At 68.6% G+C, this 56,548-nt stretch carries 54 protein-coding genes, 3 tRNA genes and 1 other RNA gene (1 of these 58 cut by a window edge); 21 read left to right on the forward strand and 37 right to left on the reverse strand.

From position 1 onward, the window contains the following. Window positions 1-115 precede the first annotated feature (115 nt). The gene (gene panB, locus MHY20_RS02705) at window positions 116-901 is read left to right on the forward strand and encodes a 3-methyl-2-oxobutanoate hydroxymethyltransferase (protein WP_239374731.1); all 786 of its coding nucleotides are present in this window, start codon (window positions 116-118) and stop codon (window positions 899-901) included. 16 nt (window positions 902-917) lie between these two features. On the opposite strand, the gene MHY20_RS02710 is transcribed toward panB, so the two are convergent. Further along, window positions 918-1,094, reverse strand: coding sequence for an SPOR domain-containing protein (locus tag MHY20_RS02710; RefSeq protein ID WP_183374587.1), 177 nt, complete (start codon window positions 1,092-1,094; stop codon window positions 918-920). A 52-nt stretch (window positions 1,095-1,146) separates the two neighbouring features. On the opposite strand from MHY20_RS02710, the gene map reads away from it, so the two are divergent. Next, on the forward strand, window positions 1,147-2,037 hold the full coding sequence (gene map / locus MHY20_RS02715) for a type I methionyl aminopeptidase (RefSeq protein WP_239374460.1): 891 nt from the start codon (window positions 1,147-1,149) through the stop codon (window positions 2,035-2,037). 34 nt (window positions 2,038-2,071) lie between these two features. After that, window positions 2,072-2,899 carry an ROK family protein gene (locus MHY20_RS02720; RefSeq protein ID WP_239374462.1) on the forward strand — a complete coding sequence of 276 codons (828 nt, stop codon included), beginning with the start codon at window positions 2,072-2,074 and terminating at the stop codon, window positions 2,897-2,899. A gap of 19 nt (window positions 2,900-2,918) precedes the next feature. Here MHY20_RS02720 and rnpB read toward each other — a convergent pair. Beyond that, an RNA gene (rnpB, locus tag MHY20_RS02725) (RNase P RNA component class A) lies at window positions 2,919-3,256 on the reverse strand. Between the two features lie 33 nt (window positions 3,257-3,289). Here rnpB and yaaA point away from each other — a divergent pair. Then, on the forward strand, window positions 3,290-4,045 hold the full coding sequence (gene yaaA, locus MHY20_RS02730; protein WP_239374464.1) for a peroxide stress protein YaaA: 756 nt from the start codon (window positions 3,290-3,292) through the stop codon (window positions 4,043-4,045). A gap of 19 nt (window positions 4,046-4,064) precedes the next feature. Here the strand turns inward: yaaA and MHY20_RS02735 are convergent, their stop codons facing one another. The 4 genes from MHY20_RS02735 to MHY20_RS02750 form a co-directional block, all read right to left on the reverse strand. Beyond that, window positions 4,065-4,952 (reverse strand): Nif3-like dinuclear metal center hexameric protein, encoded by an 888-nt coding sequence (locus tag MHY20_RS02735; protein WP_239374466.1) that lies wholly within the window; start codon window positions 4,950-4,952, stop codon window positions 4,065-4,067. Further along, entirely contained in the window at window positions 4,942-5,415 is a 474-nt protein-coding gene (gene sufU, locus MHY20_RS02740) for a Fe-S cluster assembly sulfur transfer protein SufU (RefSeq protein ID WP_239374468.1), read from the reverse strand. Before sufU ends, MHY20_RS02735 begins: the two co-directional genes overlap by 11 nt. After that, on the reverse strand, window positions 5,412-6,680 hold the full coding sequence (locus tag MHY20_RS02745; protein ID WP_239374470.1) for a SufS family cysteine desulfurase: 1,269 nt from the start codon (window positions 6,678-6,680) through the stop codon (window positions 5,412-5,414). The genes sufU and MHY20_RS02745 overlap by 4 nt, the downstream gene beginning before the upstream one ends. Window positions 6,681-6,750: 70 nt before the next feature. After that, window positions 6,751-7,683 (reverse strand): EamA family transporter, encoded by a 933-nt coding sequence (locus tag MHY20_RS02750; protein ID WP_183374607.1) that lies wholly within the window; start codon window positions 7,681-7,683, stop codon window positions 6,751-6,753. 204 nt (window positions 7,684-7,887) lie between these two features. On the opposite strand from MHY20_RS02750, the gene MHY20_RS11570 reads away from it, so the two are divergent. After that, window positions 7,888-10,641 carry a S8 family serine peptidase gene (locus tag MHY20_RS11570; protein WP_183374609.1) on the forward strand — a complete coding sequence of 918 codons (2,754 nt, stop codon included), beginning with the start codon at window positions 7,888-7,890 and terminating at the stop codon, window positions 10,639-10,641. A gap of 87 nt (window positions 10,642-10,728) precedes the next feature. Here the strand turns inward: MHY20_RS11570 and MHY20_RS02770 are convergent, their stop codons facing one another. From MHY20_RS02770 to MHY20_RS02780, 3 genes are all read right to left on the reverse strand, one after another. After that, on the reverse strand, window positions 10,729-12,282 hold the full coding sequence (locus MHY20_RS02770; RefSeq protein WP_239374472.1) for a hypothetical protein: 1,554 nt from the start codon (window positions 12,280-12,282) through the stop codon (window positions 10,729-10,731). 172 nt (window positions 12,283-12,454) lie between these two features. Further along, window positions 12,455-12,531, reverse strand: a tRNA-Val gene (locus MHY20_RS02775). Between the two features lie 95 nt (window positions 12,532-12,626). Continuing rightward, window positions 12,627-13,043 (reverse strand): DUF3052 domain-containing protein, encoded by a 417-nt coding sequence (locus tag MHY20_RS02780; protein WP_183374615.1) that lies wholly within the window; start codon window positions 13,041-13,043, stop codon window positions 12,627-12,629. A 265-nt stretch (window positions 13,044-13,308) separates the two neighbouring features. On the opposite strand from MHY20_RS02780, the gene aceE reads away from it, so the two are divergent. The 6 genes from aceE to MHY20_RS02810 all read left to right on the forward strand — a co-directional run bounded on the left by aceE (window position 13,309) and on the right by MHY20_RS02810 (window position 20,252). Continuing rightward, a complete protein-coding gene (gene aceE / locus MHY20_RS02785; protein WP_183374617.1) occupies window positions 13,309-16,056 on the forward strand; it encodes a pyruvate dehydrogenase (acetyl-transferring), homodimeric type in 2,748 nt (915 codons plus the stop codon). Window positions 16,057-16,126: 70 nt separating this feature from the next. Continuing rightward, complete coding sequence (locus tag MHY20_RS02790) at window positions 16,127-16,504, forward strand: GntR family transcriptional regulator (RefSeq protein ID WP_183374619.1); 378 nt, start codon at window positions 16,127-16,129, stop codon at window positions 16,502-16,504. Between the two features lie 65 nt (window positions 16,505-16,569). Continuing rightward, complete coding sequence (locus MHY20_RS02795) at window positions 16,570-17,508, forward strand: ACP S-malonyltransferase (RefSeq protein ID WP_183374621.1); 939 nt, start codon at window positions 16,570-16,572, stop codon at window positions 17,506-17,508. A gap of 1 nt (window position 17,509) precedes the next feature. Continuing rightward, window positions 17,510-18,514, forward strand: coding sequence for a beta-ketoacyl-ACP synthase III (locus MHY20_RS02800; RefSeq protein WP_239374474.1), 1,005 nt, complete (start codon window positions 17,510-17,512; stop codon window positions 18,512-18,514). Window positions 18,515-18,673: 159 nt separating this feature from the next. Then, window positions 18,674-18,922: an acyl carrier protein gene (locus MHY20_RS02805; protein WP_183374625.1), complete on the forward strand. Its 249-nt coding sequence runs from the start codon at window positions 18,674-18,676 to the stop codon at window positions 18,920-18,922. Between the two features lie 85 nt (window positions 18,923-19,007). After that, entirely contained in the window at window positions 19,008-20,252 is a 1,245-nt protein-coding gene (locus MHY20_RS02810) for a beta-ketoacyl-[acyl-carrier-protein] synthase II (protein WP_239374477.1), read from the forward strand. Window positions 20,253-20,326: 74 nt separating this feature from the next. Here the strand turns inward: MHY20_RS02810 and MHY20_RS02815 are convergent, their stop codons facing one another. From MHY20_RS02815 to MHY20_RS02825, 3 genes are all read right to left on the reverse strand, one after another. Next, window positions 20,327-20,821: a DUF3145 family protein gene (locus tag MHY20_RS02815; RefSeq protein ID WP_183374629.1), complete on the reverse strand. Its 495-nt coding sequence runs from the start codon at window positions 20,819-20,821 to the stop codon at window positions 20,327-20,329. Window positions 20,822-20,910: 89 nt separating this feature from the next. Next, on the reverse strand, window positions 20,911-21,396 hold the full coding sequence (locus MHY20_RS02820; RefSeq protein WP_183374631.1) for a peptide deformylase: 486 nt from the start codon (window positions 21,394-21,396) through the stop codon (window positions 20,911-20,913). Continuing rightward, window positions 21,393-21,863, reverse strand: coding sequence for an OsmC family protein (locus tag MHY20_RS02825; protein ID WP_239374480.1), 471 nt, complete (start codon window positions 21,861-21,863; stop codon window positions 21,393-21,395). The genes MHY20_RS02820 and MHY20_RS02825 overlap by 4 nt, the downstream gene beginning before the upstream one ends. A gap of 139 nt (window positions 21,864-22,002) precedes the next feature. On the opposite strand from MHY20_RS02825, the gene MHY20_RS02830 reads away from it, so the two are divergent. After that, the gene (locus MHY20_RS02830; protein ID WP_239374483.1) at window positions 22,003-22,218 is read left to right on the forward strand and encodes a hypothetical protein; all 216 of its coding nucleotides are present in this window, start codon (window positions 22,003-22,005) and stop codon (window positions 22,216-22,218) included. Window positions 22,219-22,369: 151 nt separating this feature from the next. Here MHY20_RS02830 and MHY20_RS02835 read toward each other — a convergent pair. The 7 genes from MHY20_RS02835 to MHY20_RS02865 all read right to left on the reverse strand — a co-directional run bounded on the left by MHY20_RS02835 (window position 22,370) and on the right by MHY20_RS02865 (window position 30,448). Next, window positions 22,370-22,446: transfer RNA gene (locus MHY20_RS02835), tRNA-Ile, on the reverse strand. 203 nt (window positions 22,447-22,649) lie between these two features. Continuing rightward, window positions 22,650-22,724 (reverse strand) — tRNA-Asn (locus MHY20_RS02840). 113 nt (window positions 22,725-22,837) lie between these two features. Next, the gene (locus MHY20_RS02845; RefSeq protein ID WP_239374486.1) at window positions 22,838-24,283 is read right to left on the reverse strand and encodes an MFS transporter; all 1,446 of its coding nucleotides are present in this window, start codon (window positions 24,281-24,283) and stop codon (window positions 22,838-22,840) included. 36 nt (window positions 24,284-24,319) lie between these two features. After that, complete coding sequence (gene dnaG, locus MHY20_RS02850; RefSeq protein WP_183374636.1) at window positions 24,320-26,332, reverse strand: DNA primase; 2,013 nt, start codon at window positions 26,330-26,332, stop codon at window positions 24,320-24,322. Window positions 26,333-26,398: 66 nt separating this feature from the next. After that, window positions 26,399-27,715, reverse strand: a complete 1,317-nt coding sequence (locus tag MHY20_RS02855) for a deoxyguanosinetriphosphate triphosphohydrolase (RefSeq protein ID WP_239374547.1) — start codon at window positions 27,713-27,715, stop codon at window positions 26,399-26,401. Window positions 27,716-27,718: 3 nt separating this feature from the next. Next, on the reverse strand, window positions 27,719-28,870 hold the full coding sequence (gene dusB, locus MHY20_RS02860) for a tRNA dihydrouridine synthase DusB (protein WP_239374735.1): 1,152 nt from the start codon (window positions 28,868-28,870) through the stop codon (window positions 27,719-27,721). A 186-nt stretch (window positions 28,871-29,056) separates the two neighbouring features. Next, on the reverse strand, window positions 29,057-30,448 hold the full coding sequence (locus tag MHY20_RS02865; RefSeq protein ID WP_239374550.1) for a glycine--tRNA ligase: 1,392 nt from the start codon (window positions 30,446-30,448) through the stop codon (window positions 29,057-29,059). A 139-nt stretch (window positions 30,449-30,587) separates the two neighbouring features. On the opposite strand from MHY20_RS02865, the gene MHY20_RS02870 reads away from it, so the two are divergent. The 5 genes from MHY20_RS02870 to MHY20_RS02890 are packed head-to-tail and all read left to right on the forward strand — an operon-like array spanning window position 30,588 to window position 34,261. Continuing rightward, the gene (locus MHY20_RS02870) at window positions 30,588-31,616 is read left to right on the forward strand and encodes a metal ABC transporter substrate-binding protein (protein ID WP_239374553.1); all 1,029 of its coding nucleotides are present in this window, start codon (window positions 30,588-30,590) and stop codon (window positions 31,614-31,616) included. Next, the gene (locus tag MHY20_RS02875; RefSeq protein ID WP_239374556.1) at window positions 31,613-32,419 is read left to right on the forward strand and encodes a metal ABC transporter ATP-binding protein; all 807 of its coding nucleotides are present in this window, start codon (window positions 31,613-31,615) and stop codon (window positions 32,417-32,419) included. Before MHY20_RS02870 ends, MHY20_RS02875 begins: the two co-directional genes overlap by 4 nt. Then, on the forward strand, window positions 32,416-33,264 hold the full coding sequence (locus MHY20_RS02880) for a metal ABC transporter permease (protein WP_239374559.1): 849 nt from the start codon (window positions 32,416-32,418) through the stop codon (window positions 33,262-33,264). The genes MHY20_RS02875 and MHY20_RS02880 overlap by 4 nt, the downstream gene beginning before the upstream one ends. 10 nt (window positions 33,265-33,274) lie before the next feature. Beyond that, window positions 33,275-33,715, forward strand: coding sequence for a Fur family transcriptional regulator (locus MHY20_RS02885; protein ID WP_239374562.1), 441 nt, complete (start codon window positions 33,275-33,277; stop codon window positions 33,713-33,715). A gap of 3 nt (window positions 33,716-33,718) precedes the next feature. Continuing rightward, on the forward strand, window positions 33,719-34,261 hold the full coding sequence (locus MHY20_RS02890; RefSeq protein WP_239374565.1) for a VTT domain-containing protein: 543 nt from the start codon (window positions 33,719-33,721) through the stop codon (window positions 34,259-34,261). Here MHY20_RS02890 and MHY20_RS02895 read toward each other — a convergent pair. The 11 genes from MHY20_RS02895 to hrcA all read right to left on the reverse strand — a co-directional run bounded on the left by MHY20_RS02895 (window position 34,241) and on the right by hrcA (window position 44,939). Next, window positions 34,241-35,071 (reverse strand): isoprenyl transferase, encoded by an 831-nt coding sequence (locus tag MHY20_RS02895; protein WP_239374568.1) that lies wholly within the window; start codon window positions 35,069-35,071, stop codon window positions 34,241-34,243. The two genes, MHY20_RS02890 and MHY20_RS02895, sit on opposite strands and share 21 nt — an antisense overlap. Beyond that, window positions 35,068-35,820, reverse strand: coding sequence for a DNA repair protein RecO (gene recO / locus MHY20_RS02900; RefSeq protein ID WP_239374571.1), 753 nt, complete (start codon window positions 35,818-35,820; stop codon window positions 35,068-35,070). The genes MHY20_RS02895 and recO overlap by 4 nt, the downstream gene beginning before the upstream one ends. Beyond that, window positions 35,817-37,625 carry a 2-isopropylmalate synthase gene (gene leuA / locus MHY20_RS02905; protein ID WP_239374574.1) on the reverse strand — a complete coding sequence of 603 codons (1,809 nt, stop codon included), beginning with the start codon at window positions 37,623-37,625 and terminating at the stop codon, window positions 35,817-35,819. Before leuA ends, recO begins: the two co-directional genes overlap by 4 nt. Window positions 37,626-37,792: 167 nt before the next feature. Next, a complete protein-coding gene (gene era / locus MHY20_RS02910; protein WP_239374577.1) occupies window positions 37,793-38,731 on the reverse strand; it encodes a GTPase Era in 939 nt (312 codons plus the stop codon). Beyond that, a complete protein-coding gene (locus tag MHY20_RS02915; protein WP_239374580.1) occupies window positions 38,728-40,041 on the reverse strand; it encodes a hemolysin family protein in 1,314 nt (437 codons plus the stop codon). Before MHY20_RS02915 ends, era begins: the two co-directional genes overlap by 4 nt. Then, window positions 40,038-40,529: an rRNA maturation RNase YbeY gene (gene ybeY / locus MHY20_RS02920; RefSeq protein WP_239374583.1), complete on the reverse strand. Its 492-nt coding sequence runs from the start codon at window positions 40,527-40,529 to the stop codon at window positions 40,038-40,040. The genes MHY20_RS02915 and ybeY overlap by 4 nt, the downstream gene beginning before the upstream one ends. Beyond that, entirely contained in the window at window positions 40,526-41,533 is a 1,008-nt protein-coding gene (locus tag MHY20_RS02925) for a PhoH family protein (RefSeq protein ID WP_239374586.1), read from the reverse strand. Before MHY20_RS02925 ends, ybeY begins: the two co-directional genes overlap by 4 nt. A 2-nt stretch (window positions 41,534-41,535) precedes the next feature. Next, window positions 41,536-41,877, reverse strand: coding sequence for an HIT domain-containing protein (locus MHY20_RS02930; RefSeq protein ID WP_239374589.1), 342 nt, complete (start codon window positions 41,875-41,877; stop codon window positions 41,536-41,538). Window positions 41,878-41,950: 73 nt separating this feature from the next. Then, window positions 41,951-42,715 carry a 16S rRNA (uracil(1498)-N(3))-methyltransferase gene (locus MHY20_RS02935; protein ID WP_239374592.1) on the reverse strand — a complete coding sequence of 255 codons (765 nt, stop codon included), beginning with the start codon at window positions 42,713-42,715 and terminating at the stop codon, window positions 41,951-41,953. Next, on the reverse strand, window positions 42,712-43,860 hold the full coding sequence (locus MHY20_RS02940; RefSeq protein ID WP_239374595.1) for a J domain-containing protein: 1,149 nt from the start codon (window positions 43,858-43,860) through the stop codon (window positions 42,712-42,714). Before MHY20_RS02940 ends, MHY20_RS02935 begins: the two co-directional genes overlap by 4 nt. Before the next feature lie 62 nt (window positions 43,861-43,922). Then, a complete protein-coding gene (gene hrcA / locus MHY20_RS02945; protein ID WP_239374598.1) occupies window positions 43,923-44,939 on the reverse strand; it encodes a heat-inducible transcriptional repressor HrcA in 1,017 nt (338 codons plus the stop codon). Window positions 44,940-45,118: 179 nt separating this feature from the next. On the opposite strand from hrcA, the gene MHY20_RS02950 reads away from it, so the two are divergent. Together MHY20_RS02950 and MHY20_RS02955 are read left to right on the forward strand one after the other, a co-directional pair. Further along, a complete protein-coding gene (locus tag MHY20_RS02950; protein ID WP_183374670.1) occupies window positions 45,119-46,009 on the forward strand; it encodes a DUF3097 domain-containing protein in 891 nt (296 codons plus the stop codon). An 18-nt stretch (window positions 46,010-46,027) separates the two neighbouring features. After that, the gene (locus MHY20_RS02955; protein ID WP_239374600.1) at window positions 46,028-46,522 is read left to right on the forward strand and encodes a hypothetical protein; all 495 of its coding nucleotides are present in this window, start codon (window positions 46,028-46,030) and stop codon (window positions 46,520-46,522) included. 51 nt (window positions 46,523-46,573) lie between these two features. On the opposite strand, the gene hemW is transcribed toward MHY20_RS02955, so the two are convergent. The 4 genes from hemW to lepA are packed head-to-tail and all read right to left on the reverse strand — an operon-like array spanning window position 46,574 to window position 52,109. Beyond that, window positions 46,574-47,764, reverse strand: coding sequence for a radical SAM family heme chaperone HemW (gene hemW / locus MHY20_RS02960; protein WP_239374603.1), 1,191 nt, complete (start codon window positions 47,762-47,764; stop codon window positions 46,574-46,576). 1 nt (window position 47,765) lies between these two features. Continuing rightward, on the reverse strand, window positions 47,766-48,440 hold the full coding sequence (locus tag MHY20_RS02965) for an MOSC domain-containing protein (protein ID WP_239374607.1): 675 nt from the start codon (window positions 48,438-48,440) through the stop codon (window positions 47,766-47,768). 32 nt (window positions 48,441-48,472) lie between these two features. Next, window positions 48,473-50,188, reverse strand: coding sequence for a hypothetical protein (locus MHY20_RS02970; RefSeq protein ID WP_239374610.1), 1,716 nt, complete (start codon window positions 50,186-50,188; stop codon window positions 48,473-48,475). Window positions 50,189-50,240: 52 nt separating this feature from the next. Next, the gene (gene lepA / locus MHY20_RS02975) at window positions 50,241-52,109 is read right to left on the reverse strand and encodes a translation elongation factor 4 (protein WP_183375345.1); all 1,869 of its coding nucleotides are present in this window, start codon (window positions 52,107-52,109) and stop codon (window positions 50,241-50,243) included. A gap of 175 nt (window positions 52,110-52,284) precedes the next feature. On the opposite strand from lepA, the gene MHY20_RS02980 reads away from it, so the two are divergent. Further along, complete coding sequence (locus MHY20_RS02980; RefSeq protein WP_239374613.1) at window positions 52,285-52,887, forward strand: type II toxin-antitoxin system PemK/MazF family toxin; 603 nt, start codon at window positions 52,285-52,287, stop codon at window positions 52,885-52,887. A 251-nt stretch (window positions 52,888-53,138) separates the two neighbouring features. Further along, window positions 53,139-53,405 (forward strand): 30S ribosomal protein S20, encoded by a 267-nt coding sequence (rpsT, locus tag MHY20_RS02985; protein WP_183374682.1) that lies wholly within the window; start codon window positions 53,139-53,141, stop codon window positions 53,403-53,405. A gap of 58 nt (window positions 53,406-53,463) precedes the next feature. On the opposite strand, the gene MHY20_RS02990 is transcribed toward rpsT, so the two are convergent. The 3 genes in view from MHY20_RS02990 to MHY20_RS03000 are tightly spaced (at most 20 nt apart) and all read right to left on the reverse strand, a layout consistent with a single transcriptional unit that may run on beyond the window. After that, window positions 53,464-53,640 (reverse strand): hypothetical protein, encoded by a 177-nt coding sequence (locus MHY20_RS02990; RefSeq protein WP_239374616.1) that lies wholly within the window; start codon window positions 53,638-53,640, stop codon window positions 53,464-53,466. A 20-nt stretch (window positions 53,641-53,660) separates the two neighbouring features. Then, on the reverse strand, window positions 53,661-54,647 hold the full coding sequence (holA, locus tag MHY20_RS02995; RefSeq protein ID WP_239374619.1) for a DNA polymerase III subunit delta: 987 nt from the start codon (window positions 54,645-54,647) through the stop codon (window positions 53,661-53,663). Next, window positions 54,559-56,548: the 3' portion of a ComEC/Rec2 family competence protein gene (locus tag MHY20_RS03000; RefSeq protein WP_239374622.1), read on the reverse strand. 608 nt of this gene lie beyond the right edge of the window; the window shows 1,990 of its 2,598 coding nt (coding positions 609-2,598); its start codon lies beyond the right edge, outside the window; the stop codon is at window positions 54,559-54,561. The genes holA and MHY20_RS03000 overlap by 89 nt, the downstream gene beginning before the upstream one ends.

Consider the following 56,548-nt stretch of genomic DNA (forward strand, 5'->3'; position numbering starts at 1 on the left):
CCCCAGCCCCCGCTCGTCCGTCGACGCCGCTCCCCCGAGCCCCACCGAAGGCGCCGGCAGCACCGGCGGTGCGACCCGCGCAGGCGCCCCGGAGCAGCGTCGCTCGCCGCGGCGGGTGCGCACGCTGACGCTGCAGGACTTCAAGGAGCAGGGCCGGAAGTTCAGCATGCTCACGAGCTACGACGCGCTCACCGCCGCGATCTTCGACGACGCCGGCGTGGACGTCCTGTTGGTGGGCGATTCCGCCGGCAACGTGGTGCTCGGCTACGAAGCCACCGCCAGCATCAGCCACGAGGCGATGCAGCTGTTCACCGGCGCAGTCGCCCGCTCCGTCACGCGCCCCCTCGTGATCGCCGACCTCGCGTTCGGCACCTACGAGGTGTCCGAGCAGCAGGCCGTCGCCTCCGGCATCGACCTTGTGCGCGCCGGTGCGCACGCCGTGAAGCTGGAGGGCGGCGTGCGCTCGGCTTCCCGGATCCGTGCGCTCGTGGATGCGGGGGTCGCGGTGTGCGGACACATCGGGTTCACCCCGCAGTCGGTGAACCAGCTCGGCGGCAACCGGGTGCAGGGCCGCGGCGATGAGGCCGCTGAGCGGCTGCTCGCGGACGCCCGTGCTGTGCAGAAGGCCGGTGCGTTCGCAGTGGTACTGGAGATGGTGCCCGCCGCACTGGCCGAACGGGTGAGTGCCGAGCTGACGATTCCGACGATCGGAATCGGCGCCGGCGCCGGCTGCGACGGGCAGGTGCTGGTGTGGCAGGACATGGCGGGCCTGTCCGGGTTCTCCGGCAGGTTCGTCAAGCAGTACGCGCAGCTGCGCGAGACGCTCGGTGCCGCTGCCGGTCAGTACGCAGACGAAGTCCGCGCCGGGACCTTCCCCGACGCGGACCATGCGTTCGACTGAGTGAGACGGGAGGGGCTCAGCCCTCTTCCCATTCGCGGTCCTCGGCGTCCCACGCCTGGTTGCGCGCTTCCGCCTTCGCGAGGGCGTTCTTGGCCTCATCTGCGGTGGCGTAGGGGCCCATCAGCTCGTCCCCGGGGGACTTGCGGCCCTCTTCGACCTGCTTCGTGGTGAGGTTGTAGAAGAACTCGGTCATGGTCAGCCTTCCGTTGAGTCGGCCCCAGTGATTCTCTGAGACACTGGTCAGTATGACTGACGAACGATGGCTCCGCCCTGACAATCGGGCCCCGCTGACCCCCGGCACGATCTCCCCGCTACTGGAGGTTCCCGCCTCCATCACCCGCCCGGAGTACGCATTCAAGGACGGAGCGAAGTCCGATGACTGCGGCCCGTACGTCCAGACCCCGGAGATCATCGAGAAGGTTCGCACCGCCTCCCGCATCGCCGCGATCGCCCTGCGGGAAGCCGGGCGAGTCGCCGAGCCCGGTGTCACCACCGATCACGTGGACCGCGTGGTGCATGAGGTGCTGCTGGACCACGGCGCGTACCCGTCGACGCTCGGCTACCTGTCCTTCCCGAAGTCCTGCTGCACGAGCCTGAACGAAGTCATCTGCCACGGCATCCCCGACTCCACCGTGATGGAGGAGGGCGACATCCTCAACGTGGACGTCACCGCGTTCATCGACGGTGTGCACGGCGACACCAACGCCACCTTCGCCATCGGTGAGGTCGCCGAGGAGGCGCAGCTGCTGATCGAGCGCGCCGAAGAGGCGATGTGGCGGGGCATCCGCGCGGCGAAGGTGGGCCGCGAGGTCAACGTGGTGGGCCGCGTCATCGAGAAGTACGTGAGCCGCTTCGGCTACGAATCCGTGCATGACTTCACCGGCCACGGCGTGGCGGAGGGCTTCCACAACGGCCTGATCATTCCCCACTACGATTCCGCGCCGTTCTTCGACGACGTCATCGAGGAGAATATGATCTTCACCGTGGAGCCGATGGTGACCCTCGGCTCCCAGGACTGGGACAAGTGGGAGGACGATTGGACCATCACCACGAAGGACAAGTCGTACACCGCCCAGTTCGAACACACCTTCCTGATCACGGCGGACGGCTACGAAGTCCTCACCGTCGCCGAGTGACACCGATCCACCTGCGAACACTGGAGAGCACAGCATGACCAAGCCGGCCTTCGGCATCGACATCGGCGGCAGCGGCATCAAGGGAGCACCCGTTGACCTCGATGCGGGCACCCTCGCCGCCAATCGCGTCCGCATCCCCACCCCGAAGCCGTCCACCCCGGACGCCGTCGCGGACGTGGTGGCGGAGCTGATCGGGAAGTTCGACGTCTCCGACGACATGCCCGTCGGCGTCACCTTCCCGGCCGTGATCCACGAGGGCGTCGCACAGACGGCCTCGAACGTGGACAAATCCTGGATCGGCACCGACGTGGACGCACTGCTGACAGAGCGCACCGGGCATGACGTGTTCGTGGTGAACGACGCGGACGCCGCCGGCATCGCCGAAATGGAGTTCGGTGCCGGCCGCGGCGCCTCGGGCGTGACCATCATGACGACGCTCGGCACCGGCATCGGCTCCGCCATGTTCATCGACGGCATCCTCGTTCCGAACTCCGAGCTCGGCCACCTCACCCTGCACGGGGAGAAGGCGGAGGCGTACGCTGCGTCCTCGATCTTCGAGAAGGAGAAGCTGAGCTGGAAGGAATGGGCTTCCCGCCTGCAGGAGTACTATTCGATGGTGGAGTTCCTGTTCACCCCGGACCTGTTCATCGTGGGCGGCGGCATCTCCAAGGAGGCGGACAAGTTCCTGCCGCTGCTGGATCTGAAGACCCCGATCGTCAGCGCTGACCTGCGCAATCAGGCGGGCATCATCGGCGCCGCGGTCCTCGCGAAGCGGGAGAAGAAGACCCTTGTGAAGCAGGAGAAGAGGGCGAAGAAGTCCGAGAAGAAGTCCGGAAAGCCGAGCAAGAAGAAGTCCGCGTGACACCACGCTGACCAAGAGAGGGACCAGTCAGCCTGTAAGCCGGGTTCTGTGATCGACAGTCATCTGTCTAGGACCGCCGTTGCCGACGGCCTCCAGCGGTCTACCCGGAAGCCGACCCTGGCGGCCGATGCGCTTCCTGTCTGACCTTGCTCCGAGTGGGGTTTGCCGTGCCGCATCCGTCACCGGCTGCGCGGTGGTCTCTTACACCACCCTTTCACCCTGGCCAGCTTGCGCTGGTGGTCTGCTCTCTGTGGCACTGTCCCGCGGATCGCTCCGGGTGGGCGTTACCCACCACCCTGCCAGGAGGAGCCCGGACTTTCCTCGAGCCCGAAGGCGCGCGACTGTCCGGCTGACTGGTCCGCCGCCCACCCTACTAGACAAGGAAGAACCGTGATCATCCTCCTGCCCCCGTCGGAGACCAAGACCGCACCCGCGCCGCGCGAGGCCGCGGTGGAGCTCGACACCCTGACCCGCCCGCAGCTCGGGCAGGCACGCGCCACCATGATGCGCGCCGCAGTCGCGACCGCGAAGGCGGCCGACGGGGCCGGCATGCTCGGGGTCCCGGCGTCGGCGCCGGAGCTGCAGGAGCGGATGACCCGGATCGATGCCGAGCCCGCCGGGCCCGCCCTCGAGGTGTACTCCGGGGTCCTGTTCGACGCCCTCGGTGATGCCCGCCCCACGCATGAGGACGTGCAGGTGCTCATCGCATCCGCTCTGTTCGGTGTCGTGGATGCGGCAGCGGATCGCATCCCCGCCTATCGGCTCAGCGCCGGGTCCTCCGTCAAGCGCCTCGGCAAGGTGGGCACCTGGTGGAAGCCGAAGCTTGCCCCCATCGCAAAGGAGCTCGCTGGGCATCTCGTGGTGGATGGTCGCAGCGGCGCGTACCGGTCGATGATGCCGGTGAAGGACGCCCTGGACGTGTCGCCGGTGCAGGAGCGGGACGGGAAGCGCACCGTGGTCTCCCACGATGCGAAGCACTATCGGGGTCTGGTGGCGCGGGAGCTCATGCGGGCGGACTCCCCCGCAACTTCGGCCGACGAGGTCGTGGATCAGCTGCGCTCAGCGTTCGGTGACCGTCTCGGCGTGGAGCTGGACGGCTCGAAGCTCGTGATCGTAGACCGTTTCGAGCGCGTGGGCGGCGCCTAGCCCGAACGCGCCCGGCCCCTCAGCCGACGCGGCCGGTGAACGGGTCGGTGCTGACGGAACTGATGCGCACCTCGAGATCGGGCAGGCGTTCAGCGAGCAGCTCCTTCGCCAGGGGCAGCCAGAGGGATTCGCTGGCCGAATGGGCAACGTCGATGAGCGCGGGCACCGCTGTCTCATCCGCCGCGGATTCGAGGTGCTCGGAGGCGGGGTGGTGGCGCAGGTCGCTGGTGACGTAGACGTCGACACCGGCGGCGGTCGCGTCAGGGAGGAATGAGTCGCCGGAGCCGGGGCATACCGCGACACGCCGCACCGGCCGGTCCCCGTCACCGGTGAAGCGGATGCCCTGCGCGGTCGCGGGGACGCGGGCGGCGATGTTCTCAGCGAGCTCGCGCACCGTTGTGGGCTCACGCAGCGCGCCGACGGCGCCCAGGCCGAACAGGTCCTCCCGTGCGGAGTCCGCGCCGGACGCGGCGAGCGGCTGCGGGTCCTCGAGGTCCAGAACGCGCAGCCACCCGCCGACGGTGCCGCGGATGGACCGGTCCACGTTCGTGTGACCGCACCACAGGCCGATGCGCGATCGGATCAGGTCGGTGAGGACCGCTCCCTTGCCGGTGTGCGCCGGCAGGAAGCTGACGGGCTTCAGCAGCAGCGGATGGTGCGCGATGATCAGGTCTGCGCCGATCTCGCGCGCTTCGCGGACCACTGCGAGGGTGGGGTCCACGGTCAGCAGCACCCGTCGGACCGGTTCGTCCCGGACGCCCGCGACGAGGCCCACCCGGTCCCAGTCCTCCGCCCAGTCGAGCGGGTAGGCGTCCTCGAGGACGTCCTGGACGGCGCCGAGGGTGAGGCCGATGGGGTTGTGCCCGAAGGTTCCCTCAGCGGGGTCGGGAGCGGTCTCAGTGGTCATTCTCGGTGTCCTTTCGGGCGGTGAGAGCATCGGCGAGCGCAGCCTGGTACGCCTTCCACGCCATGAGGACGCATTTGACGCGGCCGGGGAACTTGGAGGCGCCGGTGAGGGCGACACCGTCGCCGAGCACGTCCTCATCGCCGGCGATCCTGCCGCGGGAGTGCATCGCCTCGTCCATGTGGGCACTGATCTCCTCGATCTCCTCGCGGGTGCGCCCGATGAACAGGTCGGTCATGATGGAGGCGGAGGCGCGGCTCATCGCGCAGCCCTGCGCCTCGTACGGCAGGTCCTCCACGCGCCGCCCGTCCTCGGAGAGGCGGATCCGCAGCGTGATCTCGTCACCGCAGGTGGGGTTGACGTGGTGCACTTCGGCGTCGAACGGGTCGCGCAGACCCGCGTTCTGCGGGTGCTTGTCGTGGTCGAAGATGAGCTCCGAGTAGAGCGCGGTGAGAGGGCTGGTCACTGGAACCTCGCGAAGAAGTCGATGGCGGTGCGGACGGAGTCGAGCAGGGCGTCGACCTCCGCCTCGGTGGTGTGGACGCTGAAGCTGGCGCGGCTGGTGCTGGGTAGGCCGTAGCGGCGGTGAAGGGGCCAGGCGCAGTGGTGGCCCACGCGCACGAGGACGCCCTGGGAGTCGAGCACCTGGCCGATGTCGTGCGGGTGGCGGCCGTCCACGGCGAACGCGACGGCGCCGGCGCGGCCGGGGGCATCGGAAGAAGGGCCGATGACGCGGACACCGTCGATCGCCTCGAGGCCGCGCACCGCGCGCTGAGTGAGCTGCCGTTCGTGTTCGGCGATGCGGTCCATGCCGAGGTCGCTGAGGTAGTCGACAGCGGCGGCGAGGCCGATGGCCTGTGAGATCATCGGGGTGCCGGCTTCGAACCGCGCCGGGGGCTCGGCGAAGGTCGTCTGCTCCATGGTGACGACCTCGATCATGGAGCCGCCGAGCATCACCGGCGGCATCTCAGCGAGCAGCTCGAAGCGCCCCCAGAGAGCACCGATGCCGGTGGGTCCGAGCATCTTATGGCCGCTGAAGGCGGCGAAGTCGACCCCGAGGTCCTGGACATCGACCGGCATGTGCGGCACCGACTGGCAGGCGTCGAGAACAGTCAGCGCTCCCACGTCCTTCGCGGCCTCGACCAGACGGGCCACCGGGTTGATCGTGCCGGTGACGTTGGACTGGTGAGTGAAGGCGACCACCTTCGTCCGCTCGGTGAGGAGGGTGTCGAGGTCGGTGAGGTCGAGGGTGAAGTCGTCCGCGAGGGGGATCCAGCGCAGGGTCGCGCCGGTGCGGCGGACGAGCTCCTGCCAGGGCACCAGGTTCGCGTGGTGCTCCATTTCGGTCACAAGGATCTCGTCGCCTTCCTTGACCCGCAGGTGGTCGGGGGTGGAGGCGTCCCCGTTGGACAGGGAGTAGGCCACGATGTTGAGCGCCTCGGTGGCGTTCTTGGTGAAGATCAGTTCCCGCTCGTCCCGGCAGCCGACGAAGCGCGCGATCGTCTCGCGGGCCGACTCGTACCGGTCGGTGGCGTCCTCCGCGAGCTGGTGGGCGCCGCGCTTGACGGCGGCGTTGTGGCCGGTGAGGAAGTCGACTTCGGCGTCGATGACCTGGCGGGGCCGCTGGGAGGTGGCGCCGGAGTCGAGGTAGACGATGGGCTGACCGTCCGCTGTGGTGCGCGTCAGGATCGGGAAATCCGCTCGGATCGATTCGATGTCCCAGTCGCGCATGCGGTCTCCGTGTCCTCTCCTCAGCCGGGTGGTGCCTTCCCTCATCATACGAGTGCGCAGGTGGGCTCGGTCAGGACCCGTCGGCCCGCTCCCCCGCTTCCGAGTCCTCGCTGCTCACCCGCGTTTGACTCTGCGTGCTGCACGCCCTGGGCTGACGGCGCGCCGAGCGGACCACCAGTGTGGTCGCGGTGCAGATCAGCGCCACGCCGACCAGCTCCACAGGGGTGAGGCGCTCCCCCAGTACGATCGCCCCGAACAGCACCGCGGCGATGGGATGGCTGCTCTGCAGTGTCGATGCAACGTGCATCGGCACGCGCCGCATCGCCAGCACGTCCAGCGCGTACGGCAGCGCTGAGGAGAGGACGCCGGCGGCGAGCCCGATCAGCAGCACCGGCCAGGTGAGCGGCTGAGCGGTGCCGAGCACCAGCGCGATCGGGATGAGGACCACCAGGCCGGTGAGCGATGCCATGGCCGACGGGACCAGGCCCGGCAGGCGCCGCCCCGCCGCCCGGTTCGCCAGCAGGTAGAACGCCCAGCTCAGCCCGGCGATCGCGGCGAAGGCGATGCCGAGCGCATCAGTGGACAGGGTGGGGCCGGTCAGCAGCAGCATGCCGACGAGGCCGAGCGCAGCGTACGCCCATCCACGGCGGTGCGGGGAGGAGATCGCCCCCAGCAGGATCGGGCCCAGCATTTCGATGGACACCGCCATCCCGACGCCGATCCGGGCGAATGCCAGGTAGATGGAGACGTTCATCGCGAGCAGGGGCACGGCGAGGAGGACGCCCCACCACAGCTGGCGGCGGTCGGTGATGCGAGGAACGAGGCGAACGGACAGGGCGGTGTGGCTGGCCGCCATCATCGTGTAGCGGACGAGCACGAGGGCGGCGAGGCCGAACACGGGCATCACCGCGGTGGCGAGCGATGCGCCGAACTGGAGAACGGCGGCGGCGAGCAGGATCAGCGCGATGCCCTGCGCCATCTGCGCCCTGTCCTCCGTCGTCATCCCGGCAGGATAGCGGCGGCACACGGTGGACGCGCGCTCAGTCCAGGTGCCCGGCTTCGACCAGGCACCTCCCTCACCTGCAGTGATGCCGATGCGGTCACATTTCGGCAAAGAGCAGACAAAGCCTTGGAGGGCAACGCAGGTCACATGCTGTAATGAGCCTCACCTTCGGGTGCCCTTTCCCCCCTCTAAGGAGAATCCCCCATGGCTGAACGCCGCCCCTCATCCCACCGTGCCCGCACCGTCGGTGCCGGAGCCGCCGCAGCCGCCCTGTCCATGAGCCTCGGCCTCCCCGCCTCCACCGCCACCGGTGACGTCACCGTCATCGGCTCCGCCTCCGACCTCGGCGGCGCGGTCGCGACGATCTCCCCGGACGGCCTCAAGCTGGAGCGTGTGCGCGTCCACAACCGCTACCTCGTGCAGACCGAGGGCAAGGCCATCGCCCACGGCGGCAGCAGGTCCGCCATCAAGAGCGCCCAGCAGCGCGCCAAGGCCGGTGCGAAGGGCCAGGGCGTCACCATGAAGGTGGACCGTGAGTACTCCGACGTGTGGAACGGCATGTCGGTCACCGTGGATGACTCCGAGGTGGAGAAGCTGCGCGCCGCTGACGGCGTCGTCGCCGTCTACCCGGTGTACGAGGTGGAGCGCCCCGAGCCGGTCGACAATGCCGAGCCGCAGAACGAGTTCGCGCAGAAGATGACCGGTGCGGACATCGCCCGCAACGACATGGGCCTCACCGGCAAGGGTGTGAAGGTCGGCGTCATCGACTCCGGCATCGACTACAACAACCCGTCCCTCGGCGGCTCCGGCACCAACAACGAGAAGGCCGACTTCCCCAACAAGCGCGTGGTGGGCGGCTACGACTTCGTCGGCGACGACTACGACGCCTCCGGCAGGGACGGCAGCCCCACTCCCACTCCGGATGAGTTCCCCGATGACACCGGTGGTCACGGCACCCACGTGGCCGGCATCATCGGCGGCGACGGCGACGTCCAGGGCGTCGCCCCCGAGGCGGACCTGTACGCGTACCGCATCTTCGGAACCAACGGCAGCGCCTCCACCGATGTCATCCTCGCCGCGATGGACCGTGCTGCGCAGGACGGCATGGACGTGGTGAACATGTCGCTCGGCTCGGGCCTCATGACGTGGAAGGACTACCCGACTGCGCAGGCGGCCGACGCCATGCACCGCGAGGGCATCTCCATGATCGTCGCGATGGGCAACGACGGCGCTTATGGAACCTTCACCGGTGGTTCCCCGGGCACCGCGGACGAGGTCATCTCCGTGGGCTCCGTGGACAACACCCACTACCGCAGCCCGTTCTTCACCACTGAGGCCGGCGCCGAGATCGCCTACGCTCCCGGCAGCCCGGCCCCGCAGCCGCCGACCTCCGGCACGATGGAGCTCGTCGCCGCCGGTGCCGATGATGACAAGAACGCGCTGGCCTGCAACGGCACCGACCTGCCGAAGGCGACCGGTGAGCAGGCCCTGCTGATCAAGCGCGGCGAGTGCAGCTTCCACGAGAAGGCCGTCAACGCTGAGAAGGCCGGCTACAAGGCCGTCATCATCTACAACAACACCGCCGGCACCATCAACGCTTCCCTCGACGGTGACCCGAAGATCGGCATCCCCACCGTCACCATCACGCAGGCCGACGGGCTCGCCCTGCAGAAGGACATCGCCGACGGCGGCGCCACCTTCACCTGGCAGGACGGCACGGTCGCCACGGAGAACGAGACCGGCGGCTACATGTCGGACTTCTCCAGCTACGGCCTGACCGCGGACCTCGACCTCAAGCCGACGGTGTCCGCACCAGGCGGGGCCATCTGGTCCACCATCCCGGTGGAGCAGGGCGGCGAGGGCGCCATGTCCGGCACCTCGATGGCGACCCCGCACGTGGCCGGTGTGGTCGCGCAGATGCTGCAGGACAACCCTGACCTCACCACCGATGAGATTCGCATCCGCCTGCAGAACACGGCTGACCAGCTCGACTTCGGCCTGAAGCCGAACGCCGGCCTGAACGCCCCGGTGCACCACCAGGGCGGCGGCATCGTCAACGTCCCGGAGGCGGTGAAGACCTCCACACTGATCACGACCGATCGCGGCCATTCGCATCTTGCTCTGGGTGAGGGCGAGCAGGGCCCGGTCACGAAGACGATCACGATCCGCAACACCTCGGACAAGCCCGTCACCTACGACCTGGGGGTCCGCTACAGCGTCGCCACCGGCGGCGAGGAGACCCACGACCCGACGTTCATGGAGGCGAAGGCGGACGTCACCTTCTCCAAGGACACGGTGACGGTGCCCGCGGGCGGCTCCGAAACGGTCGATGTCACCTTCTCCGAGGACTTCGGCCAGAACGGCATCATCCACGGCGGCTGGATCACGGTGACGGACCCGATGGAGGAGCACACGGTGCCGTTCGCGGGTATGTCCGGTGACTACCAGGCGCTGCCGCTGCTGGTGGACGGCGGCATGGGTCTGCCGGTGCTCGGTAAGGCGAAGGGCGACTCGGTGGACATCGCCGGGAAGCACCCGACCTACACGATGCAGGGCGATGACCGCCCGTACATCATCTACCGGCTGAACCTGCCGGCCGAGACCGCGAAGCTGGAGATCTTCACGGCCAACGCCGACGGCTCCAAGGGCGCACCGGTCCACCCGAAGTTCAACACGGCGTGGGAGGACCAGCACGTCACGAAGTCCGCGGACTACTTCATCGCCGATTGGACCGGCGAGGTGCAGGGCAACAACGGCAACAACAAGAGCCGCACGGTCCCAAGCGGTGACTACGTCATGGAGCTGAAGGTGCTCAAGCCGATGGGTGATCCGAAGAACCCGGCGCATTGGGAGACCTGGGAGTCCGGCTCGTTCACCATCGATCGCCCCGGCGAGAAGCAGAACCCGGGCAAGGGCAAGAAGCCCGCGAAGCCCGGCAAGGGCAACGGGAAGGGCTGACCACCGGACCGGTCTGCTGATCGGGTGAACAGAACAGGGGCGGCATCTGCAGATCTGCGGGTGCCGCCCCTCATCGTGCTCGGGGACTCACTGGTAGGAGACGAACCAGGGCCGCGGTTCGATGGCGTAGGTCTCCTCGGGGGTGAACATGGGCTTGTCCTCGTCGATGAAGTTCTTCCACGCCATCCAGATGCCCTCAGGAAGGTCGGTGCGGAGAGCATCCCAGGTGGCCATCTTCTCGCTGCGCACACCGTGCCCGTCGGCGTGCAGAGTGATGGCGAGCTCCTCTCGGGAGGTGTCGACGTCCTGACGGCTGCGGATCATGGCGAGCTGGAACTGGTGGAGGATCAGCACCTTCTGCGGCAGCCGGTTCGACTTCACGAGGTCGGCGAGCCAGGTGATGACGGTGTTGATCTCGGCGGCTTCAACGGATCCGATCTGCCGCATGTGCTTCTGGTCGGGCTTGAGCCGCCATTCCGGGTCGAGCGCGAGGCCCACGTGGGGGTGCTTCAAAAGGTCTTCGTACAGCTTCGCCTGGGTGAGGAAGTCAGTACGCCCGGGCTGCAGGTCCAGGACCACATAGATCCCCTCTTTGCCGGCCGCCTCGACCCAGGGCCTGATGGTTTCGGGGTCGATTTCGGCGGAGTAGTCCCCGTCGGCCCCCGCGGCGGACGAGGCGATCGTGGTGATGATCTCGAACGCCGGCTGCACGGGGACGTCGCTGTGCGGCTGATAGTCCTTCGCGTACTGCTTCGCCAGCGCGATGGCTTCGTCGACGGTCCCCTCACCGAGCACGCCGAGCGATGGTGTGCCGGGTGAGCCGTAGGGGGCGATCATGCGGCGGTGCGGGAAGACGACCTGTCCGCCGCCGGGCAGCTCGGGGACGTCGGCGGTGGCGGTAACGCGCTCGGTGAGCGTTGCGGCGTCACCGAATGCAGCGCCGAGGGCGATGACCCCGGCCGACGGGTCCTTCTGGGCATGGGGTTTCACCGCTTGGATCGTGTCGCCGGTGGCGCGGGGGTCGCTGCCGGGGACCTCAGCAACGGTGCCGCCGGCTGCGCGCACGGTGGCGACCGCCGCTGTGCGGCCCGGTGTCTCCTTCTCCGTGGGGTCCACGAGCAGGAGCAGCGGCGCCGCCTTCTGGCCGACGGTCGTCGTCGGCATGTCCGTCGCCGGGTCTGCGGCGAGGTCGAGCTCGACCGACTTCAGCTTCTCCCCCAGGCCGGTGATGTCCAGGCCCTTCGGGTGGATCACGGTGGTGGTCTTGAGGCGTGTGAGTTCGTCGGCGGTCGCGGCGCCGGTGCCGAGCAGCAGTGGGATACGGGCCTTCGCGGCGAGGTCAGCGATCGTCGACAGGGCGTCGGCGGAGCCCGGGTCGGCGACGGCGACGTGTTCGGCGGTCTCCACCACGGCAGCGCTGACCGCCGCGGCGGCTGCGGCATCGTCCGCCGGATCGACGACGGTGTTCGCCGCAGCGGTGGCGGCGAAGCGGGTACCGGTGCCCTTGCCGCCCTTGGTGGCCTTCTTCTGCGTCGCGTCGTCGCTGTCGGAGCAGGCGGCGAGAACGGCGGAGGTTCCGGCGGCAAGCGTGCCGGTGAGGATGAGGCGCCGGGAGGCGAGGGAACGAAGCGGTGGGTTCACGATGCGGGGGCCTTTCGCGACGCGGTCAGTGTCGGGATGGGAGCCGGCCACTGAACTGCGGCCGCTGCCTGAGCCGACTCCCCGCTGTTCGACTGTTCTGCACAGTCGGGGATGTGCTCGCAGAAAGCCCCTCATGCGCAGACGGATCGTCGGAGAGCGGCACAGCAGTCAATGGTGGGCCATGAGGGATTCGAACCCCCGACATCCACGGTGTAAACATGGCGCTCTAACCAACTGAGCTAATGGCCCGCACGGGCAGTGATCCTGCCACGCGGGGTTCCCCGGCGCAAACCCGACCGGAATCGGGGAGCCGGGCGGAACGGCTGCAACAGCCGCGCCGAGGATCAGGAACGGCTGGCGAGGCGGGTCGCCGTCCAGTCCTCAGCCACCGTGATCGTGTTCATCGACCGCAGACCGGCGAGGTCCGCGGACTCCATGATCGTGGCGGGGTTGACGTGCTCGTCGCGCCCGGCCTTCACGGTGAGGACCCAGACGTCGCCACCGGCATCGAGGGAGCTGATGGCGTCCTGAAGAATGTCCACAAGGTCACCGTCGGACTTGCGGAACCAGATGATCACGTGGTCCACGATCTCCTGCGAATCCTCGTCCTCCAGATCGGAGCCGATGATGTCCTCGATCGTGTCCCGGAGGTCGAAGTCGACATCGTCGTCGTATCCGAACTCCTGGATGAGCTGGTCATGGGTGAAGCCGAGCGCATCAGCGAGCTGTTTGCGGTTGTCGGCCTCGGCAGACGGTGACAAGAACAATCTCCTCTTCACAGTTGAGTGAACCCGTCGGCCGACGGGTCCCGGAGTGACGCCCGACTCATACGGACGTGATCGCGATTCTAACGGAGCACCCCGCCCATGTCACTTGAGTCTCCCCGGGCCCCACCGCGGGGGCCTTCCTCTGCGCCCACCTGCGCGGGACAGCGTAGGCTGGGGGCGTCTGCGGTCGACTGACCGACGCGTGCGCACAGCCCAGAGCTCCAGCACGCGCGCCACCCCCGCAAGGAAGAAGGACAGCGTGAATTCGAACGACATCACCGGTCGTCAGGGCATCGGCCTGCCGAGCTACGCCAATGACTCCGACCCCGAGGAGACCCGCGAATGGCTCGACTCCCTCGACGCGGTCCGCAGGGCCCGCGGCGATGAGCGCGCATCGCATGTCGTTCAGAATCTGATCACGCACGCGCGCAAGAACAACATCGACGTCCCCTCCGTGGAGAACACGGACTACGTCAACACCATCTCCGTCGACGACGAGCCCGAATACCCGGGCGACCTCGCCATCGAGAAGGAGATCCGCCGCGCCGTCCGCTGGAACGCCGCGATGGTCGTACACCGTGCGCAGCGTCCCGAGATCGGGGTGGGCGGTCACCTCTCCAGCTTCGCCTCGATCTCCACGATGTACGAAGTGGGCTTCAACCACTTCTTCCGCGGGCGGCAGCACCCCGGCGGCGGCGATCAGGTCTTCTTCCAGGGCCACGCCTCCCCCGGCATCTACTCCCGAGCCTTCCTGATGGGCCGCCTCAGCGAGGACGACCTCAACGGCTTCCGGCAGGAGAAGTCCCACCCCCACGGCATGCCGTCCTACCCGCACCCGCGTGCCATGCCGGAGTTCTGGCAGTTCCCGACCGTGTCGATGGGCATCGGCCCCGTCAACGCGATTGAGCAGGCCTCGATCAACAAGTACCTGCACAGCCGCGGCCTGAAGGACACGTCCGATCAGCACGTGTGGGCGTTCCTCGGCGACGGTGAGATGGACGAGGTCGAGTCCCGCGGCGCTCTGCACATCGCCGCCAACGAGATGCTCGACAACCTGACCTTCGTGGTGAACTGCAACCTGCAGCGCCTCGACGGCCCCGTCCGCGGCAACGGCAAGATCATCCAGGAACTGGAGGCACAGTTCCGCGGTGCCGGCTGGAACGTCATCAAGCTCGTCTGGGGCGGCGGCTGGGACGATCTGTTCGCCAAGGACGCCGACGGCGCCCTGGTGGACCTCATGAACACCACGCCCGACGGTGACTTCCAGACCTACCGCGCCGAATCCGGCGGTTTCATCCGCGACAACTTCTTCGGCCGCGACCCGCGCACGAAGGCCCTGGTCGAGGATCTCAGCGATGACGACATCTGGTGGGGGCTCAAGCGCGGCGGCCACGACCCGAAGAAGATCTACGCCGCGTTCAAGGCCGCGATGGAGACCAAAGGCAAGCCCACCGTCATCCTCGCGCACACGGTCAAGGGGTACGTGCTCGGCTCCAACTTCGCGGGCCGCAACGCCACCCACCAGATGAAGAAGTTCACTCTGGAGGACCTCAAGCAGCTGCGCGACACCCTGCACATCCCGATCACCGACAAGGAGATCGATCCGAACCTGTACGGCTCGCCGTACTACACCCCGGACCCGGACAGCGACGCCATGCAGTACATGCATGACCGGCGCAAGGAGCTCGGCGGCGTCATCCCCGACAACCGTCATAAGAAGGCCCTGTTCCAGGTGCCGGAGATGAAGACCTTCGATGTGGCCCGTCGCGGCTCCGGCAAGCAGGAGATCGCCACCACGATGGCTCTCGTACGCCTGCTGCGCGACCTCATGCGCGACAAGGAGACCGGCAAGTACTGGGTGCCGATCATCCCCGATGAGGCCCGCACGTTCGGTATGGACTCCATGTTCCCCACCGCGAAGATCTACAACCCGCGCGGCCAGAACTACCTGTCCGTGGACCGTGACCTGCTCCTCGCCTACAAGGAGTCCGAGACCGGCCAGATCAAGCACATGGGCATCAACGAGATCTCCTCCACCTCCGCGTTCACCGCGGCAGGAACGGCGTACTCGACCCATGAAGTGCCGCTGGTTCCCTTCTACATCTTCTACTCGATGTTCGGATTCCAGCGCACCGGTGACTTCTTCTGGGCCGCCGGCGACCAGATGGCGAAGGGCTTCGTCATCGGCGCCACCGCCGGCAAGACCACCCTCGCCGGTGAAGGCCTGCAGCACATGGACGGCCACTCCCCGATCCTCGCGAACACGAACCCCGGTGCGGTCATCTACGACCCCGCGTACGGCTACGAGATCGGCCACATCATCCGCGACGGCCTGCAGCGGATGTACGGCGAGAACGAGGAGCGGGAGCAGAACGTCTTCTACTACCTCACCGTGTACAACGAGCCGATCGTGCACCCGGCGGAGCCGGAGGACCTCGATGTCGACGGTCTGCTGAAGGGCATGTACGTCATCCAGCCCGCGCCGGAGGGCGACGGCCCCGAGGTGCAGCTGATGGCGTCCGGTGTGTCGGTGCCGTGGGCTGAGCAGGCGCAGAAGCTGCTGCTGGAGGACTGGGGCGTGCGCGCCACCGTCTGGTCCGTCACCTCGTGGACGGAGATGCGCAAGGAGGCCCTGGAGGCGGAGGAGCACAACTTCCTCCACCCGGAGGACGAGCCGCGCACCCCGTGGATCTCTCAGCGCCTCGAGGGGGCGAAGGGTCCGTTCATCGCCACCAGCGACTACGACTACCTGGTGCCGGACATGATCCGTCAGTGGATCCCGGGCGAGTACGCCGTTCTCGGTGCTGACGGCTGGGGCTTCTCCGACACCCGCTCCGCGGCACGCCGCTACCTCCACATCGACACTGAGTCGATGGTGGTGCGCGCCCTGCAGATGCTCGCGAAGGACGGCCAGATCGAGCGCTCCGTGGTGCGCGACGCCATGGAGAAGTACGACCTGCTGAACGTCAACGCCGGCCGCACCGGCAACGCGGGCGGCGACGCCTGATCATGGCGATGGGCCGACGGGTTCTGGAGGATCCGTCGGCCCCTCGCTGTCCCGCCGCACTGGAGAACTGATGCCCGCTCAGCTCACCGACCTGATCAGCGTGGACCGCAGCAGCCCGGTGGCCGCTGCGGAGCAGATCCACTCGGGAATCGCCGCTGCCATCCGCAGCGGTGACCTCTCCCCCGGCCAGCGCCTGCCCGCCGTGCGCGCCCTCGCCTCCGATCTGGGGGTTGCGGCGAACACGGCCGCCAAGGCGGTCCGCTCCCTGCAGGAGGCGGGCCTGGTGACCACGCACGGGAGAGGTGGGACACGCGTCGCCGCGCCCGACGGCGTCGAATCCCAGATCGCGGCGGCGGCCCGCGAGTATGCTGAGACGGCGAGACGATCGGGCCTGTCACGCGATGACGCGATCGCGCATGTCCGCCGTGCCCTCTCCGAACTGGAATGAGGCGCGCCTGATCGCCCCTTCCTCTTCGCACTGACCACCATCGCCGATCGACTTGTGGAGCCACATTGCTCGTCATCGCCTCTCCCGGACAGGGAGCGCAGAAGCCCGGATTCCTCAGCCCCTGGCTGGAGCTCGACTCCGTCGGATCCCTCGTGGACACCCTGTCCGACGCCTCCGGCATCGACATCCGCCGCCACGGCACCGAATCCGATGCGGACACCATCCGCGACACCGCCGTTGCTCAGCCGCTGCTGGTCGCTGCCAGCCTGATCACCCACAGTGTGCTGTTCGGCTCCCTCACCCTGCCCCGCCCCGACCTGTACGCCGGGCACAGCGTCGGTGAGATCGGCGCTGCCGCGCAGGCGGGCATGCTGTCCGAGGAGAACGCGATGCGCCTGGTGGCGGTCCGCTCCCAGGCGATGGCGCGCGCCGCTGCGGCCGAGCAGACCGGGATGGCGGCAGTCGTCGGCGGCAAGCGCGAGGAGGTCCTCGCTGCGATTGAGCAGGCCGGGGCCTCCCCCGCGAACATCAACGGCGCCGCGCAGGTCGTCGCCGCCGGCGACGAGGCCTCCCTCGCCGCGCTCTCGGAGAACCCGCCGGCCCGTGCGCGCGTGATCCCGCTGCAGGTCGCGGGCGCATTCCACTCGCGGTTCATGGAGCCGGCGCGCGATGAGCTCGCTGAGCAGGCCGGGAAGTTCGCGACCCGTGACGCGATCATCCCCGTGGTCTCCAACGCCGATGGCTCCCTCGTGACCGACGGCGCCGCCTTCCTCTCTTCGCTCGTGAACCAGGTGGCGAGCACGGTCGACTGGGAGGCCTGCATGCACACGTTCGCCGACCAGGGCGTCACCGGCATCCTGGAGCTCGCTCCCGCCGGAACGCTGACCGGCCTGGCGAAGCGCGACCTCAAGCAGGTCGCCCGCTTCGACCTGAACACCCCCGACGACCTCGACGCCGCGCGTGCCTTCGTCTCCGAGCACGCCAGCGCCTCCAAGGAGAGCTGACATGACCGTTTCCCTCACTCCGACGCAGCCGGTCCCCGGTTCCCAGGTCCTCGGCTACGGAGCCGCCCGCGGCGACCTGGACGTCCCCAACGACGACATCGTCGGCCCGATCAACTCCTCCGACGAGTGGATCCGGCAGCGCACCGGCATCATCTCCCGCAAGCGCGCCAGCGCCGACGTGAGCCTGCTGGACCTGGCGAAGAAGGCCTCCCTGGAGGCCGTGGAGAACTCCGGCCTGACAGGTTCGGACATCGACGCGGTGATCGTCGGCACCATCACCTTCGAGTACCACACTCCGTCACTGGCTGCTCTGCTCGCCTACGAGATCGGGGCCGACGGGGCCATCGCCTATGACATGGGCGCCGCCTGCGCCGGCTTCTGCTACGGCATCGGCCAGGCCGACGCCCTGGTGCGCGCCGGCACCGCGAAGAACGTCCTCGTGGTGGGAGCGGAGAAGCTCTCCGACATCATCGACCCCACCGACCGCTCCATGTCCTTCCTGCTCGGCGACGGCGCCGGAGCAGCCGTGGTGTCCGCCAGCGACGTTCCGAAGATCGGCCCCACCGTGTGGGGCAGCGACGGTGAGAACTGGAAGACCATCTACATGACCCACTCGCTGCTGGAGTACAAGGAGAACCCGGAGCTCGGGTTCCCGACTCTGCGGCAGGAGGGGCCGTCAGTGTTCCGCTGGGCCGTGTGGCACACCGCGGACATGATCCGCGAGTCCCTGGAGCGCTCCGGCCTCGGTGTCGAGGACGTCGACGTGTTCGTGCCGCACCAGGCGAACATGCGGATCATCGACCAGCTGGCGAAGCAGCTGAAGCTGCCCGATTCCGTGGTGATCGCCCGCGACATCGAGGACACCGGCAACACATCGGCCGCGTCCATTCCCCTGGCGACGCACCGCCTGCTGCAGGAGGGGAAGGCCAAGAGCGGCGACGTCTGCGTGCAGATCGGATTCGGCGCCGGCCTTGCCTATGCCGGCCAGGTGGTCATCCTCCCCTGACTGCCGAACGGTAACATTCCTGGCCACACGGTTTCCTCGGCTCGGTAACCGAATCTTTATGTGACCAACCCCCGTCCAAGCGCGGCGAATCAGTCCCCTTCCCGGCTTTGGCGGTAGTCTGAGCCTGCTGATTGTTCTGTCCAACCAAAGGAGAGCCTCATGGCACACACCGATGATGAGATCCTCGCCGGCCTGGCCGAGATCGTCAACGAGGAGACCGGCGTGGAGACCGCCGATGTCCAGCTCGACAAGTCCTTCACCGATGATCTCGACATCGACTCCATCTCGATGATGACCATCGTGGTCAACGCCGAGGAGAAGTTCGACGTCCGCATCCCCGACGAAGAGGTCAAGAACCTCGTCACCGTCGGCGACGCCGTCAAGTACATCTCCAGCGCTCAGGCCTGATCTGATCAGCGCCCGGGTTCTCATGCAGATGGGAGTCCCGGGCGCTGCGCTTTTTGCCGCCTCGTCACAAGGACACTGCTTCACTATGACTGACCAGAGCCCACGCGTCGTCGTCACCGGCCTCGGCACCTTCAACCCGCTCGGCACTGACGCGGCCACTTCGTGGAAGAACGCCCTGGACGGCGTCAGCACCGCCACCACCCTCGACAACGACTGGGCCGAGACCTACGGCCTGTCCGTGGACTTCGCCTGCACTGTCGCCGGTGATCCGCTGGAGTTCCTCTCCCGCCCGGAGGCGCGCAAGCTCGACCCCAGCGGTCAGTACGCGATGATCGCTGCTCGCGAGGCATGGAAGGACGCCGGCAGCCCCGAAGTGGACCCGCTGCGCCTGGCGACCGTGGTCGGCGCCGGCATCGGCGGTGTCTGGACTATGCTCGACCAGTGGGACATCGTCCGTGAGCGCGGCGCCCGCCGCGTCAACCCCTACACCGTTCCGATGCTCATGCCGAACTCCGCGTCGGCCCATATCGAGATCGAGTTCGGTGCGAAGGCCGGCTCCCACACTCCCGTGTCCGCGTGTGCGACGGGTGCTGAATCCGTCGCTTGGGGCATGGACATGATCCGCAACGGCCGCGCCGATGTCGTCATCACCGGCGGCACGGACGCCTGCATCCACCCGCTGCCGCTGGCAGGATTCGCGAACATCCGCGCCCTCTCCACCCGCACCGATGACCCGAAGACCGCGTCGCGCCCGTACGACCGCGACCGCGATGGCTTCGTCCTCGGTGAGGGCGCCGGCATCCTCGTGCTGGAGTCGGAGGAGTTCGCCAAGGCCCGTGGCGCCCGAATCTACGCGTACGCGTCCGGTCGCGGCATGGCGTCGGACGCCCACCACATCTCCGCTCCGAGCCCGGACGGGCAGCAGCGCGCGATCCGCGAGGCCATCGAGGACGCCGGCATCGACGGCTCCGACCTGAGGCATGTGAACGCGCACGGCACCTCCACTCCTCTTGGCGACATCTCCGAGCTGGAGTCGGTGCGTGACGCCGTCGGCGCGGAAAAGTCGGATCAGATTGTGGTGAGCTCCACGAAGTCGATGACCGGTCACCTGCTCGGCGGCGCCGGCGCGGTGGAGTCGATCTTCTCGGTTCTGGCACTGCACAACCGGGTGATCCCGCCGACGATCAACATTGAGAACCTCGATGAGAACGTCCCGCTGGATGTGGCGGTCAACGAACCGCGCGAGATGCCGGAGGGCGATGCCGCCGTGCTGAACAATGCTTTCGGCTTCGGCGGTCACGACATCGCCGTCGTCTTCACCAACGCGTAAGGCTTCGCCTTACATCTCATACATTGAAGGCCGGAGGTTCATTCCTCCGGCCTCCGCTTCGTGACCGAGCGATGTCACCCCACGAGGTGGAGGCGGCGGGGCGCGCTCTCCTCGATGGCGGCGCGGCGGTAGTGCTCGAGTTCCTCATCCCAGTCGCGGCCGAGCGCTCGGTCGATCTCGTCGGGGATGCGGTGCGGCCTGTTGCCGGCGAGTGCGATGCAGTGGCGGATGCGGTCCTCGGTGAGGGTGGCGTTGCCTTCGTGGTCCATCGCGGTGTGGTGGATGCCGAGGTCGGGGGTGTACATCCACCGGGAGCCGGTGTCGGTCGCCGTGGGCTCCTGAGTGATTTCGTAGCGCAGGTCGTTCCAGCCGCGCAGCGCGGTGGCGAGCTCAGCGCCGACTGCGGCGCGGCCGCTCCAGGCGATCTCTGCGCGCTGCAGGCCGGGGCCGGCGGGCTGGTCGTACCACCTGATGCGCACGGGCACGCCGAGGACTCCGCTGGCAGCCCATTCGATGTGTGGTGCGAGGGCGCGCGAAACGGAGTGAATATAGAGGACTCCCTGAGCCATTGCTCCCCTTCCGGTCGAATCGAAGCGTCTTCCCCACGAATCGATTCGCTGCCCGGATGGTCTGCTGGCCCCAGGTGAGCCAGTTCAGGTTAGAGGGTCTCTCTGATAGCGCGCAGCGCCTTCTTTCGGACGCTGCGCTCGAGGCCGTCGATGTACAGCTCGCCGTTGAGGTGGCCGACTTCGTGCTGGATGAGGCGGGCGATGATGCCGTCGCCTTCGAGGGTGACCTTGCGGCCGTCGAGGTCGATGCCTTCGCAGGCCGCTTCCGCGCCGCGGATGCGGGGGAAGAAGAGGCCGGGCACGCTCAGGCAGCCTTCGTCGCCGTCTTGGGTCTCCTCGGAGACATGGGTGATGACGGGATTGAGGATGTAGCCGATGTCGCCGTCGATGTTCCAGGAGAACGCGCGGGAGGCCACGCCGATCTGGTTGGCGGCGAGGCCGGCGCGGCCGTCTTCGTCGACGGTCTCCAGCAGGTCCTCCACGAGCTGTCGGACTCCGGGGGTGATGGCGGTGATGGGGTCGCACTCGGTGCGCAGGACGGGGTCCCCGACGACGCGGATACTGCGGTAGGTCATGCGTTCTGGTCCTTTTCGGCGGCGTTGATGATGGTGTGGCGCATCGCGGGGTCCGCGGTGACGGTGCGCTCCACGGTGCAGCCGCGTCCGATGACCTTGGAGAGCAGGTCGGTGAGGCGGGCCTGTTCGTCCTCGGTGAGGCCGGAGAGGTCGAGTTCGATCTCCTCGGCGATGTCGAGGTAGCGGTTCTCCTTCTCGTCGGAGGTGGCGCGTGCGGTGATGCGCAGCGCGAAGTCCTCGCCGAGACGGTGGGCGGCCGAGTTGTCCATGGTCATGCCGGCGCAGCCGATGAGGGAGAGCTTGAGCAGCTCCCCGGGGGTGATGCGGCCCTCGCCGCGGCCGATGGGGATGCTGACGCCGCGGACGTTGAAGCCAGTGAGTTCGCGCTCGGCGGTGCGCTCCACCCAGACGTCGGTTCCCTCGGGCGCGTTGTCGCGGGGGAATTCGCGTGGGGACTTCACGGACATGTCTCTCCTGGGTGGTGGGCCGACGGATGCCTGCGCACGCGAATTCTGCGGCACCGGCATGGATCCATCGGTCAGTGTATCCGGGCCCTGACCGGAGGGACGATTCAGGACGGGACCGGCGCGGTCCGCAGGCGAAGGCGTGAGCGAATGGACCTGGCCGGGAAGCCCCGAAGTCGACCCCGAGCCCCGAGCCCGCCGCGCGCCCTTCCAGCTGGGCGTGGTGACTGCTCTCATCGCTGTGGTGGCGCTGCTGTTCGGCGCGAAGACCATCAACCGCGGACTGAACAGGCACGAAGGCGCGACCAGCACCCAGCTCGAAGCGGAGGCCGTGGTCGTGGGCGACATGGCGGACTGACCCCGACCGCACTGATCTCGGCGGCGTCCGCCGACCGATTGCATGGGGCACCATCTCCCCTGCGGCCGGCTCACTGCAATGCCGGCACCAATGAACCCCAGGCTTGGGCCGCGCACCCGTCGGGCGCCTCGGCCGGTGGCCTGGGGTTTCGTGGTGGGCCCAGCGGGGCTTGAACCCGCGACCAATGGATTATGAGTCCAGTGCTCTGACCAGCTGAGCTATGGGCCCTGATCAACGCTCCATTATTCCGCACCCGCCGCCGCCCAGGAAATCAGCACGCCGACATCACTCGGCGTCACGACCATCCCGCTGTCCGGGCAGGTGGGGGCGGCCGCGTGCCGCACGAGAATCCTCTGGGTGCTCAGCGCAGGGTGTCGATATGGGCCCCGAACGCGAGAAGGGCCCCGGCATCAGCCGGAGCCCTCATCATATGGCTCCCCCAGTTGGATTCGAACCAACAACCCCTCGATTAACAGTCGAGTGCTCTGCCGTTGAGCTATGGGGGATCAACGAGATATGACTCTACCAGGACTGACTCGCACGAATCCAATTGAGAAGCCGCTCCCGGGCCTTTTATGACTGATGCCACGATTCGCGCCCCGGTGGGCCCCACCGCGGGTCAGGACTGGGCGGCGCGCGCGGCCGCCATGTCCCGCTTCTCGCGTCGGCGGTCCACCAGAGTCAGCACGAACGCACCGAGCATCAGTGCAATGATCACCGCGACCGAGGTGCGGAACGCTTCCACCCAGGGAGCGCCCCTGTCGAGCATGGAGAACAGGATACCGGGGATCAGTGCTGTGCCGACGGCCGCACCCATCCGCTGTCCCAGCGACAGCACACCCCCGGCGACACCGCCGAACCGCGGGTCCACCGCGTTGAGCGTCAGAGTCTGGTTCGGTGAGATCGTCAGGCCCTGACTGAAGCCGAACATGAGCAGCGCGGCCGCGAACCACCAGTGACTGATGCGACCGGACTCCACCAGCGGAACGATCAGCACCATCGTCACCATGGCGAAGAACGCCAGCGCGAAGCCGGCAGCCACGAGTCGGCGCCCGAGTCGGAGCACGTAGCGGCCGCCCAGCTGCGAGGAGAACATCGCCGCGATCGAACTGGGCAGACCGATCAGGGACGCCTCGAACGCGGAGAGGTGCAGGCTTGTGATCATGTACACCGGCACGAGGATCCACACGCTGGTGGCGCCGAGGAAGTACACGGTGATGATGGCGATGCCGTTGCGGAACGACGGCTGCTGCAGCAGCGCCAGGTCCACCATGGGCTGGCGGCCGCGCTGCTTGTACCGCTTCTCCCACAGCGCCCACCCGGCGAACATCACCAGGGCGACGCCGAGCAGGGCGTAGACCCATGGGTTGCCGCGCGTCATGAACGGCACCATGAACGAGATGATGCCGGCGGTCAGCAGGATCGTCCCCATCGGGTCGAGGTCCAGTTTCGAATCCACACGGACCCGGTCCTGCGGAAGCCAGCGCAGCGCGAGGACCATGGTGGCGATGCCGATCGGCACGTTCAGCAGGAAGATCATGCGCCACCCGAGCGCCGACCCGAACAGTTCGATCAGCACACCGCCGACCACGGGGCCGATCGCGGTCGCGACCGCGACAGTCGTTCCGAACATCGCGAACGCCGCTGCACGCTTCTGCCCGTGGAAGTGCTGCTGGATCAGACCGATCGCCTGCGGGTTCAGCAGACCCGACCCGATGCCCTGCAGAATGCGGGCCACGATGAGAGTTCCCTCGTTGGGAGCGAGCGCTGAGACGAGAGAGCCGAGGGTGAAGACCCCGACACCGATGACGAGCAGCCTCCGTCGCCCGGTGGCGTCCCCAGCGCGCCCCGACGGCACCAGGAAGACCCCGAACGCGAGGGCATAGCCGGACAGCATCCACTGCAGACCGGTGCTGGTGGTGTCGAGAGACTCGGAGATCGCAGCGAGTGCCACGTTGATGACGGAGATCGCCACCAGCGCCATGAAGAGCGGTGCGAGCAGGACAGCGAGAATGCGCCGCGGGTGGATGGGTGCCTGGGAGATCCTCGGTTCAGCTGCGCTCACCCGATCCACTGTAGCGGGCGGGCCGGGCTGACGGCGTCAGAGGTCGTCGGCGTGCAGGGCCCGCCGCTGCTCCTGGATCGCGGACATCCGCGTCATCACCTTCGTGTACTCCTCCTGATCGGTGCGCGGATCCAGCCGCGCGAGGCGGTGGCGCAGCAGGGAGTACTCGTGGGTGAAGCTCAGCTCGGTCAGCCGCGTCATCAGCGACGCGCCGAGCCGCACCAGCTGCTCCTCGGTGCGGGCCGGCAGCTCCAGGGACGCCAGCTCCACGATCAGGGGCCTGAGCGTGTCCCCGGCGATCTCCATGACCGCGTCGAGGAACCGGGCAGGGCTGAGCTGGCCGGTGACGGCGTCCTCCAGGCTCGCGGTGGCGAGGATGCAGTCCCAGATGGACTGCAGCGCGGTGGTCCGGAAAGCCTCATCGGGCAGCAGTGTGACGGCAACCGGGTCGAGCACCTGCGGTGACTGCAGCATCAGCGCGAGCGACTGCATCTCCACGATGCCGACGGGGTCTCGGCGCGGCATGATGTCCCGCAGCCGCAGCGCCTGCTCCATCGGCGGCTGCTCCTCCCCCGCCGCCCCCTGGTGGGCCGACGCGGCCGCGCCGGGCTGCTGCGCGGTGGGGTCGTGTCGGTGCAGCTGCTGCTCGTTCGCCTGGTGGCGGGCCTGCTTCGCGGCGTCCTGCACGGCCCGGCCGACGGTGCGCTCATCCATCCCGAGCCACCCGGACAGCCTCCGGGCGTACTCGGGGCGCAGCGCCTTGTCCCGGATCTGCGCCACCACCGGCGCTGCCATGCGCAGACCCGCGACCTGCCCTTCGGCGGTGTCGAGGTCCACATGCTTGAGGGCGGCGCGGATCGCGAACTCGAACATGGGGACACGGGAGTCGATGAGGTCCCGCAGCGCCTGGTCGCCGCGCTGGATGCGCACGTCGCACGGGTCGAGCCCGCCGGGCTCCACGGCGACGAACGTCTGTGCCACGAACCGCTGGTCCTCGCCGAACGCCTTCAGTGCGGCCTTCTGGCCGGCCTCGTCGCCGTCGAAGGTGAAGATCACTTCACCGCCGAGGCCGGCACCGCCCTGTCCGAACCCGGAGCCGAGGCGGAGTCCGGCCGTGGCGGCGGTGTCGCCCATGATGCGGCGCACCACGGTGACGTGGTCGCCGCCGAATGCGGTGCCGCAGGACGCGACCGCGGTCTCGATCCCCGCCAGATGCGCGGCCATCACATCGGTGTAGCCTTCCATCACCACCACCTGCCGCTGTGTGGAGATCGCCCTGCGGGCGAGGTCCAGGCCGTACAGGACCTGCGACTTCTTGTAGATGGGTGTTTCGGGGGTGTTGAGGTACTTCGGGCCCTTGTCGTCCTCGAAGAGGCGGCGGGCGCCGAAGCCGATGGTGGCGCCGGTGACGTCACGGATGGGCCAGGTGAGGCGTCCGCGGAACCTGTCGTACACGCCGCGCTGCCCCTGGGAGACGAGCCCGGAGACGCTCAGTTCCTTCTCGGTGAAGCCTCGGCCGCGCAGGTGCCGCAGCAGGGTGTCCCAGCCCTGCGGCGCGAACCCGACCCCGAACTTCTCGGCGGCGGCGCGGTCGAATCCGCGCTCTCCGAGGAATCGGCGCGCGGTCTGCGCCTCCGGGGAGGCGAGCTGCTCACGGTAGAACTCCTCCGCCACGCGGTGCGCTTCGAGCAGGCGCTGGCGGGAGGCGAAATCGGTGCGGCGCTCCCCACCGGAACCGGTGTCCTCGTAGCGCAGCGTGACCCCCGCTTTGGTGGCGAGGTATTCGACCGCTTCCACGAACGACAGGTGGGAGATCTTCTGGACGAAGGCGATGACGTCGCCGCCCTCGCCGCAGCCGAAGCAGTGCCAGTGGCCGAGGGCGGGCCGGATGTGGAAGGACGGGGTCTTCTCGTCGTGGAACGGGCACAGGCCCTTCATCGAACCGACACCGGCGGTGCGCAGGGTGACGTGCTCGGAGACGATCTCGTCCAGGCGGGATCGTTCGCGCACCAGCTGGATGTCCTCGCGCCGAATCAGCCCGCCTGCCATCGATTCCGCCTTCCTTCCGCCGCTGCCGGCCCCACTGTATCCGCTCGTCGACCCCTGGTCCGGGGATTATGCCGTCGGCAGATCGGGCCCGAGGCCCGGCAGCGGTTCGTCGAGAGCGGAGGCGCTGGAGCCGCTGCCGAACAGTTCGGCGTGCAGCCGCACCGCCATCACGTCGGTGAAGGACGCGATCTGGTCGATGATGACCCGTTCGCGCTCGTCCCCGTCGGCCGCGCGGTCCCACAGGCTGCGGAACAGAGGGTTGAGGTGGGTGCGGCCGGTGCTGCGCAGCGCGGCGTGCAGGTCGGTGATGATCTGCTCCTGCTGCTCGTACACGGGCTGCTGTTCACGGCTGCTCATCACGTAGGCGGCGGCGAGGCCCTTGAGCACGGAGATCTCCAGCGCCGTCTCCTCCGGCACCACCACTTGCCCCTGATAGCGGGCGATCGGGTCGGTGCCGTACTCGGCCTGCGTCGCGGTGACGACGGCCGAGACGAAGCGGCCGATCAGCTGGGAGGACAGGTCCTTCAGTGCGGCGGAGTCGGCGAGGTTCCCGGTGTACTCATGGAGCCACGCGGGGTCCGCTTCGAGGCGGGTGAGGGCGGTGTCGAGCTCGTCGATGCTGCGGGTGGGGGTGTACCAGTCCTGCACCACGTAGAGCGCGGCGCTGCGCTCCATCGGGTCATGCAGCAGGGCGGGATTCATGCGGAACCCGGTGACGGCGTCCTCGATGTCGTGCACGGAGTAGGCGATGTCATCGGAGATGTCCATGACCTGCGCCTCGAGGCACTGCTGCTGGGCGGGGGCGCCGTCGCGGACGAAGTCGAACACGGGGAGGTCGTCCTCGTACACACCGAACTTCGGGGACGACGGGTTCGGGCCCTCACCGCGGCGCCACGGGTATTTGATGGACGCATCCAGGGCCGCGCGGGTCAGGTTGAGGCCGTAGGAGCGGTCCGCGTCCAGCACTTTGGGTTCGAGGCGGGCCAGCAGGCGCAGGCTCTGCGCGTTCCCTTCGAAGCCGCCGACGGGATCCGCGAGCGTGTTGAGCACGCGCTCCCCGTTGTGGCCGAACGGCGGGTGACCGAGGTCGTGGGCGAGGCAGGCGAGGTCCACGAGGTTCGGGTCGCAGCCGAGCTCCTCGGCGATGTCACGCCCCACCTGCGCCACTTCGAGGGAGTGGGTGAGGCGGGTGCGGACGAAGTCGTTCTCGCCGGCGCCGAGGACCTGAGTCTTCGCTCCGAGGCGGCGCAGTGCACTGGAGTGGAGGACCCGGGCGCGGTCGCGCTGGAACGGGGTGCGGTTCTGCGACTTCGGCGGCTCCTGGAAGAAGCGGTCGAGGTCGGCAGCGGTGTAGCCGGCGGGGATGCGGGGTGAGCGGGCCACGGATCAGCCTCCGGAGATCGACAGTTCGGCCTCGTGGAGCCGGGTGCGGTGCTCGTCGGTCAGCTCACGGGAGATCAGCCATCCGTCGGGCATGTGGGTGCGCTTGGGGCGCCCGGCCCGGCCGCGCGGCCCCTCCACGGTCTCACCGGGGTACGGGGAGTCCCAGTCGAGGCGGGACAGCTTCTGATCGAGGTCCGCGATGGACTCCATGGTGGCGAGGGCATGGCGCAGCTCGCCGCCGACGGGGTATCCCTTGAAGTACCAGCCGACGTGTTTGCGCAGGTCGCGCACGCCCCGCTCCTCGGATTCGAAGAACTCGGTGAGCAGTACCGCGTGGCGGCGCAGGGTCCGGCAGACGTCGCCGAGGGTCGGGCGCACCCGGTCGGGGCGACCCGCGAAACCGGCGGCGAGGTCGGCGAACAGCCACGGGCGGCCCTGACAGCCGCGGCCCACCACAACACCGTCGCAGCCCGTCTCCTCCACCATCCGCAGAGCGTCCTCGGCCGTCCAGATGTCGCCGTTGCCGAGCACGGGGATGTCCGTGACGGCGTTCTTGAGGGCGGCGATGGCGTCCCACTGTGCGGTGCCGGAGTAGTGCTGGTTCGCGGTGCGGCCGTGCAGAGCGATCGCGGCGGCACCGACCTCCTGCGCGATGCGGCCCGCATCCAGGTAGGTGAGGTGGTCCTCGTCCACACCCATGCGGGTCTTCACGGTGACGGGGACATCACCGGCGGCCTCCACGGCGCCGCTGACGATCTGGGTGAACAGTTCGGTCTTCCACGGCAGCACCGCGCCGCCGCCCTTGCGGGTCACCTTCGGGACGGGGCAGCCGAAGTTGAGATCGACATGGTCGGCGAGGTCCTCCTCCACGAGGAGGCCGACGGCTGCGCGGACCGTGGCGGGATCCACGCCGTACAGCTGGATGGAACGCGGGCGCTCCCGCTCCCCCATCTTCACCATGCGCATGGTTTCGGGTTTGCGCTCCACGAGGGCGCGGCTGGTGACCATTTCGGACACGAAGAAGCCGCCGTCGTTGTCCGAGTGCATGGCGCCGAATTCGCGGCACAGCAAGCGGAACGGCTCATTGGTGACGCCGGCCATGGGGGCGAGCACCACGGGGGTGTCGGACGTCAGCGGGCCGATGGTCAGCGGCATGCGGTCAGCGCCGACGGGCGCGTCACCACTGACGGCGGCGGCGCTCGTGGGCGCGGCGGATTCAGGCGTGGAGGGATGGGGCATGGCCCCATTGTCCCAGAGGTGCACAGCGGTTCCTATGGCGACGCCTGGTCCCGTCGGTCACATGCCGCCGGGACCAGGCGTCAGCTCAGGTCACTGTGCAGATCAGGCACCGACGAGGCGCTGCGCGAGGTAGCCGGTGACCTCGCTCAGCGGCACGCGCACCTGCTCCATCGAGTCGCGTTCGCGAACGGTGACGGCCTGGTCCTCGAGGGTGTCGAAGTCGACCGTGATGCAGAACGGGGTGCCGATCTCGTCCTGGCGGCGGTAGCGGCGACCGATCGCGCCGGAGGTGTCCACGTCCACGTTCCACAGTCCGCGCAGCTCATCGGCCAGCTTCGTGGAGATCGGGACGAGGTCCTCGCTCTTGGACAGCGGAAGCACGGCGGCCTTGATCGGCGCGATGCGCGGGTCCAGGCGCAGGACGGTGCGCTTGTCCACCCCGCCCTTGGTGTTGGGAGCCTCGTCCTCTTCGTACGCTTCCACCAGGAACGCCATCATGGCGCGAGTGAGGCCGAAGGACGGTTCGATCACGTACGGCACGTAGCGGTCACCGCTGGCCTGGTCGTGGTAATGCATCGACTTGCCGGAGGCCTTCTCGTGGGAGCCGAGGTCGAAGTCGGTGCGGTTGGCCACGCCCATCAGTTCGCCCCATTCGCTGCCCTGGAAGCCGAAGCGGTACTCCAGGTCGATGGTGGCGTCGCTGTAGTGGGCGCGCTCCTCATCGGGCACATCGAACTTCCGCAGGTTCTCCTCGCTGATGCCGAGGTCGATGAACCAGTTCCAGCAGGCCTCGACCCAGGAGTCGAAGTGCTCATCGGCCTGCTCAGCGGGGGTGAAGTACTCGATCTCCATCTGTTCGAACTCGCGGGTGCGGAAGATGAAGTTTCCGGGCGTGATCTCGTTGCGGAAGCTCTTGCCGATCTGCCCGATGCCGAACGGCGGCTTGATCCGCGCGGTGGTGGCGACGTTGAGGAAGTTGACGAAGATCCCCTGCGCGGTCTCGGGGCGCAGGTAGTGCAGGCCGGTCTCGTTGTCCACGGCGCCGAGGTAGGTCTTCATCAGGCCGGAGAACTGCTGCGGGTCGGTGAACTCACCCTTGGTGCCGCAGGAGGGGCAGGCGATCTCCGCGGTGCCGCCCTCGGGGGCGCGGCCCTTCTTCTCCTCGAACGCTTCGATGAGGTGGTCCTCACGGAATCGGTTGTGGCACTGGCGGCACTCCACGAGCGGGTCGGTGAAGGTGGCGACGTGCCCGGAGGCCTCCCACACGGCGGTGGGCAGGATGATGCTGGAGTCCAGGCCCACCATGTCCGCGCGGGACTGCACGAAGGTGCGCCACCAGTGACGCTTGATGTTCTCCTTCAGTTCCACACCCAGAGGCCCGTAGTCCCATGCCGACCGGGTGCCGCCGTAGATCTCACCGGCGGGGAAGACGAAACCTCGGCGCTTCGCGAGGGCGATGACGCTGTCGAGCTTGGACGGTGCGGGCTTGGCCACGTGTGTCTCCTTCTGCGGGGTCTCCGCGGGCGGGCGATGGAGTTCCCATCCAGGATATCCGAGTCCTTCGGCACACTCGGACAGCCGGCGGGGCGGTTCTCCTTGCCGCCCACCACCCCGCTCACTGATAATGGTTCCCATGAATGAAGTGACTCCGTCGGCCCCCGCACCCACACCCCAGCGCACCCGCATGCCGCACCTCAGCGCCGCCCTGACCCGCCGCTCCTTCGGCGCCCTGCTGGGCGGCGGAGCGCTCGCCGCGGCCCTCGCCGCCTGCGGCGGGAAGTCGGCCGACGGGGACGGCGTGAGCGTGGTGGCCACCTGCTACCCACTGGTGCACATCGCCCAGCGCATCGGCGGTGACGCCGTCACCATCATCAACCCCGTCAAACCGGGCGTGGACCCCCACGGCCTCGAGCTCTCGCCCGCCCAGGCCACCGAGATCACCCAGGCGGATGTGCTGGTGCACATCACCGGCTACCAGGCCGCCGTGGACGACCTCGTGAAGCAGCAGAAGCCCGACAACGTCCTCGCCGTACACGAGGTGACCGACCTGCTGCACGCCGGCGAGAGCGCTGAGGAGCACGCCGATCACGCCGATCACGGTGATGAGCACGACCACGCCGGTGAGGGCCACGACGGTCACGACCACGGCATCTACGATCCGCACTTCTGGTTCGACCCCACCAAGATGGCGGAGGTCGCGACCGCCCTCGCGAAGCGCCTCGGTGAGATCGACACCTCCGGTGCCGCCGACTTCGAACAGCGTGCGAAGTCCTTCACCGCAGACATGGAGAAGCTGGATGCTCAGCTGAAGTCCACCTTCGACTCCGTGTCGGGCCCGAAGACCTTCATCACCTCCCACGAAGCATTCGGGTACCTCGCGGCCCGCTACGGCCTCAAGCAGGTCGGCATCTCCGGCATCGACCCGGAGAGCGAACCCAGCCCGAAGCGTCTGCGCGACCTCCAGAAGGTCATCAAGGACGAAGGCGTCACCACCGTGTTCTTCGAAACGACCGCGTCCCCGAAGGTCGCCAAGTCCCTCGCCGATTCCACCGGTGCGAAGGCGGAGGAGCTGGACAACCTGGAGCAGCAGCTCGATGAGAAGAAGGACTATTCTCAAGTCATGATCGAGGACGCTGAAAAACTGGTCGCATCGTGGCAGTGAGGGCCGAGCACACCCCCACCGCTGCATCCCCCTCCACCCCGGCAAGCTCTGACGGCCCCGACACCTTCATCCGCTTGGAGGGCGCCACGGTGGTGCGCTCCGGTGTGCGCGTGCTCGACTCCGTCTCCACCGCCATCGGCGAAGGCGAGTTCGTGGCCGTGATCGGGCCCAACGGGTCCGGCAAGTCCACTCTCATGCGCGCCATGATCGGCATCCTGCCGCTCGCGGAGGGCCGCGCATGGATCCACGGCGACCCGGTTCGGCACCGCGCCGCCCACGACTGCATCGGCTACGTGCCGCAGACCAGTGCGGAGATCGGCAACATCGCCGCGACCGCGCGCGAAGCGGTCTCCGCGGGTCTGCTGAACTCCCGCTCGCTCTTCCTGCGCCGCGACCGCCGACGGGTCGACGAGGCCCTGGACACGGTCGGCATCTCCCACCTCGCGGACCGGCCCATCACCGACATGTCCGGCGGACAGCGCCAGCGGGTGATGATCGCCCGCGCCCTCATCCGCCGCCCGCAGGTGCTGCTGCTGGACGAGCCGTTCACCGGTGTGGACGCCTCCAGCCAGGAGCAGATCGCCCAACTGATCGGCGACCTCAACGCCGGCGGCACCACCGTCATCGTGGTGCTCCACGAAACGGGACCGCTGCGCTCCCTGCTGACCCGCGCGATCCTCCTGGAGCAGGGCCGCATCGTGCATGACGGCCCCGTCCCCGACCGCCTTCCCCACGACCCCGCCGATGACCACCACGTGGACCCGATCATTGAGGAGTGCATCGGCCAGGAGTTCACCCCATGAGCCCTTTCGAGCTGCTCAGCTCCCCCATCATCCGCGACCCGCTGATCATCGCTCTGCTCGTCGGCCTGACCGCCCCCGTGGTCGGCACGTACCTGGTGCAGAAGCGGCTCTCGCTGCTCGGTGACGGCCTCGGCCACGTCGCGCTGACGGGTGTGGCGGTCGGCTGGCTCGTCGCCTCTCTCACCGCCCTCTCCCCCGACGTGCTGGCCGTGCCCGGCGCTCTGGTCGCCGCCGTCGCAGGCGCTGTGATGATCGAATGGGTGCGCATAGCCGGGCACACCAGCCGCGACACTGCTCTGGCGATCCTGTTCTACGGCGGCATCGCCGGCGGTGTGGTCCTCATCCAGCTCGCCGGCGGCACCTCCCAGTCCCTGATGGCGTACCTCTTCGGGTCGCTGTCCACGGTGACGCGCTCGGACCTGCTGATCGCGGCCGTTCTCGCCGTGGTGGTGCTGCTGATCGGCGTGGGGCTGCGGCCCCTGCTGTTCGCCGTCACCAGCGACGAGGAGCATGCGCAGGCGATCGGCCTGCCGGTGCGGATGGTCAACATCCTGATCGCTGTGATGGCGGCGCTGACGGTGACCCTGGCGATGCGGATCGTGGGTGCGCTGATGGTGTCGGCGCTGATGATCGTGCCGGTGGCGGCGGCACAGTCGATGGTGCGCGGCTTCTCCCGCACCATGAACGTCGCCATCGTCATCGGGGTGCTGTGCTCGGTGGCGGGCCTGCTCATCACCGTGTTGGTGGATCTGCCGCCGGGCGGTGTGATCGTTCTGCTGTCCATCGCCGTGTACATCGTGGGTCTGCTCGCATCCGCTCTCATTCCCCGCCGCGGCGTGGGATGATGGAGCGACTATGACTAAGGTTGTCCGCCAGACTCGTCAGCGCACCGCCATCCTCAACTGTTTGGCGACCGAGCGCGACTTCATGACCGCGCAGCAGCTGTATGAGCTGTTGCGCGATGATGACCAGCCGGTGGGCCTCGCCACGGTCTACCGCAACCTGCAGTCCCTCGTGGACGCGGGCCTGGTCGATGTGCTCATCACCGATGAGGGCGAAGCGATCTACCGCCAGTGCCGCATCGAAGAGCACCACCATCATCTGCTGTGCCGCGTCTGCGGCCACACGATCGAGTTCGTGGCGCCCGAGCTGGAGCGCTGGGCGCACCGCATTGCTCAGGAGAACGGCTTCACCGATCTCCACCACACGATGGAGATCTACGGCCTGTGCCCCAAGCATCAGGAGAGCGCTGAGCCCACGGGCGATGCTGCAGCCTCTGCAGAGCAGTCCGGCTGAGCCGTGCTCGACTGGATCCGGTCACTGCCGCTGATCCCCGCGATCGCGTTTCTTCTCGTGGTGATCTACCTGCGCGCCGGCGCCACCTATGCGCTCGGCCGCTTCGCCACGCAGTTGGCGCACCGCAGCCGCCTGCGCCGCTTCCTGGAGTCCGCGGCAGTCGCGAGCGCTCAGGACAAGCTCGCTCGCTGGGGTGCTCCGCTGGTGGCGCTGAGCTTCCTCACCGTCGGTTTCCAGACCGCGGTCAATGCCGCTGCCGGCGTCGTCCGGATGCCGCTGCGGCGCTACCTGCCGGCGCTCGCCGTCGGAGGCTTCCTGTGGGCGGTCATCTACGCCACGGCGGGGCTGGCGGCGTTCAGCCTGTGGTGGCGCCTGCTGGTGGCGAACCCGCTGGCAGCGGTCCTCGTGGTGCTCGCGATCGTCGGCGCCGCCATGGTGATCCGCGGGGGCCGACGGGCGCGTGCGCGACTCAGATCCCCGGCGACGCCGTTGGCTGGGGCGGCCGACCGTCAGGGCACTGGCAGCTCATCCGTCCGCGCTGACTGACGCGGGGCCCTGCCCCTCGCTCACCTGTTGAGGGCGGTCCACGGCGCCCCCGAAGCGCCGATCGCGCTTCGCGTACTCCTCGATGGCGCGCCACAGCACCACCCGGTCCACATCCGGCCACATCTCCTCGATGAACAGCAGCTCCGCGTACGCGCTCTGCCACAGCAGGAAGTTCGAGGTGCGCTGCTCCCCCGAGGACCGAAGGAACAGGTCGACTGGCGGCATATCGGGCGCGTACAGGTGGAACTCGATGGTCGAGGAGCGGATCCGTGACGGCTTCAGGCCCCCTTCGGCCGCCTCCTCGGCGATGCGGCGCACCGCGTCCACCAGTTCGGCGTGCCCGCCGTAGTTCACGCACATGTACAGCGTCAGGCGGGTGTTGTGCCGTGTCAGCTCCTCAGCGGCCTGCAGCTCGCTGATGACGGATCGCCACAGCCGCTGCGGCCGGCCGATCCAGACAATCCTCACGCCCCATTCGTTGAGGGTGTCGCGCTGGCGGCGCAGAACCGACCGGGAGAAGCCCATCAGGAACCGCACCTCCTCCGGGGAGCGCGCCCAGTTCTCGGTGGAGAACGCGTACGCGCTCAGGTGCGTGACCCCTATCTGCAGCGCGCCGGCGACCACATCCAGCAGGGCCGCCTCACCGGCTTCGTGACCGGCGGTGCGGGGCAGACCGCGGCGGTTCGCCCACCGGCCGTTGCCGTCCATCACCACCGCGATGTGCTGGGGGACGAAGCGCGCCGGGATCACTGGGGGCTGCGCGCCCGACGGGTGCTGGCCGATGGATCCGGGCAGGGGCTTCGTGGTCACTGGGGTCCTCTCTGGTAGCGCTCCACATAGTGCAGGGCGCGGATGCCGCGCTCCAGATGCCAGGTCAGAGTGCTGGCGATCAGGGCAGCGGCCTGGTTCTGGGTGCGATCGTCGGAGTCCAGGACGTTCTCCCAATCCCCGGCGAGCAGGAAGATCATATGCTCGATGACCCTCGGTCGCACACCGACGGCGCCGGGGCGCCGGCACTCCGAGCAGACCACGCCGCCGGCTGCGACGTCATAGGCGACATGGGGCCCGTCGGCCCCGCAGGTGGCGCAGGTGCGCAGCTGCGGAGTCCAGCCGGCGCTGGCGGTGGCGCGCAGCAGGAACGAGTCCAGCAGCAGCATCGGCGGCCGGGAGCTGTCCGCGATCGCGGCAAGGGCGGACAGCACCAGCAGGTAGAAGTCGTTCGAGGAGTCGATGCCCTCATCGCTGAGCCGCTCGGCGGTCTCCGCTACGGCCGTGGCGGCGGTGAACCGGTCGTAGTCCTCCGCGATGCGGCTGGAGTAGCCGGTGATGGTGACGGCCTGGGCGATGACGTCCAGACTGCGACCGCGGCGCAGCTGCAGATCGACCCGCTGGAACGGTTCGAGGCGGGCGCCGAAGCGGGAGGCCGTGCGCCGCACGCCCCGCGCCGACGCCCGCACCTTGCCGTGCCGTCGGGTCAGCAGCGTGATGATGCGGTCGGCTTCACCCAGGGGCTGGGTGCGCAGCACGACCGCTTCATCACGGATGAGCCGGGAGATCACCGACGGATCTTCGCCGCCCGGTTCAGCGCCGAGACCAGGGCCTGCATGGAGGCGCGGGTGATGGAGCCGTCGATGCCGACGCCCCAGTAGATCGCCTCATCGATCTCGGCTTCGATGTAGGCGGCGGCGAGGGAGTCATCGCCCTCAGCCAGTGCGTGCTCCGCGTAGTCGAGGATGCGCACCTTCACGCCCTTGGAGTCCAGTGCCTTCACGAAGCCGTCCAGGGGTCCGTTGCCCAGACCGGTGATCTCCTCCACGTGGTCGTCGACCACCATCTCCACGGTGATGCGGTCGGTGCCTTCGCCTTCGGACACCTGGTGCATACCGCGGAAGCTGAAGCGGCCCCAGCGGTCAGCGGGCTTCGGCGCCGGCAGGTACTCGTCCCGGAACGCCTCCCACAGCGCCTCGGGCGACACCTCGCCGCCCTCGGAGTCGGTGAGGTGCTGCACGATCCCGGAGAACTCGATCTGGAGGCGGCGCGGCAGGTCCAGGCCATGCTCGGTGCGCAGCAGGTACGCCATCCCGCCCTTGCCGGACTGGGAGTTGACGCGGATGACCGCTTCGTAGGAGCGGCCCACGTCCTTGGGATCCACCGGCAGGTAGGGGACGCGCCAGATGCTGTCCTCGACGCTCCTGCCGGCCTTCGCGGCATCGGACTCCATCCGCTCCAGGCCCTTCTTGATGGCGTCCTGGTGGCTGCCGGAGAAGGCGGTGAAGACGAGGTCGCCGCCGTAGGGGGTGCGCTCGTGCACGTTGATCTGGTTGCAGTGCTCCACGGTGCGGCGGATCTCATCCATGTCCGAGAAGTCGATCTGCGGGTCCACGCCCTGGGTGAAGAGGTTCATGCCGAGGGTCACCAGATCCACGTTGCCGGTCCGCTCACCGTTGCCGAACAGGCATCCTTCGATGCGGTCCGCGCCGGCCATGTAGCCGAGCTCGGCGGCGGCGACCGCGGTGCCGCGGTCGTTGTGGGGGTGCAGGGAGAGCACCAGGGAGTCGCGGCGGTCGAGGTTGCGGTGCATCCACTCGATGGAGTCGGCGTAGACGTTCGGGCTCGCCATCTCCACCGTCGCCGGGAGGTTGATGATCATCTTGTCCTCGGGCGTCGGCTTGATCGTATCGATCACGGCGTTGCAGACCCGCAGGGCGTACTCCAGCTCCGTGCCGGTGAAGGACTCCGGGGAGTACTGGTAGCTGATCTTCGTGTCCGGGATGGTCTCCTCGTACTTGCGGCACAGCAGTGCACCCTGCACGGCGATGTCGAGGATGCCGTCCTCATCGGAGCGGAACACCACGTCGCGCTGCACGATGGAGGTGGAGTTGTACAGGTGGACGATGGCGTGCTTCGCGCCCTCAAGAGCCTGGTAGGTGCGCTCGATGAGGTGCTCACGGGACTGGACGAGCACCTGGATGGTGACGTCGTCAGGGATGCGGTCCTCTTCGATGAGGGTGCGCACGAAGTCGTAGTCGGTCTGGGAGGCCGACGGGAACCCGACCTCGATCTCCTTGTAGCCCATCCGTACGAGCAGGTCGAACATGCGCAGTTTGCGCTCGGAGTTCATCGGGTCGATGAGCGCCTGGTTGCCGTCGCGCAGGTCCACGGCGCACCAGCGGGGCGCGCGGGTGATGATGGTGTTCGGCCAGGTGCGGTCCGGCAGGTCCACGCGGATCTGCTCGTGGAACGGCTGGTAGCGGTGGATCGGCATGGCCGACGGCTGCTGGGGCGCATCGCCCCTCTGCCCTGTCACGGGAACAGTCGGGGCCTGGGCGGCGGCGAAGGCGGTGGCTGCTGCGGAGTCGTTCATGGTGTGGTCCTCAACGTCGATGTGATCAGTCGCCGGGCATGAGGGGCCTCCGCGACGAGGACCCGGCGTCAGGACTCGTCGCGGCGGATAAGCAGGAGGTCCGCACGGCGGTTGAGAAGCAGCATGGCCCCGAGTCTACGCGCCTGTCTCTGACTGTGAACAGCGTGTCAGAATCCGAGACGGCCGAGCTGCTTGGGGTCCCGCTGCCAGTCCTTGGCGACCTTGACCCGAATGTCCAGGTGCACCGGGCGGCCCATCAGCTTGCGGATCTGCCGGCGAGCGGTCGTCCCGACCTTCTTCAGGTGAGCACCGCCCTTGCCGATCACGATGCCCTTCTGCGAGTCCCGCTCCACGAACAGGGACACGCGCACCACCAGCCGGCCCTCCCCCGGCGCCATCTCTTTGAACGTGTCGCCCTCGGGGTCCTCCTCGACGATCTCCTCCACAACGGCGGCGAGCGAATGCGGCAGTTCGTCGCGGACGTCGGCGAGCGCGGCTTCGCGCACGAGTTCGGCGATGCGGTCCTCGATCGACTCCTCGGTGAGGACGCCGTCGGGGTAGAGTGCGGGGCCCTCCGGCAGGTGGGAGGCGATGACGCGGGTGACCACGTCGATCTGGGTTCCCTCCACCGCGGAGATCGGGACGATCTCGTCGGCGTCGATGAACTGGGAGACCGCCACGAGCTGATCGGCGAGCTGGTCGCGGCTCACCAGGTCCGCCTTCGTCACGATGACCACGATGACGGGCCGGGATCGGTTCGCTCGGATCTCGGCGAGGGCCTGCGCGATGTAGCGGTCGCCGGGGCCGATCTTCTGGTCCGCTGGGATGCAGAACCCGACCACGTCGACATCGGTGAGGGTTTCGTTGACGAGGTCGTTGAGCCGGCGCCCCAGCAGCGTGCGGGGCCGGTGGACTCCGGGGGTGTCCACCAGGATGATCTGGGCGTCCTCGGTGGTGAGGATGCCGCGGATGGCGCGCCGGGTGGTCTGCGGCTTGTCCGAGGTGATCGCGACCTTCTCCCCCACCAGGGCGTTGGTGAGGGTGGACTTGCCGACGTTGGGTCGGCCCACGAGGGCGGCGAAGCCGCTGCGGTGCACGTCGGTCATTCGTTCTCTCCTTCGGTGACGGGGAGCTCCCCGGTGAGGGCGGCCTCGCGGGGGGCGCGGGAGACCACGATGGCGCTGACGCGCTTGCGGCGGCCGCTGATCTTCTCGGCCACCATGTGCAGACCGTGCGCGTCGGCCTCGGAGCCGACGATCGGGACCCTGCCGAGGGCCTTGCCGAGGAGCCCGCCGATGGTGTCGACGTCGTCGTCGTCGATCTCCATGTCGAACAGATCGCCCACCTCGGACAGCTTCTCCCGGGCGGGCACGAGGAACGCGCCGCCGGACATCGGCACGGCGGCCGCTTCATGACGGTCATGCTCATCGGAGATGTCGCCGACGATCTCCTCCAGGATGTCCTCGATCGTGACGATGCCGGAGACGCCGCCGTACTCGTCGGTCACGATCGCGACATGCACGCGGCTGGTGCGCATCTGGTTCATGACCTCGTCCGCGCCGACGAACTCGGGCACGAAGCGCACCTGGCGCATGATGTCGGTGACGGGGCGGTCAGCGCCCGGGTTCCACGGCGAGTGGATAGCCCGCATGACGTCCTTGAAGTACAGCATGCCCAGCAGGTCGTCGACGCTCTCACCGATCACGGGGATGCGGGAGAAGCCGGAGCGGACGAACAGGCGCATCGCCTTCTCGGCGCTGGCGTCGGACTGGATCGTGACCATGTCGGTGCGCGGCACCATCAGCTCGCGGATGAGGGTGTCGCCGAGGTCGAACACGCCGCGGATCATGTCCCGCTCGTCGTCCTGCAGCTCTTCGCCTTCGCTGGCGCGGTCCACCATCTGCCGCAGTTCGTCCGCGGTCGCGAACGGCCCGCCGGCGTACTTCCCGCCGGGTGTGGCGGCGTTCGCGATGTGCACCAGCAGGCGGGACAGCGGACCGAGCACCGTCCGGCAGGTCCGGATCAGCGGGGAGAGGCGGATCAGGACGGCGTCGGGGCTGCGCCGGCCGATGGTGCGGGGCGATGCGGAGGACGCGATGAACGAGATCAGGCCCGCCATCACCATGGCGAGCAGCAGCGGTGTCCAGAGGCCGTCGATCGTTTCGAACAGGATCGCGGTGATGATGACGACGTACGCACTCTCCGCGAGCACTCGCCCGAGCGCAAGGGTGGACAGGGTGGTGTGCGCGTCCTGGTGCAGGTGCAGGACACTCTCGCGCTTCTTCTCCGACTTCTCCTCGAGCGCCCGCTCCAGCGAATGCTTGGATGCGGACATCATGGCGGCCTCACAGGCCGCGATGAGGGTGGCGACCACCACGGCCAGAGCCGCGAGGACGCCGATCAGCACGAGGATCACGCGCGGCCGCCCGTGTCGGTGATGTGGGCACTGCCGCCGCGGGAGGCGAGGAAGGTGAGCAGGAGCTTGCGCTGCAGGGTGAACATGACGCGCTCCTCCTCCGGCTCCACATGGTCGTAGCCGAGAAGGTGGAGGATGCCGTGGGTGGTCAGCAGCAGCATCTCCTCCTCGGGTGAGTGCCCGGCGATGCGGGCCTGCTTCGCGGCGACCGTCGGGCAGATGACGATGTCACCGAGCAGGCCCTCGGATGCGAGCTGGTCCTCGCTGCCCTCGCGCAGCTCGTCCATCGGGAAGCTCATGACGTCGGTCGGTCCGTCGAGGTCCATCCACCGCTTGTGCAGGTCCTCCATCGCGTCCTCATCCACGAACAGGATGGACAGTTCGGTCGCCGGGTGGAGGAACATCTGCTCGAACACGTACCGGGCGAGGTCGGTGAACTCCCGTTCGTTCAGCCGGTGCGTGGTCTCGTTGTTCACTTCGATGGTCATCGGCGGTCCTTCTTCCCGCTGGCTGAGTCCCACTGAGCGTAGGCGTCGACGATGTCGGAGACGAGGCGGTGGCGCACCACGTCCTTGGCGCTGAGGTGGCAGAACTCGATGTCGTCCACCTTCTTCAGCACCTTCTCCACCATCCGCAGGCCCGACGGGTGCCCGCCCGGCAGGTCCACCTGGGTGATGTCACCGGTGATGACCATGGTGGAGTTGAACCCGAGCCGCGTGAGGAACATCTTCATCTGCTCGGGAGAGGTGTTCTGCGCTTCATCGAGGATGATGAAAGCGTCGTTGAGGGTACGGCCGCGCATGTACGCCAGCGGCGCCACCTCGATCGTGCCGGCGCCCATCAGCTTCGGAATGGACTCCGGGTCGAGCATGTCGTGCAGGGCATCGTACAGGGGCCGCAGGTACGGGTCGATCTTCTCGTTGAGCGACCCGGGCAGGAATCCGAGCCTCTCCCCCGCCTCCACGGCCGGACGGGTCAGGATGATGCGGTTGACCTGCTTCGACAGCAGCGCCCGCACCGCCTTCGCCACCGCCAAGTAGGTCTTGCCGGTGCCGGCGGGTCCGATGCCGAACACGATCGTGTTCTCTTCGATCGCGTTGACGTAGTCGCGCTGCCCGATGGTCTTGGGGCGGATGGTGCGGCCGCGGGCGGACAGCACGGTCTGGGAGAGGACCTCCGAGACGTTCTGTTCGCGGCGGCGGTCATCGCCGTACATGTGGGCGGCGCGGTGCACCGCTTCGGAGTTCACGACCTCGCCCTTCGCGGCGACGGCGATCAGGGACCGCATGATCGCGTCCGCTCGTCTGATCGCCTGCTCGGGGCCGCGCACCGTGATGCGGTGGCCGCGCATGGAGACGTCGACATCCGGCAGGATCTTCTCGATCACGTTCAGCGCCTGGTCGTTGGCGCCGAGGACGGCCACGGGGTTGAGGTGGTCGGGGATCGCAATGTCCCAGGACCGGATGTCGGGGTCGGTGTCAGCGGATGACAAGCTCAGAGCTCTCCTTCGCTCATGTCGGTGCCGGCGAGGACGTGACCGTGCACGTGGAAGACGGTCTGGCCGGCGGTCTCACCGGTGTTGAAGACGAACCGGAAATCACCGTTCGCCTCCTGCTGCGCGACCGTGCCGGCAGCGGAGGCGACAGCGGCGAGCAGCGCCGGCTCAGCGGACAGCGCCACCACGTTCGGCACGTGCTTGCGCGGCACCACGAGCACGTGCACGGGCGCGGCGGGGTTCAGGTCCTTGAACGCGATGACGTCCTCGTCCTCGTAGACGCGGTCGGAGGGGATGTCGCCGGCGATGATGCGGCAGAACACGCAGTCGTGATCAGTCATGCATCCATCCTACGGGGCGCTCCTGCACCACCGTCCGAGGACGGAGCACCCCACCTGGGACCGCGGCGGGCCCTCACCAGCGGCCGAGAGCGGCGGACAGCACCGCGATCGCGGCCGGACCGGCGGTGGATGCGCGCAGCACGCTGGTGCCGAGCACGCAGCTGAGGGCACCGGCGGCCTGCAGCTGGTCTAGCTCCTCGCTGCTGATGCCGCCTTCGGGGCCCACCACGATGAGGATGTCGCGGGCATCGGCGAGGGCGTCGGTGATGGTGGTGAGGGGACGCTGTTCGGCTTCGTGCAGAACGATCGCGCGGCACCCGTCGGCCTCCCCCTCACGGATCCGCTCCGCGAGTTCGGCGGTGGTGACCACGCCCTCCACACGCGGGAGAATGGGGCGGCGGGACTGTTTGACGGCGGCGCGCACCGTCGCCTCCCATTTGGCGACGCCCTTAAGCTTCTTCGCGCCCTGCCAGCGGACGATGGAGCGGCCCGCCTGCCATGCGAGGACGGCGTCGGCGCCCAGTTCGACGCTGCTCTCCACCGCGCTCTCGTCTCGGCCGCCCTTGGCGAGCGCCTGCACCAGGGTGATCAGGGGGCGCGGCGCCGGGGCATCGGCGGGTTCAGCGGTGAGCTCCGCGGTGAAGCGGGTCTTCGTGGTGGCGGTGACGCGCGCCGCCGCCTGCCGGCCGACGGGGTCGGTCAGCAGCACGTCCTCCCCCGCGCGCAGACGAACCACGGCGGCGCCGTGGCGGCCCTCATCGCCGTCCACCGTGATCGAGTCGCCGGCACGGTGCCCCTCCAGGGCGCCGTCCGGCAGCAGGAAGCTGAGCGCGGTCACAGGTCGCGGAGACGGTCGCGGAGCTTGGAGAACCGGGACTTGCGCCCGGCAGTTCGGGGCTCGTTCGCGGCATTGCGGGGCGCCTCGGCCACGTCCGGTTCGTCGCGGGCGTCGGCGAACTGCCGCAGCAGGTCCTGCTGCTCGCGGGACAGCTTCGTGGGGATCTCCACGTCGACATCCAGGTGGATGTCGCCGCGCTTGTCGGAGCGGAACTGGGTGATGCCGAGGCCGTCGAGGGTGATGATCTCACCGGGCTGCGTGCCCGGGCGGATCTGCACCTCCTTGTCGCCGTCGAACGTGGGCAGGGTGATGGTGGTGCCGAGGGCAGCCGCCACCATGGACACGGTGATGCGGGCGATGAGGTTCGTGCCGTCGCGGTGGAAGGTGTCGTGATCCTCGATGGCGATCTCCACGAACAGGTCGCCGGAGGGGCCGGCGGCCTCGCCGACTTCGCCTTCGCCGCGCAGCTGGATGCGGGTGCCGTTCTCCAGGCCCGACGGGATCGTCACCGTGATGGTGCGCTTCTGCTGGACCCGGCCGTGGCCGGAGCACTCCGTGCAGGGGTTCTCGATGACGTCGCCGTGGCCGTGGCACACGGAGCACGGAGCCATCTGCACCATCTGGCCGAGCAGCGACTGGGTGACGCGCTGCACGTGGCCGGTGCCGGAGCAGGTGGAGCAGCGGCTGGGACTGGTCCCGGGTTCGCAGCAGGAGCCGCTGCAGCGGGTGCAGGCCACCGCGGTGCGGAAGTCGACCTCGGCTTCGGAGCCGAACACGATGTCGTCGAGGGAGACCGCCACGCGGCGCAGGATGTCGTTGCCGCGGCGCTGACGCGGGATCGGGCCCTGGGCGCGGCCCTGGCCGCCGGTGAACATGTCGAAGATGTCGGAGAAGTCGAACGAGGCTCCACCGCCGCCGAAGCCACCGAAGCCGCCGGTTCCACCGCCCATGTCGTACATGCGGCGCTTCTCCGGGTTGGACAGCGTCTCGTACGCCTGGGAGACCTTCTTCATCTGATCCGCGGCGTCCTCACTGGGATTCACATCCGGGTGGAGCTTGCGCGCCGCCTTGCGGTAGGCGCGCTTGATGTCCTCCGCGGATGCGTCGCGGGAGACGCCGAGCAGTTCGTAGAAGTCCTCGTTCACTGATTCCTGTCCTGTCGATTCTGTGCAGTGTGATGGTCGGGGCGTCCGGTGCCGGGGCCGGATCAGCGCAGGAAGCGCGAAATGTAGGCGGCGACGGCGGAGACGGACGAAATGCCGGTGACGTAGTCCATGCGGCTGGGGCCGAGGATTGCGATGCGGCTGGGGGCGTCGTTCTGCCCGAGGCCGCTGTAGGCGGTGCCCACGAGCGCCGCCCGGGACAGCGCCTCATTGGAGAGCTCCTCACCGATGAGCACATCCACGTGGCCGGGGCTGGCGCGCATCGCGGACAGCAGCCGCAGCAGCACCAGGTTCTCCTCCAGCACATCCAGCATCGGCTCCACGTCCGCGGCCTGCTGGGCGGCCCGAGCGAGGTTCGCGGTGCCGGCCATGACGACCCTCTCCTCGCGGCGTTCGTCCAGCAGCTCCGTCAGGGAGGCGATGACCTCCCGGGCGGAGTCCTGCTCGCTCGGGTGGAGGGAGGCGATGAGGTCGTCGAAGGAGGAGGGGGTGTCCAGGACGGAGCGGCCGATGCAGACGCGGTTGATGCGTTCGCGCAGCGCCATGTACTCCTCGGCGCTCGCCGGGTGCTCCAGGGTGATGGTCTGCTGGTCCACGCGGCCGGCGTCGGTGATGAGCACGACGGTCAGCAGGGTGTCGGCCACCTTCACCAGTTCCACGTGCCGCACGTGCGCCTGCCGGATCGCGGGGTACTGCACCACAGCGACCTGCTGGGTGAGCTGGGCGAGGAGGCGGACCGTGCGGGTGAGGAGGTCGTCGAGGTCGTGGGCGCCGTCGAAGAACGCGCGGATGGCGCGCTTCTCCGGGGCGGACAGCGGCTTCACCTGCGCCACGTGGTCCACGAACACGCGGTAGCCCTTGTCGGTGGGGATGCGGCCCGCAGACGTGTGCGGCTGCGTGATGAGGCCCTCATCCTCCAGCACGGACATGTCGTTGCGGACGGTGGCGGCGGAGACGCCGAGCTCGTGCCGTTCGAGGAGGGACTTGGAACCGACGGGTTCGCGGGTGGCGACGAAGTCCTCGACGATGGCGCCGAGGATGTGCAGTTTGCGGTCGTCCACTGCGTCCCTCCTGGTCTGGTCCTGCCTGCGATCCGTTTAGCACTGTGCGTGCGCGAGTGCCAGCCTATCGGGCAGGGCCGCGCCTCCCCAAGGCCCCCTGCTCCCCTGTGAGCGAACAGGCCCGGGCGCGGGGCGCGCCGCACTGAGGGGTCGGCCCGGTGCTTTGCTACGGTCACCGCATGACCTTCGACCGCTACGGATCCGACATCCTCGCCGGCACCGCACAGCCGCACCGGCCGCGTCGCCCCGCCTCCGCCCCTGTGCCCGCCGAGCGCGGCCTCGTGGTCGAGGACGCCTCCACCGGCTGGGTGGGTGCGATCACGCGCGTGGAGAAGACCGCCGGCGCTCATGTGGTCGAGCTGGAGGACCGGCACGGCCGGCTGCGCTCCTTCACCCTCGGCCCCGGGTTCCTCATCGACGGTCGGCCCGTCACGCTGACGCCGCCCCAGCGCCGCGCCCAGACCCCGTCGGCCCCCGGCGGCTCCGGGCAGCGTCTGCGCAGCGCCTCCGGCTCCGTGTACGTGAAGGGCGCGAAGGCGCGGGTGGCGCGCGGGTCCCGCATCTGGGTGGAGGGCCGGCATGACGCCGAGCTGGTGCAGAAGGTGTGGGGGCATGACCTGCGGATCGAGGGTGTGGTCGTGGAGATGCTGGACGGCGCCGACAACCTCGCCGAGCGGGTGCGGGCGTTCGGCCCGGGTCCCGGGCAGAAGCTCGGGATCCTGGTGGACCACCTCGTCGCCGGGTCGAAGGAGACGCGGATCGCCGAGGAGGTGATGCGCCTGCCCGGTGCGCGGGAGCACGTGCTGATCCTCGGCCACCCGTACGTGGACGTCTGGCAGGCGGTGAAGCCGGAGCGGGTGGGCCTGCGCGAATGGCCGCATGTTCCCAAGGGCACGGACATCAAGCAGGGGTCGCTGGCGGCTCTCGGCTGGCCGCATGCCACGAAGGAGGACGTGGGGCTCGGCTGGCAGCGGATCCTGCAGCAGGTGCGGTCCTACGCGGATGTGGAGCCGACTCTGAGCGGCCGGATCGAAGAACTGATCGATTGGGTGACCGCAGAAGGCGACTGACCGCTTAGCATGGTCAGTATGCACAGATCTCACACGGGGCTGATCACTGCCCTGGGCATCCTCACCACCGTCGTCTTCGCCGCCCTCGGCGCCTGGGACATCCTCGCGCTCAACCCGACCCGGATCGTCCCGGGCATGCCCCTGGATCAGATCTACTCCCGGATCAATGCGGAGCCCGCGGCGGGCAGCATGACCATCAACGTCACGTTCGTGGGGGCGTTCGTGGCGATCTCTGTGCTCGCCACGATCATCTGGTCGCTGACGGCCGCGAAGCGCAACCACCCGCCGATGCTGCGGGTCATCGGGTTCCTCGCGGTCATCGCCGCGAGCGGCGCCCTGTTCCTCATCGCATCCCTGCCGATGATCGGGGACCTGTCCATCGCATTCCTCGCGACCGCGGCCGGGCTGTCCACTCTCGGCATCACGCTGCTGGTCATCGCCGGGGTGTGCCTGCTCGCAGCCGGCATCACCTTCGCGGTCCTCGGCCGCGGGTTCATCTCCATCTGGCACTGAACCGGACGGTCTCCGCGCCACATCGCCGCCGCGCTGCGGGGGCCGACGGGGTCAGGAGACGATGTCGCGGACGACTCCGTCGGCCAGCAGGCGGCCCTCGTCGGTGACGCGCAGAACGCCCGCCTCCCGCGCGGCCGCATCGAGCGTGCCGAGCCGGATGTGCTTGTCGATCTGTTCACGGGCGTGGTCCGTGCCGAGCAGGTCGAGGGAGTCCATGGCGAGGCCGTCAGCGAGGCGCAGCTCCAGCATCAGCCGCTCCACCTCCCGGTCCTCCCGGCCGACGGTCTCCGACCCCTGCACCGGCAGTGAGGCGTCGGCGAGCATCGCCGCGTAGCGGGAGGGATGCTTGACGTTCCAGGAGCGCAGGCCGTTGCGGTGGCGGTGGGCGCCGGGGCCGATCCCCCACCAGTCGGCGCCGCGCCAATAGGCGATGTTGTGCTCGCAGCGGGTGTCGCGGGAGCGGGAGAAGTTCGACACTTCGTACCAGGAGAACCCGTCGGCCTCCAGGCGGTCCGCAATCAGTTCGTAGGCGTCCGCCATGAAGTCCGGGTCCGGGGTCTCGAGCTCCCCGCGGCGCAGCTGCCGCGCCATCTTCGTGTTCCCCTCCACGATCAGCGAATACGCGCTGACATGGTCGGGGCTCATCGCGGTGATCGCGTCAACCGTGGCGGCGACGTCCTCGATCCGCTCCCCCGGCGTCCCGTAGATCATGTCGAGGGACACCTGCAGACCCGCGTCGCGCGCCCACTGGACCGCCTGCGGCACTCGTTCCGGGTCGTGTGTGCGGTCCAGGGTGCGCAGAACGCTCGGCACCGCGGACTGCATCCCGAACGACATGCGGGTGACGCCGGCGTCGGCGAGACGGGCGATGGAGGCGCGGCTCACCGAGTCCGGGTTCGCCTCCGTGGTCACCTCCGCCCCGTCCGCGAGTGGGATCAGGGAGGTGAGGTGCTCCAGCATGCGCGCCTGGTCATCCGCCGGCAGGAGGGTGGGGGTGCCGCCGCCGAAGAACACGGTGGAGATCGCCTCGTAGTCGTAGCCGGCGGCGCGGTCGTCCGCGAGGACGAGGTCCATTTCGCGGCAGGCGTTGTCGGGGTACTCCCGCTGGGAGCCGCCCCCGCCGAGCTCGGTCGCGGTGTAGGTGTTGAAGTCGCAGTAGCCGCAGCGAACGGCGCAGAACGGAATGTGAATGTAGACGGACAGGCCGGCGGCCGCCGATGGCGGCGTGGGGCGGGTGCTCACGTCAGATCCCCCGGCCGTCGGAGCTGAGCCGGGCGGGATGGAAGTGCTCGAGGCCAGCCTTGGCGAGCGTCCGCTGCGCGGACTTCACAAGCGAGCTGTACAGGACAGTGGCGCTCTCCTCGGACCAGTCGAGCAGGGCCGAGGCCTGGTCTGCAGTGAGGCCGCGGAAGGCGTCGCGGAGCGTGACGCCGTGGTCCGGCCTGCTGATCACCTCGATGTCCTGCCGCGCCAGTATCTCGCCCTCCTCGATGACGCGGAAGTAGGCGCCCGGCATGCCGTGGTCGGTGAAGCGGCGGCCGAAGCGCGGATCGCCCGTCCGCTCGGCGAGCGTGGCGCACGGGGTGCGCACGCAGCTGGCCTCGAGCACGGTCGTGCCGATGCGCCAGCGCTCCCCGATCACGGCGCCGTCGGTATCGATGCCGGTGGTGACGAGGTTCTCGCCGAAGAAGCCGTCGGGGAACTCTCTGCCGAGGCTCTCCGCGAGCGCTTCGCGCTGCTCTCGCGCGTAGGCGTAGACGGCTTTGAACGTGCCGCCGTGGTGCTGGCGGTCGCCCTGAACGTCGCCCCAGATCCCCTGGGAGAGGACCTCAACGGGGCCTTCAACGGGCTCCTTGGCGATGCCGCTGATCAGACGGCCGCGTGTGGTGACGGCGAAGAGCTCGCGCGGCAGGCACACGGCAGCGAGGGTTCCGGCACATGGGGGCGCGGTCATCGCTCTCCCGGGGTGGTGTCGGGCAGGGACAGGGTGCGCGGGGCTGAGCTCGAGGTGCTGCCGCCGAGGTCGAGGGCTGCGAACGGGTCATCGTGCGGGACGTCCCCGTCGGCGATCCAGGCGGGGATGGTGGACCGGGCCACGGTCTCGGTGAGGTCCTTCAGCTCCGTCACGTGGGGGGCGTCGTGCGCGTCGTAGACGAGCGCCGTGGTCTCCCCCGTGCTGAGGCGGTGGATGATGTGTCCCGCGCCGGGGCCGCGCTCCTTCGGGTCCTGCGATGCTGTGCCAGTGTGCTGCAGGGAGCGCTCGATGATCGCCTGGAAGGCGTCGGCACCGCCGGTCACGAGCTCCTCCGGGATGCTGGGCTCGCCGCGGCGGGTGGTCCAGCGCAGAACCGTCCCGTTCGTTGAGACGCCGAGGAGGTGCAGGAACAGCCAGTCCTCGCTCGAACGCAGCGGCTTCTTCCGCACCTGCCAGTGCACATGGAGCATGAGGGCGTGCGGTGCCTTCTGGGCGGCGGGTGCGAGGGCGCGGCGCAGCTGCTCCTGCTCCTCGACGGGCAACGGCAGCGGATTCGCCGAGCCCGGTCCGATCATGGAGACGCAGTCATAGAAGTCCGGCAGCGGGTCGACGGCTGCGAGGGCGGGAAGGACCTGCTTGAGGTATTCGAGATTCGGAATGCCACGGCCGTGCCGCAGGCCCCAGCCGGCTTCACCACTGTACAGCCTGATGGTGAGCTCATCGGCCCCGGGCTCCAGGCCGAAGAACACGCCGTAGACCCGTGTGCCGTGGTGATCGGCGAGCCCCTCCTCGAGGTGGGACTCCTTGAGGGAATCTGTCATGGCGCGGAGCACGTTCCGGTGCACGCCCTTGCGCAGAATCTGATCCATCTCCGGGGACAGCTGGACGCGTCGACCGTCCGCCGCATAGACCGTCACGCCCTTCGTCGTGCTGGTGCTGCCGCGGTTGAGCTCCACGAAGCAGACCGCGCCCGCACCGGCGAGCGGCACGGTGCAGCGCGCCATCGCCTCGGACAGCGCGCTGATCACCCGTGCGCGGATCTCGGGCGGCAGCAGGTCCGGCACCGGTCGCCCGGCCGACGGGGCTGGCCTCGGGATCGCCCGGAGGTTGCGGCGGTGCTCGGTCTCCTGCTGCTGAACGCGCTCGAACATCAGATGGTGGCGGAACCCGTAGGCGTCGTCCACCCAGTTCGCCTGCGTGCGCACGAGCCGGCCGTCATCCAGCAGCGTGAGGGCATCGCAGCTCTCACTGCCGGAGGCGCCTTCACGGATCGGCGTGCGCGCCCCGTCGGCCTCGGCGAGGGGGATGAGGAACTGTCGCGACGTCCCGTCGGCACCGCGGGTGGTGAGCAGCCGGGATTCGTACGGCTCGGGCACCGTCGCGGGCCCCGTGCCCTCCTCGTCGATCCACGGGACCTCGGAGGCGTCGGAGACCTCCCGGGCGCGGATCTCACCGTTCTCCTCGGTGATGAGCATCGCAAGGCCCTGAGCGCGGCGGAAGCGCTTTGCGGGAACCTCCTCGAGCGGAGGGATCAGCCACGTCGACCGGCGGGAGCGGAACGTCTCGCTGTCCTCGATCTCGAAGCGGTTGCACTCCTTGTCCTCCACAAGACCGCGCAGCTCCCAGATCCCGATCAGCTCATCGGGGGCCGGTGGGCCGGCGGCTTCGGGGAACGTGGGCTGCTCGGGCATCGGATCTCCTAGTGGTGAGTGGCCGACGTTCTGTCGTGTCCGCCCCGCGGGGTCACTTGCGCTTGCCATCGCTGTTCGTGCTGCTGCCATCATTGGAGAGCGCCGCGATGAACGCCTCCTGCGGAACCTCGACGTTGCCGATGTTCTTCATGCGCTTCTTGCCCTCCTTCTGCTTCTCCAGCAGTTTGCGCTTACGGGAGATGTCGCCGCCGTAGCACTTGGACAGGACGTCCTTGCGGATCGCGCGGATGTTCTCACGCGCGATGATGCGGGACCCGATCGCAGCCTGGATCGGCACCTCGAACTGCTGGCGAGGGATCAGCTCCTTCAGCTTCCCGGCCATCTCCACGCCGTAGTGATACGCCTTGTCTCGGTGCACGATCGCACTGAACGCATCGACCGGGTCGCCCTGCAGCAGCATGTCGACTTTGACGAGGTCGGAGGCCTGGTCACCGCGGACATCGTAGTCGAGGGAGGCGTACCCCTTGGTGCGGGACTTCAACTGGTCGAAGAAGTCGAACACAATCTCCGCCAGCGGCAGCGAATAGCGCAGCTCCACGCGGTCCTCGGAAAGGTAGTCCATGCCCTGCATCTGGCCCCGCTTCGACTGGCACAGCTCCATCGTGGCGCCCACGAACTCCGACGGCACCAGAATGGTGGAGACCGCGACCGGCTCACGGATCTCGTTGACCTTGCCTTCGGGGAAGTCCGACGGGTTCAGCACGCGCACCTCGGTGCCGTCCTCCATGCGGACGTCGTAGATCACCGACGGGGCGGTCGAGATCAGGTCGAGGTTGAACTCCCGCTCGAGGCGCTCACGGACGATCTCCAGATGCAGCAGGCCGAGGAAGCCCACGCGGAAGCCGAAGCCGAGCGCGGTCGAGGTCTCCGGTTCGTAGTTCAGGGCGGCATCGTTGAGCTTGAGCTTCTCCAGGGCGTCGCGCAGGTTCGGGTAGTCGGAGCCGTCGATCGGGAACAGGCCGGAGAACACCATCGGCTTCGGCTCCTCATAGCCGGCCAGCGGTTCTTCTGCGCCGTGGTGCAGCGTGGTGACGGTGTCACCGACCTTGGACTGGCGGACGTCCTTCACCCCCGTGATCAGGTAGCCCACTTCACCCACACCGAGGCCCTCCGACGGGTTCGGCTCCGGTGAGATGGTGCCGATCTCCTGCAGTTCATGACTGGCAAGGGTGGACATCATCTGGATGCGCTCACGCGGGGTGAGACGACCGTCCTTGATGCGGACGTAGGTGACGACGCCGCGGTACGTGTCGTACACGGAGTCGAAGATCATTGCGCGGCAGGGAGCGTCCGGGTCGCCCTCCGGGGCGGGGATGGTGCGGACCACGTGGTCCAGCAGCTCCTCCACGCCGAGACCGGTCTTGCCGGAGACGCGCAGCACCTCGCTCGGGTCGACGCCGACCAGCTGGCCGATCTCCGCCGCGTACTTGTCGGGATCGGCGGCGGGCAGGTCGATCTTGTTGAGCACGGGGATGATCGTCAGGTCGTTCTCCATCGCCAGGTACAGGTTGGCGAGGGTCTGCGCTTCGATGCCCTGAGCGGCGTCCACCAGCAGGATGGCGCCCTCGCAGGCGGCGAGGGAGCGGGAGACCTCGTAGGTGAAGTCCACGTGGCCGGGGGTGTCGATCATGTTGAGGGCGTACGCCTCACCGTCCACCGACCAGGGCATGCGCACGGCCTGGCTCTTCACGGTGATGCCGCGTTCGCGCTCGATGTCCATGCGGTCCAGGTACTGGGCGCGCATGAGGCGGTCCTCAACCACACCGGTGAGGCCGAGCATGCGGTCGGCGAGGGTGGACTTTCCGTGGTCGATGTGCGCGATGATGCAGAAGTTGCGGATCCGGTCCACCTGCGTGTGGGCCGGTCTGATCTTCGCCTGTTCCTGCGGGGACACGTCCATCGCCACGAACTGATTCCTCTCGTCGAATACCTGGTGCACCGGGCGCTCACGGCCCGCGTCGGATGCGCGGGGGCGCCCTGGGGGTGCAGTCGCGCACCATCGTCTCACGAGTGCACCGGCCCCAGCATCATCTGAGCGGTCCGTCTCACCAGGCGCCGCTGCTAGCGTTCCAGTCATGTCACTGTTCTCATCGCTGCTGCGCGCAGCCCGCAATCCGATGGTGCAGCGCACCGCGTTCTCCCTGGGACGCCGCGGCATCCGCGAACTCCAGCGCCGCCGAGGCTCGGCCGCACCTGCCCCGGCCCATTCGGGGGCTCCCGCGGCGGAGCGGACCGGCCGCGCCCAGGCCGAGCAGCAGACGCTCGGCACGCCACTGCCTGACCGCGATGGCTCCCGCCCGATGCGCCTGACCTATGCACCCCGGGCCGATGGCTCCCCCGACCCGGGTGAGGTGGTGTGGGGGTGGGTCCCGTTCGAGGAGGACCCAACGCAGGGCAAGGACCGCCCCGTCCTGGTGCTGGAGGTCGACGGCGATGTCCTCACCTGCCTGATGCTCACCTCGCGGGACCGCGGCGCCGGCGACCATGTGGACGAGCACGGCAACCGATGGGTGGACATCGGCTCCGGCCAGTGGGATGCGAAGGGTCGGCCGTCCGAGGTGCGGGTGGACCGATTGATCCAGCTGCGCACCAGCACGGTGCGCCGAGAGGGCGGCCGTGTGGGCGAGGCCGTGTTCACCCGGGTGAGCAAAGCCATACGTGATCAGTACGGTTGGTGAGGGGAGGGCGGTTCCCTGCGCGACGGCTCGCTGGTAAGGTCGGTCGAGTATGTGTGAACATACCGATCCGCTGTCGGCGGCGGGCCGCCCATCCGTGTCCGGGAGGCCTTTTCGCTGAACGGGGATCGTGTTATCCGCTTCGGTAGTGCGGCGCGGACGTCTCCAGGCGAATCCCCACCGCCCGTCCCCGTCCGAACCGCACCCTCCGCTGAAGCGGCGCTTCACCTTATAGACAACAGAGAAGGCTCCACGTGGCAAACATCAAGTCCCAGATCAAGCGCAACCGCACCAACGAGAAGGCTCGCGCGCGCAACCGCGCCGTCAAGAGCGAGCTGAAGACCTACACGCGCAAGGTGCGCGCTGCGGTCGCCAATGGTGACGCCGACGCAGCTGCTGCCGCACTGCGCGACGCTTCGCGCAAGCTGGACAAGGCAGCGTCCAAGGGCGTCATCCACAAGAACCAGAGCGCGAACCGCAAGTCCGGTCTCGCTGCGCTGGTCGCATCGCTCAAGAAGTGATCATCGCCTGACACAGGCTGGAAAAGCGGCCGCATCCCGAGGGGGTGCGGCCGCTTCGTCATGCCCTCAGCGGCGCGGCGATGCTCGCTGCACTGTGCGCGGCGGCGTTCGGGTCGGAGAACGTGGTGCGCAGCAGGTCCGGGCCCTTGAGGACCGCGCCGATCAGAACCAGCAGGATGAACAGGGCCGCCCACACGATCACGAAGATCTGCCAAGCGGTGAATCGGTGCTTCATGAGTCTCCTTCAGTGAGAGGTCAGCGGATGCGGCGGGCGCGGCAGATGCTGATGACCATGCGCTGCACGGTCCAGTGGGGGTCGCGTTCGTTGCCCTTCACACCGTGGTCGGCGGAGGCGACGGCCTGGATCGCGGCGGCGAGTCCGCGGTCGGTCCATTGGCGGGCCTCCCGGGCCTGATTGCGGAACAGCCAATCGGGCATGCCGACGGACTGCGCGGTGGCACCCGGCGCCGCCGCCCTGGCCACATCCCGCAGTTTGCGGGCGAAGCTCGCGACGAGCGGCACGGGATCCACACCGGCGAGCTCCGCGTGGCGCAGCAGGGCGAGGGCTTCGCGCTCCTTGCCGCCGATCGCGGCATCGGCCACGGCGAACGCGGTGGTCTCCACCCGCCCGGCGGTGAGCGCCTCGACGTCGCGCAGGGTGATCGGGCCTGCCTCCTCCTTCGGTTCCGGCTGCGTATCGGACAGCAGCTGCTGACAGGTGGCGGCGAGCTCTGCGAGGTCGGAGCCGAAGGCGTCGACGAGGGCGTGGACGGCGTCGGTGGCGATGCGCCGGCGGGCACGGGAGAACTCGGAGAGTGTGAACGCGTGCTTGTCGTTCAGCTTCTTGATCGGGTCGGCCTTCACCCAGGGAGCACCGGACTTCCTGATGGTGTCCAGGAGCTTCTTGCCGCGCTGCTCCCCGCCGTGGCGCAGCACGAGGGTGACGCCGTCCTCGGGCTGCTGCACGTAGTCGATGAGCGCGTCGAGCAGCTGGTCGTTGGCGCGGCCGAGGTTGTCGATGAGGACGAAGCGGGCGTCGCCGAACAGGGACGGTGCGGTGACCTGCCGCAGTTCACCGGGCGTGGTGTCGCCGGCCTGCAGGTCGTGGATTTCGACCTCGGGGTCCTTCTCCCGGACGAGTGTGCGGAGGCGGTCAGCGGCCCGCTGCAGCAGCAGCGGTTCTCTGCCTGTCAGCAGCACCACCGGGGCGGGTGCGACGCTGTGCCATTCCACCTGGGCCATGGAACCTCCCTGTTGACCGGACCGAGTCTAGATCAGAGCGCTGGGGGTGCACACGCCACGCGCCGCCGCCGTCGCTGCTGATGAGTGTGAGGCCGTGCAGGTCACTGCGCACGATGGTCGCGCCGCGATCGCTGATCAGCCTCAGCGCATCCGGGTGGGGGTGGCCGAACGTGTTGTCCTCCCCCACTCCGATCACCGCCAGCGACGGTGCGAGCTGACGGTACAGGGCGTCGTCCTGGCGGCGGGACCCGTGATGCGCCACCTTCACGACGTCGGCATGCCCTGCGCCGAGCTCCGCCAGGGCGGCCTGGGCCGCCGGTTCGAGATCGCCGAGGGCGACGAGCCGGGCCCCGTCGGCCCACGTGAGGGCGACGGTGACGGAACAGTCGTTGGCCTCCGCCTGCTCGCCGGAGGAGCTCTCGCGGGCGGCGACGCTGGTGATGGTGTCGGCATCCGTCGGCCAGAGGACGTCCAGGCGGCCCTGCCCGAGCGTCAGGGCGTCGCCCCGCACCGCGGTGCGGACGTTCGTGGTGGCGGGCAGATGCGGGGGTGTGGAGGTGTCCAGGGGACACACCCAGGCCGCCGACGGAGACCGCTCCCCCGTCAGCGCAGGCAGGCCGCCGGTGTGATCGGCGTGGGGGTGGGTGAGGACCACCAGGTCGATGCGGTCCACACCGAGCGCATCGAGGCAGCCGGTGAGCGCCTGCGGGTCGGGCCCGGTGTCGATCAGCACCACGGGTGCCGACGGATCCGGCGCCATTCGAGTCAGCAGGGCGTCGCCCTGACCGACGTCGCACAGCGCCATCGTCCACGCCGGTGGCGCGAACCGAATGCTCGCAGATCGCACGATGCCGGGCCCGGCGGCGATGAGGACGAGGCAGGCGGCGAGCGCCCACGCGGCGGGCCGGTGCCGCTGCCACGTCAGGGCGAGCACCCCGGTGAGCACCACCGCGGCGAGGAGGGCGCCGCGCGCCCCGTCGGGTACGGGGATCTGCGCGCCGGGCAGGATTCGGCTCCACTCGGCGATCTGAATGACGGCTTCGGCTCCCCAGCCGGCGACCTGCAGCATCGGAGCCGCGACGCCGGGGCTCACCAGAGCGACCGTGAGAGCGAGGAACCCGACGACGGTGGTGGGGGCGACGACGATCTCCGCGGCCATGTTCGCGGGCACCGCCCAGAGGGACACTTCGGGGCGCAGGAGGATCAGCACCGGTGTGCACGCCGCCTGCGCAACGAGCGGCACAGCGACGGCCAGCGCGATGATCTCCGGCACCCGGCCAGCGGTCAGTTCACGGATCACGGCGGCGGTGGGCCGCGCGAGGGTGAGGATCGCGCCGGTGGCTGCGGCGGACAGGATGAAGCCGACAGACGCCGCGAGGGGCGGCCACAGCGCGCTGTAGGTGATGACGGTCAGACAGAGGGCGTTGAGGGCGCTGGTGCGGATGCCGATGAACCGCGCGACCAGCAGCGGCAGCACCATCGCGAACGCCCTCAGCAGACTCGGTTCGGGACCGACGATCAGCAGGTATCCCACCGCGGACGCGATGGACATCAGCACTCGGATCCGGCGCCGCACTCCGAGCAGCAGCAGCGGGATCGCCGCGCAGGCGCACGCGAGGGCGATGTTCGCGCCCGATGCCGCCACCAGATGGGTGAGCCCGGAGATCTTCATCGCCTCATCCAGCTCCTCGCTCATGCCGGTGGTGTCGCCGATGGCCATGCCGCGCACCAGGGCGGCGCGATCGGCGGGCAGGACGGACGTGGCGGCCTGCAGATGCTGGTGGAGCCGTCCGCGCAGCTGAGCCGGTCTCCACGGGCCCGTCAGGTCGAGGCCGTGGGCGGGGCGGATCTCGGCGGCGTCGATGAACACGGTGGTGCCGCGCCGGTCGATGCGGCCGCGC

This window comes from Helcobacillus sp. ACRRO, assembly GCF_022347125.1.
Lineage (GTDB): Bacteria > Actinomycetota > Actinomycetes > Actinomycetales > Dermabacteraceae > Helcobacillus > Helcobacillus massiliensis.

What these genes read in the sequence shown, in the direction of transcription:
- MHY20_RS02710 (WP_183374587.1), bottom strand. Translation starts at nt 1,094, where the DNA reads ATGACCGAGTTCTTCTACAACCTCACCACGAAGCAGGTCGAAGAGGGC.
- map (WP_239374460.1), top strand. Translation starts at nt 1,147, where the DNA reads ATGACTGACGAACGATGGCTCCGCCCTGACAATCGGGCCCCGCTGACC.
- MHY20_RS02720 (WP_239374462.1), top strand. Translation starts at nt 2,072, where the DNA reads ATGACCAAGCCGGCCTTCGGCATCGACATCGGCGGCAGCGGCATCAAG.
- MHY20_RS02735 (WP_239374466.1), bottom strand. Translation starts at nt 4,952, where the DNA reads ATGACCACTGAGACCGCTCCCGACCCCGCTGAGGGAACCTTCGGGCAC.
- MHY20_RS02745 (WP_239374470.1), bottom strand. Translation starts at nt 6,680, where the DNA reads ATGCGCGACTGGGACATCGAATCGATCCGAGCGGATTTCCCGATCCTG.
- MHY20_RS02750 (WP_183374607.1), bottom strand. Translation starts at nt 7,683, where the DNA reads ATGACGACGGAGGACAGGGCGCAGATGGCGCAGGGCATCGCGCTGATC.
- MHY20_RS11570 (WP_183374609.1), top strand. Translation starts at nt 7,888, where the DNA reads ATGGCTGAACGCCGCCCCTCATCCCACCGTGCCCGCACCGTCGGTGCC.
- MHY20_RS02790 (WP_183374619.1), top strand. Translation starts at nt 16,127, where the DNA reads ATGCCCGCTCAGCTCACCGACCTGATCAGCGTGGACCGCAGCAGCCCG.
- MHY20_RS02800 (WP_239374474.1), top strand. Translation starts at nt 17,510, where the DNA reads ATGACCGTTTCCCTCACTCCGACGCAGCCGGTCCCCGGTTCCCAGGTC.
- MHY20_RS02805 (WP_183374625.1), top strand. Translation starts at nt 18,674, where the DNA reads ATGGCACACACCGATGATGAGATCCTCGCCGGCCTGGCCGAGATCGTC.
- MHY20_RS02810 (WP_239374477.1), top strand. Translation starts at nt 19,008, where the DNA reads ATGACTGACCAGAGCCCACGCGTCGTCGTCACCGGCCTCGGCACCTTC.
- MHY20_RS02815 (WP_183374629.1), bottom strand. Translation starts at nt 20,821, where the DNA reads ATGGCTCAGGGAGTCCTCTATATTCACTCCGTTTCGCGCGCCCTCGCA.
- MHY20_RS02820 (WP_183374631.1), bottom strand. Translation starts at nt 21,396, where the DNA reads ATGACCTACCGCAGTATCCGCGTCGTCGGGGACCCCGTCCTGCGCACC.
- MHY20_RS02825 (WP_239374480.1), bottom strand. Translation starts at nt 21,863, where the DNA reads ATGTCCGTGAAGTCCCCACGCGAATTCCCCCGCGACAACGCGCCCGAG.
- dnaG (WP_183374636.1), bottom strand. Translation starts at nt 26,332, where the DNA reads ATGGCAGGCGGGCTGATTCGGCGCGAGGACATCCAGCTGGTGCGCGAA.
- dusB (WP_239374735.1), bottom strand. Translation starts at nt 28,870, where the DNA reads ATGCCGCTGACCATCGGCCCGCTGACGTCCGACACCCCCGTGGTGCTC.
- MHY20_RS02870 (WP_239374553.1), top strand. Translation starts at nt 30,588, where the DNA reads ATGAATGAAGTGACTCCGTCGGCCCCCGCACCCACACCCCAGCGCACC.
- MHY20_RS02880 (WP_239374559.1), top strand. Translation starts at nt 32,416, where the DNA reads ATGAGCCCTTTCGAGCTGCTCAGCTCCCCCATCATCCGCGACCCGCTG.
- MHY20_RS02885 (WP_239374562.1), top strand. Translation starts at nt 33,275, where the DNA reads ATGACTAAGGTTGTCCGCCAGACTCGTCAGCGCACCGCCATCCTCAAC.
- leuA (WP_239374574.1), bottom strand. Translation starts at nt 37,625, where the DNA reads ATGAACGACTCCGCAGCAGCCACCGCCTTCGCCGCCGCCCAGGCCCCG.
- era (WP_239374577.1), bottom strand. Translation starts at nt 38,731, where the DNA reads ATGACCGACGTGCACCGCAGCGGCTTCGCCGCCCTCGTGGGCCGACCC.
- ybeY (WP_239374583.1), bottom strand. Translation starts at nt 40,529, where the DNA reads ATGACCATCGAAGTGAACAACGAGACCACGCACCGGCTGAACGAACGG.
- MHY20_RS02930 (WP_239374589.1), bottom strand. Translation starts at nt 41,877, where the DNA reads ATGACTGATCACGACTGCGTGTTCTGCCGCATCATCGCCGGCGACATC.
- MHY20_RS02950 (WP_183374670.1), top strand. Translation starts at nt 45,119, where the DNA reads ATGACCTTCGACCGCTACGGATCCGACATCCTCGCCGGCACCGCACAG.
- MHY20_RS02955 (WP_239374600.1), top strand. Translation starts at nt 46,028, where the DNA reads ATGCACAGATCTCACACGGGGCTGATCACTGCCCTGGGCATCCTCACC.
- MHY20_RS02970 (WP_239374610.1), bottom strand. Translation starts at nt 50,188, where the DNA reads ATGCCCGAGCAGCCCACGTTCCCCGAAGCCGCCGGCCCACCGGCCCCC.
- lepA (WP_183375345.1), bottom strand. Translation starts at nt 52,109, where the DNA reads ATGGACGTGTCCCCGCAGGAACAGGCGAAGATCAGACCGGCCCACACG.
- MHY20_RS02980 (WP_239374613.1), top strand. Translation starts at nt 52,285, where the DNA reads ATGTCACTGTTCTCATCGCTGCTGCGCGCAGCCCGCAATCCGATGGTG.
- MHY20_RS02990 (WP_239374616.1), bottom strand. Translation starts at nt 53,640, where the DNA reads ATGAAGCACCGATTCACCGCTTGGCAGATCTTCGTGATCGTGTGGGCG.
- holA (WP_239374619.1), bottom strand. Translation starts at nt 54,647, where the DNA reads ATGGCCCAGGTGGAATGGCACAGCGTCGCACCCGCCCCGGTGGTGCTG.